General features: G+C 61.0%; 39 protein-coding genes and 2 tRNA genes (1 of these 41 cut by a window edge). 24 read left to right on the forward strand and 17 right to left on the reverse strand.

All coding sequences use genetic code 11. The features are described from left to right. Positions 1-22 precede the first annotated feature (22 nt). The 18 genes from ABWV89_RS05725 (at position 23) to ABWV89_RS05810 (ending at position 25,063) form a co-directional block, all read left to right on the forward strand. Positions 23-98 (forward strand) — tRNA-Trp (locus ABWV89_RS05725). Positions 99-265: 167 nt separating this feature from the next. After that, complete coding sequence (gene secE, locus ABWV89_RS05730; RefSeq protein WP_353395193.1) at positions 266-649, forward strand: preprotein translocase subunit SecE; 384 nt, start codon at positions 266-268, stop codon at positions 647-649. Beyond that, positions 649-1,224 (forward strand): transcription termination/antitermination protein NusG, encoded by a 576-nt coding sequence (nusG, locus tag ABWV89_RS05735; protein ID WP_353395194.1) that lies wholly within the window; start codon positions 649-651, stop codon positions 1,222-1,224. The genes secE and nusG overlap by 1 nt, the downstream gene beginning before the upstream one ends. 142 nt (positions 1,225-1,366) lie before the next feature. Continuing rightward, complete coding sequence (gene rplK / locus ABWV89_RS05740) at positions 1,367-1,798, forward strand: 50S ribosomal protein L11 (protein ID WP_353395195.1); 432 nt, start codon at positions 1,367-1,369, stop codon at positions 1,796-1,798. A gap of 1 nt (position 1,799) precedes the next feature. Next, positions 1,800-2,495, forward strand: coding sequence for a 50S ribosomal protein L1 (gene rplA, locus ABWV89_RS05745; protein WP_353395196.1), 696 nt, complete (start codon positions 1,800-1,802; stop codon positions 2,493-2,495). 269 nt (positions 2,496-2,764) lie between these two features. Continuing rightward, a complete protein-coding gene (gene rplJ, locus ABWV89_RS05750) occupies positions 2,765-3,265 on the forward strand; it encodes a 50S ribosomal protein L10 (protein ID WP_353395197.1) in 501 nt (166 codons plus the stop codon). A gap of 45 nt (positions 3,266-3,310) precedes the next feature. Then, positions 3,311-3,688: a 50S ribosomal protein L7/L12 gene (gene rplL / locus ABWV89_RS05755; protein ID WP_353395198.1), complete on the forward strand. Its 378-nt coding sequence runs from the start codon at positions 3,311-3,313 to the stop codon at positions 3,686-3,688. 268 nt (positions 3,689-3,956) lie between these two features. Beyond that, entirely contained in the window at positions 3,957-8,081 is a 4,125-nt protein-coding gene (rpoB, locus tag ABWV89_RS05760) for a DNA-directed RNA polymerase subunit beta (protein WP_353395199.1), read from the forward strand. A 129-nt stretch (positions 8,082-8,210) separates the two neighbouring features. Continuing rightward, positions 8,211-12,437: a DNA-directed RNA polymerase subunit beta' gene (rpoC, locus tag ABWV89_RS05765; RefSeq protein ID WP_353395200.1), complete on the forward strand. Its 4,227-nt coding sequence runs from the start codon at positions 8,211-8,213 to the stop codon at positions 12,435-12,437. 187 nt (positions 12,438-12,624) lie between these two features. Next, positions 12,625-13,215, forward strand: a complete 591-nt coding sequence (locus tag ABWV89_RS05770; protein ID WP_353395202.1) for a LemA family protein — start codon at positions 12,625-12,627, stop codon at positions 13,213-13,215. A 55-nt stretch (positions 13,216-13,270) separates the two neighbouring features. After that, positions 13,271-14,278 carry a M48 family metalloprotease gene (locus ABWV89_RS05775; protein ID WP_353395203.1) on the forward strand — a complete coding sequence of 336 codons (1,008 nt, stop codon included), beginning with the start codon at positions 13,271-13,273 and terminating at the stop codon, positions 14,276-14,278. Positions 14,279-14,307: 29 nt separating this feature from the next. Beyond that, positions 14,308-15,690 carry a 16S rRNA (cytosine(967)-C(5))-methyltransferase RsmB gene (gene rsmB, locus ABWV89_RS05780; protein WP_353395204.1) on the forward strand — a complete coding sequence of 461 codons (1,383 nt, stop codon included), beginning with the start codon at positions 14,308-14,310 and terminating at the stop codon, positions 15,688-15,690. Between the two features lie 16 nt (positions 15,691-15,706). Continuing rightward, the gene (locus ABWV89_RS05785) at positions 15,707-16,426 is read left to right on the forward strand and encodes a DUF4390 domain-containing protein (RefSeq protein ID WP_353395205.1); all 720 of its coding nucleotides are present in this window, start codon (positions 15,707-15,709) and stop codon (positions 16,424-16,426) included. Continuing rightward, entirely contained in the window at positions 16,423-18,678 is a 2,256-nt protein-coding gene (locus ABWV89_RS05790) for a sensor histidine kinase (protein WP_353395206.1), read from the forward strand. Before ABWV89_RS05785 ends, ABWV89_RS05790 begins: the two co-directional genes overlap by 4 nt. Positions 18,679-18,704: 26 nt before the next feature. Next, positions 18,705-19,463 carry a response regulator gene (locus ABWV89_RS05795; protein ID WP_353395207.1) on the forward strand — a complete coding sequence of 253 codons (759 nt, stop codon included), beginning with the start codon at positions 18,705-18,707 and terminating at the stop codon, positions 19,461-19,463. A gap of 60 nt (positions 19,464-19,523) precedes the next feature. Next, positions 19,524-19,599: transfer RNA gene (locus tag ABWV89_RS05800), tRNA-Phe, on the forward strand. A gap of 413 nt (positions 19,600-20,012) precedes the next feature. Next, the gene (locus ABWV89_RS05805) at positions 20,013-22,412 is read left to right on the forward strand and encodes an HAD family hydrolase (RefSeq protein ID WP_353395208.1); all 2,400 of its coding nucleotides are present in this window, start codon (positions 20,013-20,015) and stop codon (positions 22,410-22,412) included. Then, positions 22,409-25,063, forward strand: coding sequence for a class I SAM-dependent methyltransferase (locus ABWV89_RS05810; RefSeq protein WP_353395209.1), 2,655 nt, complete (start codon positions 22,409-22,411; stop codon positions 25,061-25,063). The genes ABWV89_RS05805 and ABWV89_RS05810 overlap by 4 nt, the downstream gene beginning before the upstream one ends. 13 nt (positions 25,064-25,076) lie before the next feature. Here ABWV89_RS05810 and ABWV89_RS05815 read toward each other — a convergent pair whose 3' ends face one another. After that, positions 25,077-25,553 (reverse strand): hypothetical protein, encoded by a 477-nt coding sequence (locus tag ABWV89_RS05815; RefSeq protein WP_353395210.1) that lies wholly within the window; start codon positions 25,551-25,553, stop codon positions 25,077-25,079. A gap of 53 nt (positions 25,554-25,606) precedes the next feature. After that, positions 25,607-27,664 (reverse strand): ATP-dependent helicase, encoded by a 2,058-nt coding sequence (locus tag ABWV89_RS05820; RefSeq protein ID WP_353395211.1) that lies wholly within the window; start codon positions 27,662-27,664, stop codon positions 25,607-25,609. A 170-nt stretch (positions 27,665-27,834) separates the two neighbouring features. Here ABWV89_RS05820 and ABWV89_RS05825 point away from each other — a divergent pair, with 170 nt between their 5' ends. Both ABWV89_RS05825 and katG read left to right on the forward strand, forming a co-directional pair. Continuing rightward, positions 27,835-28,809, forward strand: a complete 975-nt coding sequence (locus tag ABWV89_RS05825) for an AEC family transporter (protein ID WP_353395212.1) — start codon at positions 27,835-27,837, stop codon at positions 28,807-28,809. Between the two features lie 339 nt (positions 28,810-29,148). Then, a complete protein-coding gene (gene katG, locus ABWV89_RS05830) occupies positions 29,149-31,284 on the forward strand; it encodes a catalase/peroxidase HPI (RefSeq protein WP_353395213.1) in 2,136 nt (711 codons plus the stop codon). Between the two features lie 86 nt (positions 31,285-31,370). On the opposite strand, the gene ABWV89_RS05835 is transcribed toward katG, so the two are convergent. From ABWV89_RS05835 to hemE, 3 genes are all read right to left on the reverse strand, one after another. Next, positions 31,371-32,387, reverse strand: a complete 1,017-nt coding sequence (locus ABWV89_RS05835) for an MBL fold metallo-hydrolase (RefSeq protein ID WP_353395215.1) — start codon at positions 32,385-32,387, stop codon at positions 31,371-31,373. 87 nt (positions 32,388-32,474) lie between these two features. After that, positions 32,475-34,622, reverse strand: a complete 2,148-nt coding sequence (priA, locus tag ABWV89_RS05840) for a replication restart helicase PriA (RefSeq protein ID WP_353395216.1) — start codon at positions 34,620-34,622, stop codon at positions 32,475-32,477. 407 nt (positions 34,623-35,029) lie between these two features. Then, entirely contained in the window at positions 35,030-36,145 is a 1,116-nt protein-coding gene (gene hemE / locus ABWV89_RS05845) for a uroporphyrinogen decarboxylase (protein ID WP_353395217.1), read from the reverse strand. 261 nt (positions 36,146-36,406) lie between these two features. On the opposite strand from hemE, the gene ABWV89_RS05850 reads away from it, so the two are divergent. Next, the gene (locus ABWV89_RS05850; RefSeq protein ID WP_353395218.1) at positions 36,407-37,048 is read left to right on the forward strand and encodes a DUF4124 domain-containing protein; all 642 of its coding nucleotides are present in this window, start codon (positions 36,407-36,409) and stop codon (positions 37,046-37,048) included. A gap of 23 nt (positions 37,049-37,071) precedes the next feature. On the opposite strand, the gene ABWV89_RS05855 is transcribed toward ABWV89_RS05850, so the two are convergent. Next, positions 37,072-39,249, reverse strand: coding sequence for a protein-disulfide reductase DsbD family protein (locus tag ABWV89_RS05855; protein ID WP_353395219.1), 2,178 nt, complete (start codon positions 39,247-39,249; stop codon positions 37,072-37,074). 332 nt (positions 39,250-39,581) lie between these two features. Between ABWV89_RS05855 and ABWV89_RS05860 the strand changes: the two genes are divergently transcribed. Continuing rightward, complete coding sequence (locus tag ABWV89_RS05860; protein ID WP_353395220.1) at positions 39,582-40,427, forward strand: creatininase family protein; 846 nt, start codon at positions 39,582-39,584, stop codon at positions 40,425-40,427. Between the two features lie 12 nt (positions 40,428-40,439). Here the strand turns inward: ABWV89_RS05860 and ABWV89_RS05865 are convergent, their stop codons facing one another. Beyond that, positions 40,440-41,111, reverse strand: a complete 672-nt coding sequence (locus ABWV89_RS05865; RefSeq protein ID WP_353395221.1) for a histidine phosphatase family protein — start codon at positions 41,109-41,111, stop codon at positions 40,440-40,442. A 215-nt stretch (positions 41,112-41,326) separates the two neighbouring features. Between ABWV89_RS05865 and ABWV89_RS05870 the strand changes: the two genes are divergently transcribed. Then, positions 41,327-43,663, forward strand: coding sequence for a hybrid sensor histidine kinase/response regulator (locus tag ABWV89_RS05870; protein WP_353395222.1), 2,337 nt, complete (start codon positions 41,327-41,329; stop codon positions 43,661-43,663). Between the two features lie 17 nt (positions 43,664-43,680). Here ABWV89_RS05870 and ABWV89_RS05875 read toward each other — a convergent pair whose 3' ends face one another. From ABWV89_RS05875 to ABWV89_RS05910, 8 genes are read right to left on the reverse strand one after another with little or no spacing between them, the layout of a single operon-like run. Next, complete coding sequence (locus ABWV89_RS05875; protein WP_353395223.1) at positions 43,681-44,652, reverse strand: threonine dehydratase; 972 nt, start codon at positions 44,650-44,652, stop codon at positions 43,681-43,683. Positions 44,653-44,703: 51 nt separating this feature from the next. Further along, a complete protein-coding gene (locus ABWV89_RS05880) occupies positions 44,704-45,405 on the reverse strand; it encodes a VOC family protein (RefSeq protein WP_353395224.1) in 702 nt (233 codons plus the stop codon). A gap of 5 nt (positions 45,406-45,410) precedes the next feature. Then, the gene (locus ABWV89_RS05885; RefSeq protein ID WP_353395225.1) at positions 45,411-46,262 is read right to left on the reverse strand and encodes a PhzF family phenazine biosynthesis protein; all 852 of its coding nucleotides are present in this window, start codon (positions 46,260-46,262) and stop codon (positions 45,411-45,413) included. A gap of 15 nt (positions 46,263-46,277) precedes the next feature. Continuing rightward, positions 46,278-46,937 (reverse strand): glutathione S-transferase family protein, encoded by a 660-nt coding sequence (locus ABWV89_RS05890; RefSeq protein WP_353395226.1) that lies wholly within the window; start codon positions 46,935-46,937, stop codon positions 46,278-46,280. Further along, a complete protein-coding gene (locus ABWV89_RS05895; protein WP_353395227.1) occupies positions 46,931-48,115 on the reverse strand; it encodes an aminotransferase-like domain-containing protein in 1,185 nt (394 codons plus the stop codon). The genes ABWV89_RS05890 and ABWV89_RS05895 overlap by 7 nt, the downstream gene beginning before the upstream one ends. Then, the gene (locus ABWV89_RS05900) at positions 48,112-48,912 is read right to left on the reverse strand and encodes an arylamine N-acetyltransferase family protein (RefSeq protein ID WP_353395228.1); all 801 of its coding nucleotides are present in this window, start codon (positions 48,910-48,912) and stop codon (positions 48,112-48,114) included. The genes ABWV89_RS05895 and ABWV89_RS05900 overlap by 4 nt, the downstream gene beginning before the upstream one ends. Next, a complete protein-coding gene (locus tag ABWV89_RS05905; protein ID WP_353395229.1) occupies positions 48,909-49,859 on the reverse strand; it encodes a DMT family transporter in 951 nt (316 codons plus the stop codon). Before ABWV89_RS05905 ends, ABWV89_RS05900 begins: the two co-directional genes overlap by 4 nt. Continuing rightward, on the reverse strand, positions 49,856-50,515 hold the full coding sequence (locus tag ABWV89_RS05910; RefSeq protein ID WP_353395230.1) for a LysE family translocator: 660 nt from the start codon (positions 50,513-50,515) through the stop codon (positions 49,856-49,858). The genes ABWV89_RS05905 and ABWV89_RS05910 overlap by 4 nt, the downstream gene beginning before the upstream one ends. A gap of 170 nt (positions 50,516-50,685) precedes the next feature. Here ABWV89_RS05910 and ABWV89_RS05915 point away from each other — a divergent pair, with 170 nt between their 5' ends. Beyond that, on the forward strand, positions 50,686-52,143 hold the full coding sequence (locus tag ABWV89_RS05915) for an aminotransferase-like domain-containing protein (RefSeq protein ID WP_353395231.1): 1,458 nt from the start codon (positions 50,686-50,688) through the stop codon (positions 52,141-52,143). Here the strand turns inward: ABWV89_RS05915 and ABWV89_RS05920 are convergent. Beyond that, the gene (locus ABWV89_RS05920) at positions 52,118-54,355 is read right to left on the reverse strand and encodes an ATP-binding protein (RefSeq protein WP_353395232.1); all 2,238 of its coding nucleotides are present in this window, start codon (positions 54,353-54,355) and stop codon (positions 52,118-52,120) included. The genes ABWV89_RS05915 and ABWV89_RS05920 overlap by 26 nt on opposite strands. Positions 54,356-54,391: 36 nt before the next feature. After that, positions 54,392-55,000, reverse strand: partial view of an ATP-binding cassette domain-containing protein gene (locus tag ABWV89_RS05925; protein ID WP_353395233.1) — the end only. Its footprint extends 1,293 nt past the window's final position; the window shows 609 of its 1,902 coding nt (coding positions 1,294-1,902); the start codon falls outside the window, past its right edge; it ends in the stop codon at positions 54,392-54,394.

Consider the following 55,000-nt stretch of genomic DNA (forward strand, 5'->3'; position numbering starts at 1 on the left):
CCTGATTTCAGGGAAGCCAAGTAGGGGTATAGCTCAACTGGCAGAGCGTCGGTCTCCAAAACCGAAGGTTGGGGGTTCGATTCCCTCTGCCCCTGCCACAGGATGGATTCGGTCAGTTCCTCTTCATTGAGTTCTAACTGATTTTCCTTGTGGTCCCCAAGCCCGCCGAAGTCGTCAAGACCTCAGGTGGGCTTGCGTGTCTTGCGACGCCACCCTCAAAGGAGGCGCTGCAGAAACGCAAAACCAGTCGATAGTCATCAAACACATGGCCAGTACAGAGGTTCAAACCGTTCAGTCCGGCGCCGACAAGGCAAAGCTGGGTCTGTCCATCGCATTGCTGTTGGGCGGCTTCGTTGCGTTCTACATGCTTCGCGCTCACGGATCGCTGGCCCAGTGGGGTGCCTTGCTGGGTGCGATCGTCGTGGCTGCGGGCGTAGCATCTGTCTCAGAGCCTGGTCGACGCTTCATGGCATTCATGCGCGATTCTTATCGCGAAATGCGCAAGGTCGTTTGGCCGACCCGCAAGGAGGCCATTCAGACCACCGGTTTCGTGTTCGCCTTTGTGGCCGTCATGGCGCTGGTGCTTGGTGGCGGCGATGCCCTTTTCGGCTGGGTCATTTATGACCTCATCCTGGGCTGGAGGAACTAATGAGCGAAACCGAAATGGAAAGCCCGTTGGGCAAAGCCACCGATGGCATGCGCTGGTATGTGGTGCATGCCTATTCCGGTATGGAAAAGGCGGCTGAGCGCAACATCGTTGAGCGGATCAACCGTGCCGGCATGCAGGACAAGTTCGGTCGCATTCTGGTGCCTACCGAAGAAGTGGTCGAGGTCAAGAATGGCCAGAAGCGCACCACCGAGCGCAAATTTCTTCCGGGCTACGTCCTGGTTGAAATGGTCATGGACGACGACACCTGGCACCTGGTCAAGCACACCAGCAAAGTGACCGGATTCGTCGGTGGTGCCAAGAGCCGTCCTGCGCCGATTTCTGAAGAAGAAGTTCAGAAGATCGTCAACCAGATGCAGGAAGGCACTGACAAGCCCAAGCACAAGGTCGAATTCGTCGTAGGCGAATACGTCCGCGTCAAGGAAGGCCCGTTCGCGGACTTCAACGGCACCGTCGAGGAAGTCAACTACGAGAAGAACAAGCTGCGTGTGTCCGTCACCATCTTTGGTCGCGCCACACCGGTTGAGCTCGAGTTCGATCAGGTCGAAAAGACCTGACCCAAAGGCTCACAGCTTACAGAATTAGCAGTGGCAGGTGGGACCGCCCGACGCCTGTCACACATGCATTGAAACCGGGCATTTAAACCGCGAGGAGGCAGTCCACCGAGGCTGCCGTCAGGACTCGCAGGAGTGACATAGCATGGCGAAGAAAATCGTCGGCTTCATCAAGCTGCAAGTGCCAGCTGGTAAGGCCAACCCATCCCCACCAATCGGTCCTGCACTGGGCCAGCGTGGTCTGAACATCATGGAGTTCTGCAAGGCGTTCAACGCCCAGACCCAAGGTGTTGAGCCAGGTCTGCCACTGCCAGTGGTGATCACGGCTTTTGCTGACAAGAGCTTCACCTTCATCATCAAGACCCCACCGGCTTCCACGCTGATCAAGAAAGCGATCAAGCTGGACAAGGGCTCTTCGGTGCCGAACAAGAACAAAGTTGGCAAGATCACTCGCGCACAGCTCGAGGAAATCGCCAAGACCAAAATGCCTGACCTGACAGCTGCCGATCTGGATGCCGCTGTTCGCACGATCGCCGGCTCGGCACGTGCCATGGGTGTTGTTGTGGAGGGCTCGTGAAATGGCCAAACTGACCAAGAAACAAAAAGCCCAAGAAGGCAAAGTTGACAGCACCAAGCTGTACCCCCTGACCGAAGCTCTGGGCATCGTCAAGGATTGCGCCAGTGCCAAGTTCGACGAGTCCATCGATGTCGCTATCCAGCTTGGCGTCGATGCCAAGAAATCCGACCAGGTCGTTCGCGGCGCTGTCGTGATGCCAAACGGTACCGGAAAGACGGTTCGCGTCGCAGTGTTCACCCAGGGTCCCAAGGCTGACGAAGCCAAGGAAGCCGGTGCCGACATCGTCGGTATGGATGACCTGGCTGCCGAAGTCAAGGCTGGCAACATCAACTTTGATGTTGTCATCGCTTCGCCGGATGCCATGCGCGTGGTGGGTCAGCTCGGCCAGATCCTCGGCCCACGTGGCCTGATGCCCAACCCGAAAGTTGGCACGGTGACCCCTGACGTCGCTACGGCAGTGAAGAACGCCAAGGCAGGTCAGGTGCAGTTCCGCGTTGACAAGGCCGGCATCATTCACGGCTCCATCGGCCGTCGCTCTTTCGAAGCCGACAAGTTGCAAGGCAACCTGGTCGCTCTGATCGACGCGCTGAACAAAGCCAAGCCAGCGTCCAGCAAAGGCTTGTACCTGCGCAAAGTCGCTGTTTCGTCGACCATGGGTGTGGGTGTCCGCGTGGACACCGGATCCATCTCGGCGTAATCGCAAGAAATTCGAGCCGCTGGCCTCTGGCCGGTGGTTCGGGTGTGGTGGGCTTTCCCGCTACTCGCTCTGGCAAGGAGTGGGGAAGGCCATCCAAGACCGTTGGTGTCGGGGTGTAGTTCAACTGAACGAAGTCCCGGTTTAAATGCTCAGCAGCCAACGCAGATGGCGATCCCGCTGCAGATGGAATTCATTCCAAAAACAGTTGGTCGCTGCAACGAAGCGCGCTGGCGGCACTTGTGGCCAAAAGCGCATGGAAGGAGTAGACCTTGAGTCTGAATCGCAGTGAGAAAGAAGCGGTCATCAATGAAGTGACCAACCTCGCCGCTCAAGCTCAGACGCTCGTGATGGCGGAATACCGCGGCATCACGGTCGCCGACATGGACAAGTTGCGCGTCAATGCACGCAGCAACGGCGTCACGCTCAGCGTGTTGAAAAACACCCTGGCTCGCCGTGCTGTGAATGGCAGCAGCTTCGAAGTGGCCGCCGACCAGATGACCGGCCCGCTGATCTACGGCTTCTCCGAAGACGCCGTGGCTGCCGCTCGCGTGGTGGCCGATTTCGCGAAGACCAACGACAAGCTGGTCATTCGCGCTGGTGTCTACAGCGGAAAAGTCCTGGACGTTGACGGCGTCAAGAAGCTGGCAAGCATCCCTTCGAAAGAAGTCCTGCTGGCCCAGCTGTGTGGCTTGCTCAAGTCGCCAATCTCCCGCACCGCAGTGGTGTTGGGTGCTCTGGCGGCCAAGAAAGGCGAGGAGGCTGCCGCTTGAAGCGCGCAGCCACATCGTTCAACCAATTGTTGTTAGGAAATCAAAATGGCATTCGATAAAGACGCATTTCTGGCATCTCTCGACGAGATGACCGTCATGGAACTCAACGACCTGGTTTCGGCCATCGAAGAGAAGTTTGGCGTGAGCGCTGCCGCCATGGCCGCTCCTGCTGCTGGCGGCGCAGGCGCAGCCGGTGGTGCCGCTGAAGAGAAGACCGACTTCGACGTCGTTCTGACCGAAGCTGGCGCCAACAAAGTGTCCGTGATTAAGGCTGTTCGCGAAATCACCGGCCTGGGCCTCAAGGAAGCCAAGGAAATGGTTGACGGCGCACCCAAGACCGTCAAGGAACAGGCTCCCAAGGCAGAAGCCGAAGAAGCCAAGAAGAAGCTGGAAGACGCCGGCGCCAAGGTCGAACTCAAGTAATTCGTCCTGGTTTCAAGGGCTGGAGCGCTCCATGTGGGCCTCCAGCCTTTGGTGCTTTCAGAGCGCACCCACAAGCGCTGCCAAACCCAGTTTTTTGGCCCGTTTGTGAGTGTCTTCTGACCCGACTGCAGAAGACCACTTGGTTCGGGCCCGCGTGCAATGCGCGGGTCGTCTGCCATCGGCTGGTAGGGGCCAGCCACCAAGCTAAGTGACCGGGTAGGCCCACCTGGTTTGCATCTCAGTCGCCGAGAACCTCAACGGAGATCTCATGGCATCCGCATCGAATTATTCCTTTACAGAACGCAAGCGCATTCGCAAGAGCTTTGGCAGCCGCGAAAATGTGCTCACCATCCCCTACCTGCTGCAAATGCAGAAGGACGCTTACACAGCGTTCCTCCAGGCCGAGAAAGCACCCAAAAAGCGTGTACATGAAGGCCTTCAGGCGGCCTTTGAGTCAGCCTTCCCCATCGTCTCACACAACGGTTTTGTGGAGATGAAGTTCGTCGAATACAACCTGGCAAAGCCAGCGTTTGACGTGCGTGAGTGCCAGACCCGTGGTCTGACCTTCTCGTCGGCTGTTCGTGCTCGCGTCCAGTTGATCATCTACGATCGCGAGTCATCTACACCACAGTCCAAAGTGGTCAAAGAAGTGAAAGAGCAAGAGGTCTACATGGGCGAAGTGCCCCTGATGACCGACAAAGGCTCCTTCATCATCAACGGTACAGAGCGCGTGATCGTGTCTCAGCTGCACCGTTCGCCCGGCGTGTTCTTCGAACACGACAAGGGCAAGACCCACAGCTCGGGCAAGCTGCTGTTCTCGGCGCGCATCATTCCCTACCGCGGCTCTTGGCTGGATTTCGAATTCGATCCGAAGGATGTCCTGTTCTTCCGTGTCGACCGTCGCCGCAAGATGCCGGTCACCATCCTGCTCAAGGCCATCGGCCTGACGCCGGAGTCCATCCTGGCCAACTTCTTCGTCAACGACCACTTCCGCGTGATGGACAGCGGCGCCCAGATGGCGTTTGTCTCGGAGCGTCTGCGTGGTGAAGTTGCGCGCTTCGACATCACCGACAAATCGGGCAAGGTTGTTGTCGCCAAGGACAAGCGCATCACCGCGCGTCACACCCGCGAGCTGGAGCAATCCGGCACAACCCACATCACCGTACCCGAAGAGTTCCTGCTCGGCCGTGTGGTGGCCAAGAACATTGTTGACGAGGAAACCGGCGAGATCATTGCCAAGGCCAACGATGAGCTCACCGAAACCTTGCTGGAGAAGCTGCGCACCTCCAATGTGCAAGAGCTGCAGTGTATCTACACCAACGAGTTGGATCAGGGCGCGTACATCAGCCAGACCCTGCGCATCGATGAGACGACGGACGAATTTGCTGCCCGTGTAGCCATCTACCGCATGATGCGTCCTGGCGAGCCGCCAACCGAAGACGCTGTGCAGGCCTTGTTCCACCGCCTGTTCTACAACCCGGATACCTACGACCTCTCGCGCGTGGGCCGCATGAAGTTCAACGCCCGCGTGGGCCGCGATGAGGCAGAAGGACCGATGGTTCTGTCCAATGAGGACATCCTCGCTGTGGTCAAGATCCTGGTGGATCTGCGCAACGGTAACGGCGAAGTCGACGATATCGATCACCTGGGCAACCGCCGCGTGCGTTGCGTGGGCGAGCTGGCCGAAAACCAGTACCGCACCGGTCTGGCACGTATCGAAAAAGCAGTGAAGGAGCGTCTGGGCCAAGCTGAGCAAGACCCGCTGATGCCTCACGACCTGATCAACTCCAAGCCGATCTCGGCTGCACTGAAGGAGTTCTTTGGTGCGTCGCAGCTCTCGCAGTTCATGGACCAGACCAACCCGCTGGCAGAGATCACGCACAAGCGTCGTGTCTCCGCTCTGGGCCCAGGCGGTCTGACCCGCGAGCGCGCCGGCTTTGAAGTGCGCGACGTGCACGTGACCCACTACGGTCGTGTTTGCCCGATCGAAACGCCCGAAGGTCCAAACATTGGTCTGATCAACTCGCTGGCTCTGTACGCCCGCCTGAACGAGTACGGTTTCATCGAGACGCCGTACCGCCGTGTGGTGGACAGCAAGGTCACCAATCAGATCGACTACCTCTCCGCCATCGAGGAAGGCAAGTATGTGATCGCCCAGGCCAACGCAGCGCTTGATGCTGAAGGCCGCCTTTCGGAAGAGCTGGTCTCTGCCCGCGAAAAGGGTGAATCCATCCTCACGCCTCCCGAGACCATCCAGTACATGGACGTGTCGCCAGCACAGATTGTTTCTGTGGCAGCTTCCCTGGTGCCATTCCTGGAACACGATGACGCGAACCGCGCACTGATGGGCGCCAACATGTCGCGTCAGGCGGTGCCGGTGCTGCGCCCCGAGAAGCCACTGGTGGGTACCGGTATCGAGCGCGTGGCCGCGGTCGACTCCGGCACTGTGGTCACGTCCAACCGTGGCGGCGTGGTCGACTATGTCGACGCATCCCGCATCGTGATTCGCGTCAACGACGACGAAGCTGTCGCCGGTGAAGTGGGTGTGGACATCTACAACCTCATCAAGTACCAGCGTTCCAACCAGAACACCAACATCCACCAGCGCCCGATCGTCAAGAAGGGCGATGTGCTGGCCAAGGGTGATGTGATTGCCGACGGCGCGTCGACCGATCTGGGTGAAATCTCGATCGGTCAGAACATGCTGATCGCCTTCATGCCATGGAACGGCTATAACTTCGAGGATTCGATCCTGATCAGCGAACGCGTCGTGGCAGATGACCGCTACACCTCGATCCACATCGAGGAACTGGTGGTGATGGCACGTGACACCAAGCTGGGTGCAGAAGAGATCACACGCGACATCCCGAACCTGGCTGAGCAACAGCTCAACCGCCTGGACGAGTCCGGCATCATCTACGTCGGCGCTGAAGTCCAGCCAGGCGACGTGCTGGTGGGCAAGGTCACGCCAAAGGGCGAGACCACGCTGACCCCTGAAGAGAAGCTGCTGCGCGCCATCTTCGGCGAGAAGGCATCCGACGTAAAGGACACCTCGCTGCGTGTGGACCAGGGTTCATCTGGCACCGTGATCGACGTGCAAGTCTTCACCCGTGAAGGCATCCAGCGCGACAAGCGTGCCCAGCAGATCATTGACGACGAACTCAAGCGTTTCCGCCTGGATCTGAACGACCAGCTCCGTATCGTGGAAGCCGATGCGTTCGACCGTATCGAGAAGCTGCTGATCGGCAAGGTCGCCAACGGTGGACCGAAGAAGCTTTCCAAGGGCACCAAGATCGACAAGGCCTATCTGGACGAAGTCGAGAAGTACCACTGGTTCGATATCCGCCCCGCCGACGACGATGTGGCAGCACAGCTCGAGTCCATCAAGAACTCGATGGAGCAGACCCGTCACAGTTTCGATCTGGCTTTCGAAGAGAAGCGCAAGAAGCTCACCCAGGGCGATGAACTGCCCGCTGGCGTGCTCAAGATGGTCAAGGTCTACCTGGCCGTCAAGCGTCGCTTGCAGCCAGGTGACAAGATGGCTGGCCGTCACGGTAACAAGGGTGTGGTCTCCAAGATCACCCCGGTGGAAGACATGCCTCACCTGGCCGACGGTACCCCCGTCGACATCGTGCTCAACCCGCTGGGCGTGCCTTCGCGGATGAACATTGGTCAGGTGCTGGAGGTCCACCTTGGCTGGGCCGGCAAGGGCCTGGGTCAGCGCATTGGTGACATGCTCCAGCGTGAAGCCGCTGCTTCCGAAGTGCGTGACTTCATGGAACAGATCTACAACGGAATGGGCCGCAAGGAAACCTTGTCTGACCTGAGCGATGCAGAGCTGCTGGCCATGGCCAAAGAGCTGACCAACGGTGTTCCTTTTGCATCGCCCGTGTTCGATGGCGCGTCCGAGAAGGAAATCATGGACATGCTCAAGCTGGCGTATCCGGATGCCATCGCCAAGGCCAAAGGCCTGACGGCGACCCGCACCCAGGCGCAGCTGTATGACGGCCGCACCGGTGAAGCCTTCGACCGCGAGACCACCGTGGGCTACATGCACTACTTGAAGCTGCACCACCTGGTGGACGACAAGATGCACGCCCGTTCGACCGGTCCTTACTCCCTGGTCACGCAGCAGCCGCTGGGTGGTAAGGCACAGTTCGGTGGTCAGCGTTTCGGTGAGATGGAGGTCTGGGCACTCGAGGCTTACGGTGCTTCCTACATCCTGCAGGAAATGCTTACCGTCAAGTCCGACGACGTCCAGGGCCGTACCAAGGTGTACGAGTCCATCGTCAAGGGCGAGCACGCGATCGACGCCGGCATGCCAGAGTCGTTCAACGTGCTGGTCAAGGAAATCCGTTCGCTCGGTATCGACATCGAATTGGAGAGGAGCTGACATCCTGCGCCGCGTAGCGGCCTCCCTTCGAGGAGGAAAACACCAGCGGCCCGGCCAAGCCGGTTCCGCGGTGTTCCTGGTCAGTCAATTCTTTCCTAACGTTGTCTTAGAAATTTAAGGAAGTTCGATATGAAATCCTTGCTCGACCTGTTCAAGCAGTTCACCCCTGACGAGCATTTCGATGCCATCCGCATCGGTCTGGCTTCGCCGGAAAAGATCCGTTCCTGGTCCTTCGGTGAAGTCAAGAAGCCAGAGACCATCAACTACCGTACGTTCAAGCCTGAGCGCGACGGTCTGTTCTGCGCCAAGATCTTTGGTCCCACCAAGGACTACGAGTGCTTGTGTGGCAAGTACAAGCGCCTGAAGCACCGTGGTGTCATCTGCGAGAAGTGCGGCGTTGAAGTCACGCAGACCAAAGTGCGTCGCGAGCGTATGGGTCACATCGACCTGGCCGCGCCTTGTGCCCACATCTGGTTCCTGAAGTCGCTGCCATCGCGTCTGGGCCTCGTGCTCGACATGACGCTGCGTGACATCGAGCGTGTGCTGTACTTTGAAGCGTATGTCGTGGTCGACCCCGGCATGACCCCGCTCAAGAAGTTCAGCATCATGAGCGAAGAGGACTACGACGCGAAGCGCCAGGAATACGGCGACGAGTTCGTGGCCAAGATGGGCGCGGAAGGCATCAAGGAGCTGCTCGAGAACATCGATATCGATATCGAGATCGAGAAGCTGCGCAATGACCTGACCGGCTCTGAGCTGAAAATCAAGAAGAACGCCAAGCGCCTGAAAGTGCTGGAAGCCTTCAAGAAGTCCGGCATCAAGCCTGAGTGGATGGTCCTGCAGGTGCTGCCTGTGCTGCCACCGGACCTGCGTCCGCTGGTGCCACTGGACGGTGGCCGCTTCGCGACCTCCGACCTCAACGACCTGTACCGCCGCGTCATCAACCGTAACAGCCGTCTGCGTCGCCTGCTCGAACTCAATGCGCCCGAGATCATCGCGCGCAACGAGAAACGCATGTTGCAGGAAGCTGTGGACTCGCTGCTGGACAACGGCCGCCGTGGCAAGGCCATGACCGGTGCGAACAAGCGTGCCCTGAAGTCGCTGGCCGACATGATCAAGGGCAAGAGCGGTCGCTTCCGCCAGAACCTGCTGGGCAAGCGCGTGGACTACTCCGGTCGTTCCGTGATTACCGTGGGCCCAACCCTCAAGCTGCATCAGTGTGGTCTGCCCAAGCTGATGGCCCTGGAGCTGTTCAAACCTTTCATCTTCTCTCGCCTCGAGGCCATGGGCATTGCCACGACCATCAAGGCAGCGAAGAAGGAAGTGGAAGCCGGCACGCCAGTGGTGTGGGACATCCTGGAAGAGGTCATCAAGGAGCACCCGGTTCTGCTCAACCGTGCGCCAACGCTGCACCGTCTGGGTATCCAGGCTTTTGAGCCTATCCTGATTGAAGGCAAGGCCATCCAGCTGCACCCACTCGTCTGCGCAGCGTTCAACGCTGACTTCGACGGTGACCAAATGGCTGTTCACGTCCCGCTGTCGGTGGAAGCCCAGCTGGAAGCCCGCACGCTGATGCTGGCCTCCAACAACGTGCTGTTCCCGGCATCTGGCGAGCCGTCCATCGTCCCATCGCAAGACGTGGTGCTGGGCCTGTACTACACCACCCGCGAGCGCATCAATGCCAAGGGCGAAGGCATGATCTTCTCCGATACCCAGGAGCTGCGTCGTGCGTTTGACAACGGTGCTGTCGACATCACCGCCAAGATCTCTGTTCGCCTGACCGAATGGCTCAAGAACAAGGAGACGGGTGAGTTCGAACCCAGCACCTCACTGGTGAACACAACGGTCGGTCGTGCCATGCTGTCCGAGATCCTGCCCAAGGGCCTGCCGTTCGAGGTGATGAACAAGGCGCTGAAGAAGAAGGAAATCTCCAAGCTGATCAACGCTTCTTTCCGCAAGTGTGGTTTGAAGGAAACCGTGGTCTTCGCAGACAAGTTGCTCCAGAACGGTTTTGGTCTGGCAACACGCGCCGGTATTTCCATTGCTGTGGACGACATGCTGGTGCCTGCCGAGAAGCAGCAGGTGATTGAGCGTGCGGAAGCCGAGGTCAAGGAAATTTCCCAGCAATACGCTTCGGGTCTGGTGACCGCAGGTGAGCGTTACAACAAGGTCGTGGACATCTGGGGCAAGGCCGGAGATGAAATCTCCAAGGTCATGATGGCCCAGCTTGCGAAGGAGAAGGTCGTTGATGCCTCCGGCAAGGAAGTGGACCAGGAGTCGTTCAACTCGATCTATATGATGGCCGACTCGGGCGCGCGGGGTTCCGCTGCCCAGATTCGTCAGCTCGCCGGTATGCGTGGCCTGATGGCCAAGCCGGACGGCTCGATTATCGAGACGCCTATCACCGCGAACTTCCGCGAAGGCCTGAACGTTCTGCAGTACTTCATCTCTACGCACGGCGCCCGTAAGGGTCTGGCCGATACGGCGCTGAAGACCGCGAACTCGGGTTACCTGACTCGCCGTCTGGTGGACGTGACCCAGGATCTGGTGGTCACCGAAGACGATTGCGGTACCAGCAACGGTACGGCGATGCGTGCCATCGTCGAGGGTGGTGAGGTGATCGAGTCCTTGCGCGACCGTATTCTGGGTCGTACCACTGCTGATGAGGTGCTGCACCCAGAGACACAGGTTGTGCTGGTTGAAGCCGGGCAGCTGCTCGACGAAGACATGCTCGATGACATCGAGGCAGCCGGCGTGGACGAAGTGCGCGTGCGTACCTCGCTCAACTGCGAAACCCGTTTCGGCATCTGTGCCAAGTGCTATGGTCGCGATCTCGGCCGCGGTGGCAAGGTCAACATCGGTGAAGCTGTCGGTGTGATCGCCGCCCAGTCCATCGGTGAACCAGGCACCCAGCTGACAATGCGTACCTTCCACATCGGTGGTGCTGCATCCCGTGCTGCCATTGCCTCCAGCGTGGAAGCCAAGTCCAGCGGTGTGATCGGGTTCAACTCGACCATGCGCTACGTGACCAACAGCAATGGCGAGCTGGTTGTGATTGCCCGCTCTGGCGAGATCATCGTCAGCGATGAGCACGGTCGTGAGCGCGAGCGTCACAAGGTGCCTTACGGTGCCGTCCTGACGGTCAAGGCCGACCAGCAGATCAAGGCCGGCACGATCCTGGCCAACTGGGATCCGCTGACCCGACCCATCATCACGGAATTTGCCGGTCAGGTGAAGTTCGAGAACGTGGAAGAAGGTCTGACGGTGGCCAAGCAGGTCGATGACGTGACCGGTCTGTCCACTCTGGTCGTGATCGACCCCAAGCGTCGCGGCTCTACCAAGGTGGTCCGTCCTCAGGTCAAGCTGATCGATGCATCCGGCAACGAAGTGAAAATCCCAGGCACCGATCACTCGGTGACCATCGGCTTCCAGGTCGGCGCACTGATCCAGGTGCGCGATGGCCAGGAAGTGGGTCCTGGCGAGGTGCTGGCACGTATCCCTGTGGAAGGTCAGAAGACCCGAGACATTACCGGTGGTCTGCCACGTGTGGCCGAGCTGTTCGAAGCCCGTTCGCCGAAAGACAAGGGCGTGCTGGCCGAGATGACGGGTACCGTGTCGTTCGGTAAGGAGACCAAAGGCAAGATTCGCCTGCAGATCACCGATCCGGAAGGCAAGATCTGGGAAGAGCTCATTCCGAAAGAGAAGAACGTGCTCGTCCACGAAGGTCAGGTCGTCAACAAGGGTGAGACCATCGTCGACGGTCCGGCTGATCCGCAGGACATCCTGCGTCTGCTGGGTATCGAAGAACTGGCCCGCTACATTGTTGACGAAGTTCAGGACGTGTATCGACTCCAGGGTGTGAAGATCAACGACAAGCACATCGAGGTGATTGTTCGCCAGATGCTGCGCCGTGTCGTGGTCGAGAACCCGGGCGATTCTTCCTACATCGCTGGCGAGCAGGTGGAGCGTTCGGAGATCCTCAACACCAACGATGACCTGCAAAAGGAAGGCAAGCTGGCGGCGACGTACAGCAACATCCTTCTGGGTATCACCAAGGCATCGCTGTCGACCGATTCGTTCATTTCTGCGGCTTCCTTCCAGGAAACCACCCGCGTGCTCACCGAGGCTGCCATCATGGGCAAGCGCGACGAGCTGCGTGGCCTGAAGGAGAACGTCATTGTGGGTCGCCTGATCCCGGCTGGTACGGGTATGGCATTCCACGATGCGCGTCGAGTCAAGGAAAAGATGGACGACGAAGAGCGTCGCGCCATTGCTGAAGCCGATGCCATGGCATTGGCCGCTGATCAGGCGGACGCTGCTGCAGCCGAACCTGAGGCAGGCGAGTCGACGGATTGATCCGGCCTTTGCTGGCAAGAAAAAGCCCCTGGCCGGAAGCGGTCAGGGGCTTTTTTTCTGGCGCACGCAAGTGGCAGCAGCAGAGAACGTGACTTTTCGCGGCTTGCGTTGCGCGTTCATGGGCTATATTGGTGTGTCACCAAATGAAACTGGAGCGAATGACTCCGCTGTCAGAGGAGAAAGAGAGATGTCCACTACTGTTGTCATCGTGATTGTGGCTGTGGTCGCAGGCTTGTGGGGTGTGGGTGCCTACAACAGGCTGGTCAGACTGAAAAACGCCATCGGGAACGCTTTTGGCCAGATCGATGTGCAGCTCAAGCGCCGCTATGACCTGATTCCAAACCTGGTGGAGGTCGCTCGCAAGTACCTGTCCCACGAGCAAGATACGTTGCAGGCGGTGATCGCTGCACGCAACCATGCCAAGGCCGCAGAGGCTACTGCTGCAGGCAGCCCGCTCAATGCTGGCGCGCTGGGCGCTCTGGGTGCTGCCGAGACTGCCCTGACGGGGGCCATGGGGCGCCTGTTTGCTGTGGCTGAAGCCTACCCCGATCTCAAGGCGGACAAAACCATGAGCGAGCTGAGCGAAGAACTGACCAGCACCGAGAATCGCATCGGCTTCGCCCGCCAGGCCTATAACGATCATGTGCTGGAGTTCAATGACGCTGCTGCGCAATTCCCCACTTTGATCGTTGCTAGACTGTTCGGCTTCAATACCCAACCCATGCTGGAGTCGACGCAGAGTGAGGAAGAACGCCAGCCCGTGAAAGTCAGCTTCTGACGGTGGCACCAGGCGGTATGAACATGAGCTCAGGCGGAGGGGTGGCTGAGTGCTGATGTTTGAACGTCAACGGGAGGCCAGGGGGCGAAGCCGGCGCCTTTTGCTGGCGTTCGCATTGGCGGTGGTGGCCCTGGTGGTGATGGTCAATGCGGCAGCTTTGCTGGCTTGGGGAGTGGTCTGGGGCTTCTGGGCACCAGGGGGCTTTGCCATTCCGGGGTACTTCTTCGAGACGACCACCACTCTTGTCTTGCTGTATGTACTGGGAGGCTGGTGGCTTGAGACTTCGCGGCTCGCCTCGGGTGGCGCCATAGCGCTATCCGAAAGGCTGGGTGCCCGGCGCCTGAACGCTTCGACAGACTTCGATGAACGCCGGTTTGAGAACATTGTTGACGAGATGGCGGTCGCGTCCGGCATGAGGCGACCGACGCCGATGCTGCTGGCACGGGACCAGTCGATCAACGCCTTTGCAGCGGGATGGGATGAGAACGATGCCGTGGTTGCTGTGACCAGAGGTGCGCTCGACTATCTCACGCGCGAGGAGCTTCAGGGCATGGTGGCCCACGAGTTCAGTCACATCGTCGAGGGTGACACGCGCATGAACATGCGCTTGCTGGGCATGGTGTGGGGCATCGAGCTCATCTACCGGGGAGGTCAGAGCCTCTACGACCCTGACTGGTCGGAGCGAACACTTGTGGGCATGGTGCTGGGCCGCATACTGATGGCGGTCGGGTGGCTCGGGTGGCTGGTGGGCCATGCGCTGCAGGCGGCGGTTTCGCGACAACTTGAGTTTCTGGCAGACGCACGCTCGGTCCAATGGACGCGCAGCCGCGAGGCCATGGGAGGCGTGCTGCGCAAAGTCGCCGGGCTGCGGGAAATGCACATCGAATCCCTGACGATGGCGCCCGCGGTCCAGCATATGCTCCTGATCGGGACCGAGGGAAGAATCTCGGATCGCTGGCTCGACTCTCACCCTCCGCTGGAAAAACGCATCAAGCGCATCTATGGGCGGAATATGCCGCCCATTCGCCCCCAGAGGGTTGACGAACGCACTGTATTCGCCTGAACCCGGCGGGACATGCCCGACAATAGGGCATGCATTCTTCCACCGAAACGCGGTCGCTCGCCGAGCAACTGCACCATTGCGCCAACTGCGTCCGGGCAGTGCTGCAGGGCCAGTCACTGGCCGAAGCCATGCCCAAGGTGCCCAAGGCCGTGCGACCTGGCGTGCAGGCTCTGACCTTCAGGGTGATGCGCCGTTTGGGTATCGCCAGGGCGCTGATGGGGCTGCTGGTCCAGCGCCAGCCTGACAAACCGACCGCGGCGCTACTGCTCACCGGTATCGTGCTGCTGCTGGACGCACAGGCGCATGCGAGAGACGAGCAGCTGGAAGAAGGGGTGCCCCTGTATGCCGCCCATACAGTGGTTGACCAATTGGTTGAGGCTGCCAAGAAAGCCAAGTCGACGCGTTCCAAGGCCCCCTTCCTCAACGGGTGTCTGCGACGGTTGATGCGTGAGAACGAAGCACTGGTGGCGCAGGCAATGGCCTCTGGAGACGAGGCGCAATGGAATCATCCCGCCTGGTGGGTCACCCGGCTGAGGCAAGACTATCCTGAGCAGTGGCAGCAGGTTTTGCAGGCGGACCTGCACCCCGGACCGATGACATTGCGGGTCAACCGGCGCAAGACAAGCCTTGCAGACATGCAGGCGGCGATGACGGAGACTGGGGTCACTGCGCGTCCGGTGGGCGCAAATGGTCTGGTGCTGTCGAAGCCGCTTCCGGTGGAGCGCATCCCCGGATTCATGAGCGGCGTGTGCTCTGTGCAGGACGCTGCCGCGCAGATCGCTGCGCCGCTCTTGATCGAGGGATTGAATCTGAGGCCAGAAAGCGGGCGATTGCGTGTGCTGGATGCCTGCGCCGCGCCAGGGGGGAAGACAGCCCATTTGCTGGAACTCGCTGATCTGGATGTGCTGGCGCTGGATGTGGATCCGGTCCGATGTGAGCGCATCGGCGATAACCTGAAGCGGCTGGGCTTGCAGACAGAGGTGAGAAGCGCTGATGCCGGCGATACTGCCGGGTGGTGGGATGGTGAACTGTTTGACGCTATCTTGCTGGATGCGCCCTGCAGTGCCGCCGGGATTGCTCGCCGTCACCCCGACGTGCTCTGGCTGCGTCGAGATACCGATATTGCGGCTCTGGCACAGCAGCAGAAACGGCTGCTGGATGCCTTGTGGCCGCTGCTTCGCCCGGGTGGGCGGCTGGTCTACGCGACATGCTCGGTCTTCAAGGCAGAGGGCCAGGAGCAGGCCGATGCGTTTCTTGGGCGCCACACAGACGCCCTTGTGCGGCCGTCTCCCGGACATTTGCTGCCCTCCCGGCTGTCTTCATCCGGACAGTTGGACGACAATCAATCAGGTGAATACGACGGTTTCTTCTACGCATGCTTTGACAAGCAGGACGCCAGTGGCGCTGCTTGAGGCGATTCTCGCCTGCGTGGTAGCGATCTCGCGGTCATGGCGAGGCTGGCTTTGCAGGGGGCTGTGCGCATGTGGACTGCTGCTTGCCGTCCAGCTCCAGTTGCATCCAGTGGCTGCACAGAGCGGACAGCCCGAGACGCGGGTTGACGAACTGCAGATCGAACATGCGCCCGATGGCAGTCTTGAGGCGTCGGTGCGCCTCCAAGTCAAGGCGCCTGCGGCGGTTCGTGATGCGCTCGAGCGGGGCGTTCCGCTGTACTTTGTCTGGCAAGCAGATGTGTACCGGCCCCGCTGGTACTGGACCGACAAGAGAGTGGCAGGTGCCCGGCGTGCCTATCGGCTGGTGTATCAGCCATTGACGCGCCATTGGCGACTCAGCCTCTCTTCAACGTTTGATGAAGGAGAGGGCAGTGAAGGCCTGGCGTACGCGCTGCATCAGAACTTCAACAGCCTGGAGGCAGCGCTGTTCAGCATTGGCCGGGTCAGTCATTGGAGCATCGCGCCAAAAGGGCGGCTGGAACCGGATGAGACCTACCAGCTGACCTTGCGCTTTGAGCTCGATCATGAGCTTCTGCCGCGGCCTCTTCAGTTTGGCGTGGCGGCTGAGCGCGATTGGCGACTGGAGTGGACATACAACGCAGAGTTGCCGCCACAACAGCCTTCAACACCTTTGCTTCCGGCCTCGGCGGCAGCTGAAGCTGCAGCAGGGCAGAAAGCGCCGGGATCGCAAAAGTGAGCCAGACGCCACCGGTTGTTCGCCCCTTGAAGCCTTCTGCCAAGCGATGGGCGCTTGTGGTGGGTCTCGTGTTCATGCTGGGCCTGACCTTGGTGCTGATGTTTCTGCTGACGCAGGCCACCAGCAACCAGACACTCTACGAACAGAACTTCGCCTGGCTGGTAGGGGTGAACATGGCCGTGGCCGGGCTGCTGCTGGGCGCCATCGGGTGGATGTCCATCCGGCTGGGCTTGCGCTGGCGCAAGGGGCGCTTTGGCAGCCGGCTCCTGGCCAAGCTGGCGGCTATTTTTGGCCTGGTGGGATTTCTGCCAGGGCTTCTCATCTACACGGTGTCCTACCAGTTCGTCTCGAGATCGATCGAAAGCTGGTTTGACGTGAGGGTCGAATCCGCCCTGACCGCTGGCGTGAACCTGGGCAGAACAACCCTGGACACACTGGCGATCAGCCTGAGCAGTGAAACCAGTGTGGCGGCCGATGATCTGGCGCGGGCGTCAAACGCCTCTGCCGCTTTGGCCATCGACCGGGTGCGTGAACAGCTGGGTGCCTCGGATGTGGTCCTGTGGAGCGAGTCGGGCAAGGTCCTGGCGAGCGCGGGGGAATCGCGGTTTTCGATTGCACCGGAGAGGCCTTCGGCAGGGTTTGTCCGGCAGGCACGCACTCAAGGCACGGCGACCGCCTTTGTCGGGCTGGACGTCGACAACGAGCTCAGCCCGGCGATGGTGGCGAATGCGAAGTTGAGGGTGCTGGCGCTGGTCAATTCTCCGCTGTTTGGTATTGGCGATGAGGTGCGCTACCTGCAGGTGGTCAAGCCGCTTCCGCAGGCGCTGGTGGCAGATGCGCTGGCTGTTCAGGCCGCCAACCGTGAGTACCAGGAGCGTGCGTTGGCCACAGACGGGCTGCGGCGTATGTACATCGGTACTTTGACCCTCACGCTGTTTCTGGCCGTGTTTGGCGCAGTGCTGCTGGCGGTAGTCCTGGGCAACCAGCTGGTCCGCCCTCTCCTCGTCCTGGCAGAAGGCATGCGGGAAGTGGCCTCGGGGGATCTCTCCCCCAAGCCGGCGCTGACGTCTCGCGACGAACTGGCCGGCCTGACGCGTACCTTTGCCCGGATGACGCAAGACTTGCTGGAGGCCCGGGTGGCTGTGCAGCACAGCATGAGCCAGGTCGATGCGGCCAGGGACAACCTGCAGACGATTCTGGACAACCTCACCGCAGGGGTGGTGGTGATGAGCGAAGACACGGTCGTGCGCAGCGTCAATCCGGGCGCATCCAGGATACTGAAAGTGCCTTTGGGCCTGCATGTGGGGCACCCCATTGAGGAGGTGCCTGGCCTGGAAGCCTTCGCCGCCGGGGTCCTGCTCCAGTTCGAGCGCTTTCTGGCCGAAGAGACGCCTCATGAAGGTGGGTACTGGCAGGAGTCGTTCGAGCTCGCCGCTCGTGAAGGACAAACGGTGAACCAGGAAACGACCACACTGATCGTTCGCGGCGCACTGCTGCCCAACAACGAGCGCCTGCTGGTGTTTGACGATGTGACCGAGCTCGTTTCTGCCCAGCGCTCCAAGGCATGGGGAGAGGTTGCTCGCCGCCTGGCACACGAGATCAAGAACCCTCTGACCCCTATCCAGCTGTCGGCCGAGCGGCTGGCCATGAAGCTCGATGGCAAGGTGGAGGCCAAGGAGCAGCAAATTCTGGACAAGTCGGTCAGGACCATCGTTGACCAGGTGGCGGCCATGCAGCGTCTGGTCAACGAGTTCAGGGACTATGCCCGATTGCCGACTGCACAGCTCGCCCCCGTGGACCTCAATTCGCTGGTCAAGGACATCCTGAGCCTGTACGAGCAGGCTGAGGTGCCGGTCAAGGCAGAGCTGGCCGCAGACCTGCCGATGGTCAAGGCCGATCCCCAGCAGGTCCGGCAAGTGGTTCACAACCTGGTGCAGAATGCGCAGGATGCCCAGGGTGCCGGAGGCGGCGCCGCGGCTGGCCCGGTGCTGGTGAAAACGCGCTTGTCGGAGTCGGGCCAATGGGTCCGGCTGACCGTGCTTGACCATGGGCCGGGCTTTGCCGAGAACATCCTCAAGCGGGCGTTTGAACCCTATGTGACCAGCAAGGCCAAAGGCACGGGTCTGGGCCTGCCGGTGGTCAAGAAAATCATGGACGAACACGGCGGTCAGGTGGACATCCGAAACCGCGTTTCAGGCGACCTGACAGTGGGCGCTCAAGTTTCGCTATCATTCGTAGTAGCAAATACCTAAAAGGACGAGAGGGGCACAGTAAGACCATGGCAACCATTTTGGTGGTGGATGACGAACTCGGCATCCGTGACTTGCTATCGGAAATCCTCAATGATGAAGGGCATGCGGTTGAGTTGGCGGAGAACGCTGCTCAAGCCAGGCAGATCCGTGCAGAGATGCGGCCGGACCTTGTGTTGCTCGATATCTGGATGCCTGACACCGATGGCGTCACCCTGCTCAAGGAATGGGCAGCCACAGGGCTTTTGAACATGCCGGTGATCATGATGAGTGGGCACGCCACCATCGATACGGCGGTGGAGGCTACGCGCATTGGCGCTCTGGCATTCCTCGAAAAGCCGATCACCATGCAAAAGCTGCTCAAGGCAGTGGACCAGGGCCTGAACAAGAATCCGGCCGCTGCCCGGGCGCCTGTGGCTGGCGTGGTCGCTCCTGCTGCTTCGGCGCCTGCAGCTGCCCTGCCCAGTGCTGGCGCCCCCACCGCTGATCTGACGGTTGAGAGCGCGATGACTGGCGGGACCTTGCCTGAGCCCCAGCTGGTGGATCTTGGGCCTCAGGCCAATCAGTCCTTCAACCTGGATGCGCCGCTTCGGCAGGCGCGAGACGGGTTTGAGAAGGCCTATTTCGAGTATCACCTGGCCAGAGAGGCCGGCTCTATGACCCGGGTAGCAGAAAAGACGGGTCTGGAACGGACCCACCTGTACCGCAAACTCAAGCAACTGGGTGTGGACCTCGCACGGAACAAGCGCAACGCACAAAAGCAGCAGACCAGCAACGAGGGGCTCTGACCTCAGAGCACTTTGGGGGCTGGATTGCCTCCCAAAAGTGATGCTATAATCTCTTGCTTCGGCCTGGTAGCTCAGTTGGTAGAGCAGCGGATTGAAAATCCGCGTGTCGGTGGTTCGATTCCGCCCCAGGCCACCAAACAGAAATGGCTCCCCTTGTGGGAGCCATTTTTCGTTTGAGGGGACGGGAGCGGATGAGAACCACCGACGCTTCGTGATGCATGGTTCGCTCTGTTTGGCCGGCAGGGCAAACAGGCCGCCGGCGCCGAATGGCGCGGGTGGTCCGCAGGGGCGAAGCCCCGAAGGATGTCCGGGAGGCGCTTGCGCCCGGGCACAGTACCGCCCCAGGCCACCAAACAGAAATGGCTCCCCTTGTGGGAGCCATTTTTCGTTTGAGGGGGAGGGCGGTGGAGTCGGTGGGCGTCGCCGGTCATGGCGAATGCCGGAAAAGCCCAGTGTTTTGTCCTGTGTTCAATGGCTAACGCCGGGCGTCGGGCTTCTAAAGTCTTTGTAAGCCCGGAAATGGGCGGATTCAGGACTGCTTCCATGCCCATGACACCAACAGAAATTGCACCTCAGGAACTTGCCGGATTGCTGGAGACGCTGCCCAGTGGCGTCAAGGCTTTGTCGCTTGACTGCTTTGACACCATTGTCTGGCGTCGGGTGGAGCGGCCATCGGACGTGTTTTTCAATCTGCAGGCGCACCCGCGCTGGCAAGAGGCTGGCATGACTGCCGCGCTCAGGGCAAAGGCAGAAAACCGGGTGCGTGAGGAAAAACACTTGCTGCATGGCATCCGGGAAGTGAACCTCCTGGAGGTCTACCAGAGGCTCCTGCCCGATGCGGACGAGACCGAAATCAATGCCTGGTGTGATGTTGAACTGGAGGAAGAGGTCGCCAGCTCGTTTGCATTTCAGCCCGTGCTCGAACTGATGCGGGCCGCGCGACGCAAGGGGCTGCGGGTGCTGGTGGTCAGTGACACGTACTTCAGTCAGCCACAACTCAAGTCGCAGCTCAAACACATTCTTGGTGAGCAGGATGCGGCACTGATCTCGGAAGTGTACTGCTCGGCGGACCATGGCGTGGGCAAGACCAGTGGGATCTGGCGCAAAGTCCTGAAGGCTGAAAAGCTGCAACCGGGGCAGGTGGTGCACATCGGAGACAACCTGAAGGCTGATGCTGTCTCGCCCAGCCAGTTCGGGATCGCTGCCCATCGTCTCAAGCGGCTGCCAGATTCAATTGAGGGCCAGCTTGAACAGCGGGCGCATGCTGGCGCGCAGCTGCTCCCCGAGGTTCGGCATGAGGTGGGCCTGCCCAGTTCTTCTCATGGGGTTCTGGCAGCCCATTTCGAGCAAGGTCATGCGTCGGTGCCCTATCGCATAGGCTACACAGCGCTGGGCCCCATCTTTCATGACTTTTCCCAGTATGTGCAAGAGCAATTGGCCACGGTCTCGACAAATGGTCGTCCGGCCAAGATGGCCTTCATGCTTCGCGATGGCTATCTGCCTGCGCTGGCCTATGCTGCGTGCCACAATCTGGCCGAGCCGCCCCCCATGCTCAATATTTCGCGTTTCACGGCCAATGCCGCGTCATTGCGAAGCAAGGAGGACGTGGTCCGGCTGGTGACCAGCATGCTGTCGGAAAAGAGCATGGACGCCGTGCTCAAGCAGTGCCTGTTCACGCCCCAGGAGATCGAGGTCATGTTGGGGCAAGTCAAGGGACAGAGCCATCCGGCGATGGCGTTGGGGCGCATGGTCTTGCGGGACGACAAGTTGCGCTGTATCCAGACGCGTTCGGCTTCCCTGAGGGAGCGCCTGTATGAGCATGTGAGAGCCAGAACGCACATCGAGCCGGGTGACACGCTGGTGATCGTGGATCTGGGCTACGGCGGCACCACTCAGACGCGCTTGCGGGAAGCTTTTGCCGAAGAGCTCGGGGTCACGCTGCACGGACTCTACCTGATTGCCTCTCGTACCGAGGCGCGGCAGAAAGACCGGACTGGTCTGGTCGGGCCGGACTGGGCAGATGAGCGTCTGGTGCACACACTGACCGCCTACATCGGGCTCTTTGAGATGATGTGTACCAAAGCGGAACCTCCCACGATTGGATATGACGAACGTGGCAACCCGGCTTTTGGCACGGCGACCACCAAAGGCCAACAGTCTGCGACTGTGCAAGAGATCCAGACCGCTTGTGTTCAGTATGTTCGGGATGCAGTGGCCACACCGCCGGCCTGCCGGCCTCGCATGAGTCGCGAGCAACGTGGCTGGCAAGTGGCTGCCGAGCTGGGCCGACTGATCTACCTGCCAAGCCAGGAAGAGGTGGCCTGTCTGTCGGCTTTCGAGTTCGACTTCAACCTGGGCACGGACCTCGTCCTCGATACGGCCAATCTGGAACAAGGCCTTGCCGAGTATCGGCGCGAAGGTTTTGGCCTGCTCAATCGCGACTTCACCAGCATGCGGGTGAGCTACCCAATGGAGCTGCGCAACATGGATGTCTCGTTGTCAACGACTCTGATGTCACTGCAGCGCTTTGGCTATGGGCTGCGACCCTCAGACGCGAGCTATCGAAAGGAATCGGTGCCGATGCTGGTGGCCAACCAGAACAGCCACGCGAAGCAGGTGACCGAGGCGGTCGCGACCCACGATGGTTACTACACCCTCCACCTGCCGATGAGCTCTACCTTTGATGCGTCGGTTCTGCTGGGGCAGCGCTATGAGTGGGTGCAGCTGGATGCGATCCAGAAAGTCGATGTGCACGATACGCGCAAGTTCGAGCCGCTGGTGATCGGCGAGAACGTGTTCTTCGACGGGATCGAGCAGGCCGAAGGCAATCTCGTGAAACTCAGCCAGAACGGCATGATGTTCTTGCCGGCGTGCTCACGCCAGGATCAGGAGCACTACATGATGCGAGTCGTCTATCGACCGGTTCGCGAAAGGGAGGCCGTCCAATGAACAGCGAGGCATCTTTGGGTTTCGGCGGAACGCTGACGGTCACGGCTTCCCCGAAGCTGGCCATGCTTGATCACGATGCGCCCAAGGTCAGGCGCACCAGCGGCTGTGACCGGCTGGAGCGTGCAGTGGAGACTGTCTTCACACCAGGGGTTCGCACCATGGTGTGCGGAACGTTGACGGCGCGCGATGAGTTTGAACTTGGGTCTTTGCCGGGGCAGTGGGAGTCACTGACGGTGTCGCCCTGGAATGGCGGCTGGCGAACCGGAGAGTCAGTTGGGCCACGGTACGAGCAAGTGCTGATACTCGCAGATACCTTGCCCTCGGATGATGCAGCGATTGCATCGCTTGTGGACTGCATGGAACATTGGGGCGCCGATCATGTGCTGGTCGCTGTTTCAGGCGGAACATCCAGCAATGCCGAACTGCGGCACAGGATCGAGCGCCAGGCGTTTGACGCCGGATACCGCAAGCACCCTTTCTACTACACGGTGCTGGACTATGAGGGCCTGCATGAGGACAACGGCACGCTGGTGATTCCCCTGGAATGCATGCCCAGGGAAGCCTTGATCACATACCCGCTGTCGGCGCTCAGGGAAGAACGCGATCTGCACATGGACATGACCCGCGAGCCGGGAGAGCGATCGGACGCACATGTCATTCGCTACCAGGAAGCCGCTCGACTGATTCGGGCCGGGGACAAGGTTCTGGACGCGGCATGTGGCCTGGGTTACGGCAGCTATTTGATGGCCAGTCAGACCCGGTGCGCGAGTGTCCATGGGGTGGATGGCAGCGACTACGCTGTGGAGTACGCCGGTGTGAATTTCGCCAGTGTTTGTCCCAGACTGAGCTTTGACAAGGCATGGCTTCCGCAGGGGTTGAGTCATTTGCCGTCGGCTGGGTTTGACGTCATCGTGTCCTTCGAAACCCTGGAACACATTGAAGACCCGACTGGCTTGCTCAAGGAGTTTGACCGGCTGCTCAAGCCGGGAGGGCGGATCATTGTCAGCGTGCCCAACGACTGGTCAGATGAGACTGGCGAGGACCCCAATCCTTTTCACTTGCATGTGTACACACTGGACAAGCTGCGCCAGCAGTTTGCGCGCCACTTCAGTGCGACGGCGCTGCATCAGCAGATCGCAAGTGGCTGCAAGTCTGCTCAGCATGGCAACAAGTGGATGCCCATGCGCAGGGTATTGCGTGAGCTGCCTGTGCAGGCACAGGTGGCGCCTGACAGCGAATGGTGGCTGCTCAGTGGTACCAAGCCTTGTCTGAATGCAGAGGTTGACCTGTCTGCGCCCTGGTATGCAAAAGCCAGGCGACCGTGGAAGGCAGACTTCTCGCACGACATCCTGGCCAACGGGATTGTGCTGGCCGTCAATTGCGTGCCGACAGACGTGGCGCCAGAGTTGACTGGATTCTGGACGCAGCTGTCCGAACAGCTTGCTGCACGTGGCTTTCAGCTGGTCTTGCTCAGCACGGCGCCAGTGGATGCCGATGGCCTGCAGGTGATTGAGATGCCTTTTGAGGTGACGGCGTTTCCTGCGCACTACGGCACTGTGGCCGCGCAAGCGACGCCGGTCACTGAGCGGGAGGTCATGGATGTTGCTGCCTGGTACGGCTGCACCTACGACTTTGCACGCGAGAGCCTGGGCGTCGCCCACGGGTTTGTGCAGGACATGCTCGATACTTTGCGGCCATCCGCTGTTCTCGGATGGCAAAGCAGCAACCCGCTGTCAAAGCTCATTGCACAGCAGGCACTGAAAATGGGTCTGCCGCACTGGTCTGGCGAGAGGGGGTGGGTGCGCAACACCCTGATGTTTGATCTGGCGGGCAACAATGCCTTGTCGGAAATGCGGTCGAGCCTGGCACTGCGCCGGCTGAGGCAGCGGTTCGAGGCGAGCCGCGACACCTTGGCGAAGCTGACCCGACGCGCCCGTTCAGCTGCGGATCTCGGGCGCTATGCCTCCAAAGACGTGATGTCGCGCGAAGCGTTTCGCGCCGCGCACGGCATCGGGCCTGAAGACAGAGTCACGGTGTTCTTTGGTCACGGCGAGCCGTCCGTCCTGTCGACGGAGCAGCCCGCGTTGCGTGAACTTCATGACTTGCCGGACGAGGTGCTGGAAGCACGCGTGCTCGCCTTGGCCCATAGCATTGAAAAGCGCGGCGGCTGGCTACTGGTGCAAGAGCATCCATTCAACCGCTCCAATGGGCGCGAACTGGCCTTGCCGCAGTCGAGCCGCGTGAAGCGGGTGGAGGAAAACGTCAGCACCTTGCTTCAGGCGGCCGATCAGTCGGTCTATACCCTGGCGACCCTGCAATACGATGCTGCGTTTCTGGACAAACCTGTGGGACTGCTCTGCCATTCGCCTTTGTACAGGGCAGGGCTGACCCCTTGCATCAGCGATTTCGAATCTGCCGATGCGTTCCTCGATGCGTTGGCGGATGCAGAGGTCATGGGGCGAGCACAGGCCAGCATGCGCGAGGATGTGGCCTTCATGTTCGAGAACATGCTGATCGACATAGAAGGTGATGCGGTGATCGCCAGCGCCGAGGTCACTGCTGAGTGGCTCAGTGAGCGATCAAGACCCGTGGATGCCCAACTGCCCGAGCGGATTGAGACCTTCCTAACGCGCTGGGCAGCAGCGAGCTGATGCCCTAAGCCACTCAGCGCGGCGGCTCGATCTTGTCCAGCCGAAACTGGTAGCGTGGTGCGTCGTCACTGTCGTCAGCATCGCCGCTCTCTGCAGCTTGCCATCGAGTGCCCATCAGGCTGCGGGCACAACTGCCAGGAACGGGGGTGCCTTCCCATACCCCGGTCATGGTTTCGCCATCAGCGGATTCGTCCAGCTTGAAGAGACCATCGATGAGGTCGCCCGCCAGGACCGCTGTTGTGGTCTGTCCTGTTGCGTCTTGGCGCTCCAGCTGCCCGCGAACGCTGTGAGCGTACTCGGGATGCTGAAACAGGATGACCGTGCCCTTGATGGATGGAGGTTCTTTGTCAGCTTGGCTGCTCCATTCCCACCACTGAAGCGACCAACGGCCATGCAGATACTCGGGCGGCACTGCCATGTCAGGAGGGCAAGCGGACTGAGGTTCGGCAGCCAGCAAGGGTGACGCCGCAAAAGGTGACCCTATGATCATGGCCAGTACCCACGAGGCCATTCTGGGTTGAATTGCAAGGCGAAAAGTGGAACTCATGGGGAACTCGGGTTGCTTTGTTGGGCCCGTTTGGCAAACTCTGCTCGCAATGCCTTGAGCTTCTCTCGTGGATCTTCCTTGACGGTGGCTTTGTCCAGCCCCATCTCTGCGATGAAACGACTCGGCTGGCCCGGTACGGATTCGCGACCTTTCTTGCGCCGTTTGAGCCAGCTGACCTGCAGCGTGCGTTGCGCTCGGGTGATGCCAACGTACATCAGACGCCGCTCTTCCTGCAGGCGTTCGGCAATGGCGGAGGCGGGAAGGTCGCTCTCGGCCTCATCGAGCTTGAAGGGCAGGAGCCCTTCGTTGACCCCGACGAGGATCACATGTGGCCATTCCAGACCTTTGGATGCATGCAGCGTTGAGAGTGTCACCACGTTCTGGTCTTCCTCACGCTCCGACAAGGTGGAGATCAGGGCGATGGTTTGCACCACCTCGAGCAGGCTCTTGCGCTCGGTTTCAATGGTCTGTCCGTCGACGTAGTCACTCTTGCCGCCGCAGCGGTCGGCGACCCAGTCCGTGAAATCGATGACATTGCCCCATCTGGCTGCGGCAATCTTCTCGTTTTCTTCATTGTCATAGAGGTGTTGCTCGTAGCCAATGTCGCGCAGCCATCCGGAGAGAAACTCGCGTGCAGCCTCATGGCCCACGGTGTGGCGTGCCCGGTACTCCAGATCGTTGATCAGGCGGCCGAATTCATGCAGATGGCCAATGGCGCGTTTGCTCACCGCTGCAGCAAGTGAGTGCGAGAACAGCGACTCGAACATGCTGAGTTTGAAGCTGGTGGCGAAGTCGCCCAGCTGACCCAGCGTGGTATGGCCAATGCCGCGCTTGGGCGTGGTGGCAGCGCGCACGAATGCCGGGTCGTCATCGTTGTTGACCAGCAGTCGCATCCAGGCACACAGGTCGCGAATTTCGGCCTTGTCAAAAAAGCTCTGACCGCCTGATACCTTGTAGGGAACCTGTGCGCGGCGCAGGGCAGTTTCAAATGCTCTTGCCATGTGGTTGGCCCGGTAGAGAATGGCGAAGTCTTTCCATTCCTTGTGCTGGGCATTGACGCGCAAGCTCTGGATGCGGCGCACGGCGCGCTCGGCCTCGTGGTCTTCATTGTCGGCGTCGGACACGCGTACCGGCTCGCCTTCACCGAGGTCACTCCACAAGGTCTTGGGGAAAAGTTTGGGGTTCGGGCCGATGACATTGTTGGCCGCGCGCAGGATGGCGCTGGTGGAGCGGTAGTTCTGCTCCAGCTTGATGACCTTGAGCTGCGGAAAATCTTCTGGCAGCTTCTTCAGGTTGTCCAGTGTGGCACCGCGCCAGCCGTAGATGGACTGATCGTCGTCGCCCACAGCGGTGAAGCGCGCACGCTCCCCCACCAGCAGTTTGAGCAGGTCGTACTGGGTGGCATTGGTGTCCTGGTATTCGTCCACCAGCACGTGGCCGAGCTTTTGCTGCCACTTCTCCCGCACCTCTTCGTGTTGAGACAGCAGCTTGAGTGGCAGGCTGATCAGGTCGTCGAAGTCGACCGACTGGTAAGCGGTCAGACGCTCCTCGTACCGGGCCATGATGGCAGCCGTGGTGCGCTCGTTTTCGTCCCTGGCCTGGCGGGCAGCATCTTCTGCTGTCATGCCAGCACTCTTCCAGGCACTGATCGTCCATTGCCAGCTGCGCGCGGTGTTCGCGTCCGTGGTGCCGCCGCAGTCCTTGAGCAAGCTGGTGATGTCGTCGGTATCCAGGATGGAGAACTGGGGCTTGAGGCCCAGCACTTGCCCGTCTTCCCGCAGCAGCCGGACACCCAGAGCGTGGAAAGTGCAGATGACCACCTTGCGGGCGTCCTTGCCGACCAGACCGGCAGCGCGCTCACGCATTTCTGCGGCCGCCTTGTTGGTGAAGGTGATGGCCGCGATTCGCTCTGCGGGCAGGCCTGCCTGTATCAGTCGGGCGATCTTGTGCGTGATCACACGCGTTTTGCCGGAGCCGGCGCCAGCGAGAACCAGACTGGGGCCACTGAGGTGGTTCACGGCTTCTAGCTGGGCGAGGTTGAGTCCGGCGGACATGCGAAGAGTCGGGTGAAAGCGGGGTTGGCGGGCGGAGCCACGATGATACCGGTCCTCCCGTTTTGGCATGTGAGAGTTGCAGGGGGTGCGAACTCTTGCAGGCCTTTTGTGCACACTGCTTGGCGCACTCTCAGCGCGCCGTCAGGCGTGACCTGAGAGAATGCTCCACCGTGTTGCAGATTCTCCTGGTCACCTTTCCGTTCTTTGCCCTGGTGCTTGCCGGTTATCTGGCTGCGCGCCGGCGCATGCTGCCACTGGAAGCCATTCCGGGGCTGAACGGCTTTGTGCTGTTTTTTGCCTTGCCGGCAATGCTCTACCGGTTTGGCTCTACCACCCCGATCGCGCGCTTGCTCGATGGCACGGTCGCTGGCGTCTACCTGCTTTGTGGGCTGATCATGGTGGCGCTGGCCATTGCACTGAGCATGAACCGGCGTATCCGGTGGAATGATGCATCGATTGGGGCCTTGGTGGCCGCTTTCCCCAACTCGGGCTTCATGGGCGTGCCGCTGCTGGTTGCGTTGCTGGGTGAGGCTGCTGCCGGCACGGTGATCGTGCTGATCGTGGTCGACATGGTCTTCACCAGCTCATTGTGTATCGCCCTGTCCCGCCTTGACCAAACGCCCGGAGACGGCACCACGAGCAGCGGAGCCCAGGCTCTGGCGGCTGCACGCAAAGCGCTGAACGGCGTGGCCACCAACCCCATGCCCTGGGCGATTTTGCTGGGCGCTGTGGCGTCTGCCTTCGAATTCCAGTTGCCCGGACCTGTGGAAAAGACCTTGTGGCTGCTGGCCGACGCTGCTTCGCCAGTGGCACTGTTCACCATCGGGGCGGTGCTCGCGCGCTCACAGATCCAGGCCAACCACCCCATGCCCATGAGCGACTACGTGCCTGTCTCGCTCATGAAGCTCTTGCTGCACCCACTGCTGGTGCTCATGATGGGTGTGGCGGCCCGCAAGGTGGGCGTTCCCATGGACCCGTTTGCCTTGCAGGTGATGGTGTTGACCGCTGCGCTGCCGAGCGCGAGCAACGTGTCTTTGCTGGCAGAGCGTCTGGGCGCAGACAACGGCCGCATCGCCCGCATCATTCTGGTCACCACGGCGGCGGCATTCCTGACCTTTTCAGGAGCGGTGGCACTTGTGATCTGAGCTGGTTTCACAGTTCGTTTCCCATTCGCACATTCACCTGACGGCGGCCCTGAGGTCGCCAACGGCGGGGCCTTCCGCCGCGCATTGGATTTGGCTATCGCATTGATGCGCTCAATCAAATGGCTATTTCGATAGAAGGCTTCTAAAGTGAAGTTTCGATTGAACAGGAGGCCTTATGCGCACCGCCATCTCTTCCCCAATTGACACTGGCGCCTTCGATGCCCGTGAGAACACCGGGTGGGATGCTGCTTGGGTCGCGCTGGCAGCACTGGCCTGTTCGTATTGATTCAGTCCGCTCGCGCTGCGAGACGACAGCGAGCACACACAAAGGAGTCCACCATGAATGCGATTGAAAAATGCCCATTCCACACCGCCGGTAGCGGCACCACCAACCAGGACTGGTGGCCCAAGCAGTTGCGCGTTGACCTGCTCAATCAGCACAGTGAACGATCCAATCCCCTGGGAGAGACGTTCGACTATGCCAAGGCGTTTGAGTCGCTGGACTACAACGCACTCAAAGCCGACATCCAGACTGTGTTGACCGCGTCCCAGGCCTGGTGGCCCGCGGACTGGGGCACTTACGCAGGGTTGTTCATCCGGATGGCATGGCACAGCGCTGGCACCTACCGCATGATCGATGGCCGTGGCGGAGCGGGCCGTGGGCAGCAGCGCTTCGCGCCACTCAACAGCTGGCCGGACAATGTGAGTCTGGACAAGTCGCGCCGGCTGCTCTGGCCCGTCAAGCAAAAGTACGGGCAAAAGATTTCCTGGGCTGACCTGATGGTGCTGGCAGGCAATGTGGCGCTGGAGAACAGTGGCTTCAAGACCTTTGGCTTTGCGGCCGGCCGGGAAGACGTGTGGGAGCCCGACATGGACGTCAACTGGGGCAATGAGAAGGAATGGCTTGCCCATCGGGATCCGGAAGCCCTGGCCAAAAATCCGTTGGCAGCCACTGAGATGGGCTTGATCTATGTGAACCCGGAAGGGCCCAACGCCAGTGGTGACCCGGCATCGGCCGCGGCAGGGATCCGCGCCACGTTTGGCAACATGGCCATGGACGACGAAGAGATTGTCGCCTTGATCGCAGGCGGCCACACGCTGGGCAAGACGCACGGCTCGGCTTCGGCCAGCCACGTGGGTGCGGACCCTGAAACGGCTGGCATGGAAGCTCAGGGCTTCGGCTGGAACAGTTCGCACGGCTCTGGCGTCGGCGCCGATGCCATCACTTCCGGGCTGGAAGTGGTGTGGACGCAAACCCCCACGAAGTGGAGCAACTATTTCTTTGAGAACCTGTTCAAGTACGAGTGGGAGCAGACGCGCAGCCCGGCTGGCGCGATCCAGTTTGAAGCCAAGGACGCGCCAGAGATCATTCCTGACCCGTTCGACCCGAACAAGAAGCGCAAACCGACGATGCTGGTCACCGACCTCACGCTGCGTTTCGACCCGGCGTTCGAAAAGATCTCGCGCAAGTTTCTCAAGGATGCGGACGCTTTCAACGACGCGTTCGCTCGCGCCTGGTTCAAATTGACCCACCGCGACATGGGCCCCAAGGCGCGCTATCTCGGTCCTGAAGTGCCGCAGGAAGATTTGCTCTGGCAAGATCCGCTGCCAGCGGCCACACATCAACCCACCGATGCCGACATCGCGGCGGTGAAGTCGGCGATTACCGGAGCGGGCATTAGTGTCTCTGATCTGGTCTCGGTGGCCTGGGCGTCTGCCTCCACCTTCCGTGGTGGCGACAAGCGTGGTGGCGCCAATGGCGCACGCTTGGCACTGGTGCCGCAAAGCGATTGGGCGGTGAACAGCAGGGCAGTGGCCGTGCTTCCCAAACTCCAGGCCATTCAACAAGGATCGGGGAAGGTCTCACTGGCCGACGTGATGGTTCTCGCCGGTGTGGTGGGTGTCGAGCAGGCCGCAAAAGCGGCTGGTGTGGAGGTGGACGTGCCGTTCACGCCAGGCCGTGTCGATGCCAGCATTGAGCAGACCGACGTGGAAGCGTTTGCCATCATGGAGCCGCCGGCCGATGGTTTCCGCAACTATCGCCGGGTCAAGAGCGACGAGCGCACTGAAGACATGCTGATCGACAAGGCACAACAGCTCACGCTGACCGCTCCCGAGATGACCGTGCTCATTGGAGGCTTGCGGGTGCTGGGGGCCAACTTCGACGGTGGCCAGCACGGTGTGTTCACCGACAAGGTGGGCGTGCTCAGCAATGACTTTTTCGTCAACTTGCTGGACATGCGCACATCGTGGACACCGGCGGATGCGTCATCGGAAGTGTTTGAAGGGCGTGACCGCCAATCGGGTGAATTGCGTTACACAGGCACACGCAATGACCTGGTGTTCGGCTCCAACGCTGTGTTGCGCGCGCTGGCCGAGGTCTACGCCAGTGGTGACGCGAAAGAGAAGTTCGTGCGCGACTTCGTGGCCGCCTGGACCAAGGTGATGAACCTGGATCGGTTTGACGTGAAGTGAACCGCAAACGCTGCTGCTTTGCCGATGCAATGTGTGCATGATCAGCCCCCGGTGCTGTTGCCGGGGGCTTTTCCCCTCAAGTCAATTCAGTCCTGCTTGCCCAGTGCCTCCTGCTCCATGAGCAGGTAGGTGTTGTAGGCATTCATGCGGTTGGCCGGACCGAACATCGGGACGTTCTGGAACGCGCTCCAGTCCGTGCTCTTGTAGGCCTGCTCGAAAGGCACAAAGTTCTCTACGGCTGCACCCATGGTTTTGCGCAGGTAGGCCAGGTAGTCACGCGTCATTTCGATGTCCTGCTTTGGCGTCCGGGATGCGGAGCCATGGCCGGGCACCACGACCTGAGCACCAAAGGCCAGAAGCTTGTCGAGCGACTGGATCCATTGGCCGCTGTTGGCCTTGCCGACAAAGGGAAGCCGGCCGTTGAAGAACAGGTCGCCCGCGTAGAGCAGCTGTTCAGACGGCACATACACGGCCAGGTCTTCCGGCGTGTGTGACGGACCGACGTGGGTAATCTGGAATGCCACACCGCCGCGTGTGAAACTGGTGGGCCCGTCGACCCAGGTGTCCGCAGGGACCAGGCGGGTCTGCTCGTCAATCCAGGGTGCCATATCCGAGCGGGAGGCTTGCAGTCGCAGCCGGGCTGTCTCTGAGGCCAGATACTCCTTGCCACCTGCATGTGCCGTGATGTGCGCGCCGGCTGCCTTGAAGGCCTGCAAACCGTAGATGTGGTCCGCGTGGTAGTGGGTCATGACCACGTCGGTGATGGGCTTGTCCGTGACCTGTCGGATGGCCTTGATCAGGCGTTTTGCGGCATGCGGAGAGCCCAGCGCATCAATGACCACCACACCCTCGGGTGTGACGACAAAGCCGGCGTTCGAGATGAAGTTCTGGTTGGATTTGGAGCCCAGCTGGGACAGGCCCTCAACGTAGTACCCGTGCTCGCTCACCTGCATGACGGTCATCACAGGGGATTCTTCATCAGCGTTGAAGCTGGCGGGGGGCGTGGCAGCCAGTGCCATCGAGGCCCACAGGTTTGCGGTCAGGACCCCCCATATCAAAGCGCGCAGAAACGGGGAGCGGGGTAGCCGGTGTGCTGGGCGCATGTTCGTCTCCATTCTTGTCTATCGCCGATGACTGATATTCTGTCCTGCCTGCTTCGATGCGGCAAGTGAAACTACCGGCCTGGTGTGTCAAACGGAGAGTGGGTCGACGTCGATGGCGAAGCGGATGACGCCCTTGCCCTGGGGTGAATGCCGGGCGGTCAGGAGTGTGGGGCGCCAGCGGGCGAGAAAGCGCTGCAAAGCCAGCCGGGAGTCTGACTCCACCAGCATCTGCGCCCGTTCGATATTGGCCACGCGCTGGATGTTCAAGGGCACTGCCGGATAAAGCATGACTTCATCCGTGCCGGTCAGGTCTGCAGCCTGTTCGGCGGCCAGATTCAGGAACGCCTGTGCCGACTCCTGTGTTCGAGCATCGGCGCGCAACAGCGCCTGGTAGCCAAATGGCGGCATGCCGGCAGCTTCTCGCTCGAGCAGTTGTGATTGGGCAAAGCCCGGATAGTCGTGGGTCTTGAGTGCAGCAAACAATGCGTGATCCGGGTGCCACGTCTGCACCCACATTTCCGCTGTCGCGCTGTGCCTGGCATCCCTGCCTGCGCGACCTGAGGCCTGCATCAGCAGCGAAAACAAGCGCTCGGGCGCACGGTAGTCGCTGGCGAAGAGGGCGCTGTCGGCGTTCACGCTGGCCACGAGCGTGATGCGCCGGAAGTCGTGCCCTTTGGCGATCATTTGCGTGCCCACCAGAACGTCGACCTCGCCGCTGTGCAACGCGGCCAGTTGCGACTCCAGGCTGCCTTTGGTGCGGGTGGTGTCTGCGTCCATGCGGGCCACGCGTACTGCGGTGCCGTCTGGCCGCTTCATGTCGGCCATCAGGGCGGACATCTGTTCTTCAATCTGCTCGGTGCCCCGCCCGATGGGTGCGATGTCGAGATTGCCACAATCCGGACAGGCCCTCGGCACCCGCTGTGTGAAGCCGCAGTGGTGGCAGCGCAAGGTTCGGTCGAGTTTGTGAAACACCCGGTAGGCGCTGCAGTGGGGGCAACCGCTTTTCCAGCCACAGTCGCCGCAGGCCAGCACTGGGGCATAGCCGCGCCGGTTGAGCAGCACCAGGCATTGCTCGCCACGTTGAATGCGCTCTTCCATCGCTGCGAGTAGCGGAGGGGCCAGGCTGACCCCTTTGGGCTGGTGGTTCATGTCCACCAGCCGAAGCCGGGGCAAGCTGCCACCACCAATGCGCGAGGCCATGTTCACCCGCAGGTAGCGGCCTTGTTCACAAGCATGCCAGCTCTCCAGGGAAGGTGTGGCAGAACCCAGGATGACCTGGCAATGTCGCCCGCTTTCGGCTGTCGCCTCATGGCGCTCGCTTTCGACCTTGGCCCGGTACACCGCCAGATCTCGAGCGGAATAGCGTGCTCCGTCCTGGCTCTTGTAACTGGGGTCGTGCTCCTCGTCGACGACGATCAGGCGCAACCCGGGCATGCTGGCAAAAACTGCCATGCGGGTGCCGAGCACGATGCGTGCATGGCCATGGTGGGCAGCCATCCAGGCTGAAAGGCGTTGGGGTGGCGTCATGCCACTGTGCATGCTCACCAGAGCCCCTGAACCAAAGTGTGGTTCGAAGCGGTCGCGAAAGCGCTTCTCCAGCTGCGGCGTGAGGTTGATCTCTGGAACCATGACCAGCACCTGAGCATTCGGGTCGAGCCCCAGAGCCGTTTCCGCTGCGCGCAGATAGACCTCTGTCTTGCCGCTACCGGTGCTGCCATAGAGCAATACCGGGCGCGTTGCTTCGGCGATGGCGCGCAGCGCCTCGGCCTGGGCTTCACTGGGCGTGGGTGCTTCGCTGGCCAATTCGCCTGCTTCGGCAGCTTGGGGCAAACCGGCCTGTTCCTCGCGTTTGTTGTGCTCGCGTTTGAGCCGACGTGCCAGCTGGGTGTTGTCGAGTGTTCGCAATGAGGGTGGCAGCACCCCCAGTGCGACTTCACCCAGCCCGCGCTGGTAGTAGCGGGCTGCGAAGCCCACCAGCTCACGCCAGCTTTCACCCAGAGGTGAGATCCCGTCCAGGACGCCTGCGATGCATCGAACCTGCTCTTCGGCAACACCTGTCGGTGCCTCAGTCGCGCAGGACCAGACCACGCCCATCACTTCGCGCTTGCCCAGAGGTACCCTGATCAAGCTTCCTGACGCGAGCGAAAACTCACTTCGATAGCTCAGTGGACCGGCGACCTGGCTGTGGGCTGGTGTGGCCACGACCACTTGTAGCCAGTAAGTGGGATTTAGCACTTTTTCTTCAGTCAAACTGTTGAAAAGCGGCGTAAGTTATTGATTTATCTCTGGATCGCCGGCTTTCCAGAGAATCTGTGGATAACTTTGTTGATAGTTGGTGCTTGTCGTCTTGCAAGCCTTGAAAATCAATGGCTTCCTTAAACTGCCCAAAAAAGAGGCAGATATCAAAATCCAATAAAATCAATGGCTTACGCTTGCAACTGCAGGGTCTTCCGCCCGGTCATGTACATGATCACGTTTTCCGTGCCGCAACAGAAATCGTGTGTATAAGTGGCCGGGATTGGATCAGTTTTTTTGTCAAAAACGGTGTGAAAGGCTTGACAGGCAGGGTTTCTGACTATCTAGCCGTCACAACTTTGTCACGGGCGTATGCCATTCTGTCCGGTTGCCCGAAGTGAACACTTTCAGCCTCGTTGGCGAATGGCCTTCGAATGCCGGTGCACGGCCTCGACCAGCGCGCTCACATGGTCGGGTGGCGTGAACTGACTGATGCCATGGCCCAAGTTGAAAATGTGCGTGGGGCCATGCCCTTCGCCCAGGTGAGGACAGCCGAAACTGTCAATGACAGCCTTGACCTCCGCATCGATGTGCGCAGGAGGGGCAAACAAGACGTTCGGGTCGATATTGCCCTGTAGGGCTTTGGCCCCGCCTTTGGCATCGTCGGCCTCGCTGACGAGCTGGCGGGCTTTGCCGAGATTGACGGTCCAGTCGACACCCAGTGCATCGCAGTCCATCCCTTTCATGTCTTCCAGCCACAGGCCACCACCCTTGGTGAAGACGATGCGCGGAATCACGGCGCCATCGTGTTCCCTGATCAACTGGTCGAGCACGCGGCGTGTATAGGCCAGACTGAACTCCTGAAATTTGCCGTCTGCCAGTACTCCCCCCCAGCTGTCGAAAACCATGACTGCTTGAGCACCTGCACGAATCTGTTCGTTCAGGTAGGCCGCCACGGCGTCTGCGTTGACGCTGAGAATGCGGTGCATGAGGTCGGGGCGACTGTACATGAGCGATTTGACTTGACGGTAGTCACTGGAGCTGCCGCCTTCGACCATGTAGCAGGCGAGCGTCCAGGGGCTTCCGGAAAAACCGATCAGCGGCACGCGACCGTCCAATGCACGCCGGATGGACGTGACCGCGTCAAAGACGTAGCGAAGCTTCTCCAGGTCGGGGGCTTCGATGGCGTTGACATCGGCTTCCGACCGGACGGCACGCGCGAACTTGGGGCCTTCTCCTTGCAAGAACGACAGCCCCAGGCCCATGGCATCCGGGACGGTGAGAATGTCGGAAAACAGGATGGCGGCGTCCAGCGGATATCGCTCGAGGGGCTGAAGCGTGACTTCGGTGGCGTAGTCGACATTGGTCGCCAGGCCCATGAAGCTGCCGGCTTTGGCCCGGGTCTCGCAGTACTCTGGCAGGTAGCGGCCAGCCTGGCGCATCAGCCACACGGGCGTGTGATCTGTCGACTGGCGCAGGCAGGCGCGAATGAAGCTGTCGTTTTTCAAGGAAGCAAATGACATGTTGTCTGGCTCGAAATCTCGCGTGAATCAATCGCCCCATTATCTCCGGCTGGCCTAGGCCTGCGGATCATGGCGTGAATGCGACAGTAGATCGTTCGGATTTGCGTGGCATCACCCACCTATGTCACGCTGAGCCGCAGTTTGTCGGAACGCCGGGTGAAGACCTGGTCAGGTAGGGGCAAAATGGGTAGCAAGCGCCGGGTGTCTGGCGGCCATGGCATTTTGAGGTGCGTGAATGATGGGATACGAGGGATTTGCCAGATGAAGCAAGCAATGACTCCGACGCAGGGGCTGGGAGCTCATGGTCGCGCCCGGTTGTGGGACGCTCGCTGGATGTGGGCTGTTGCCGTGGTGGCCACCATGTGGGCAGCCAGCGAGGCACATGCGGGCCGGATTTACCAGTACATTGACGAGAACGGCAACAGGGTTCTCAGTGACAAGCCGCCCGGTCGAGCCGGCACGCCTCGCAGCGCAGCAGACCAGAAGCTGGCCAGCAAGGCGGGCTCCGGGCGCATGGACGAAGAGGTGCTCGATGCGGCCGTGCGCGTCATGGGCACTGAAAGCATGATCAAGGCCATGACGGACTTCTGTGACCGCATGGTGCCCACGGTGGCGCCCACGGTTCGCCAGGCCCGCGATGACTGGTTTCGTGCCAATGGAAAGCTGGTGGTGAGCAAGGGCGTCATCTTCAAGAAGATGCTGCGATCAGGTCAGCGCCAGGAGCTGGAGCTTCGCGCACGGCAGGATGCGAGCACGGCCATGGGTGTGCTGGACAAATTGACGCCGCAAGAACGCGAAGCCGAGTGCAGGCGCATGCCAGAGATGTTTGCCACGCCCGAATACAACCTCGTGAAGAACCCGGAGGTCGAGCCATTGGTCATGGGCTATCGTTCCCGTCGCTGAGTGTTCGGCGCAGCATGAGGGTGCTATTGCAACCCCAGCGCTGCCTGAACGTCTTCGGGACTGATGAGCTCTGAGAGCACAACAGGTGCCTGCCCGGGCCTGTAGACGGCGTAGGTCGGGACACCGTTGCGGCCCAACCGATTGAGTTCGGTCGTGATGCGCGCATCGCGCCTTGTCCAGTCTGCCCGGAACAAGGCCACGTTGGCCCGTGCCATGGCCGAGAGCAGTGCATCGTCAGAGAGTGTGCTGCGCTTGTTGTACTGGCAGGTGACGCACCAGGCGGCGGTGAAATCCACGAACACTGGCCGGCCTTCATTCAGCGCTGCTGCCTGCTGTTCTGGTGACCAGGCTGCCCAGTCGAATCCCACCACGCTGGTCTCTTGTGACTGCGTCGCGCCAGCCGCATCTGCCGACCGCATCATCGGCCATGCCCACCACGCTGCGCTGACGAGCACGCCGGCAGCCATCAGGCCGAAAATCCAGCGCGCCAGACCGGCCTGTCCGGTGGACCATATGAGCCAGGTGAGCGCCACCAGTACCGCAAGCAATGCTGCGACGCCATCAATCCCCACCTGCTGGCCCAGCACCCATAGCAGCCAGACGACGGTCGCGAACATGGGGAATGCCAGCAACTGTTTGAACGTGTTCATCCAGGCGCCAGGGCGAGGGAGAATGCGCGCCACTGCCGGTACCCAGCTGGCCAGCAGGTAGGGCAAGGCCAGACCCAGGCCGAGCACTGCGAAAAAGGCGAGCGCCAGCCAGGTCGGCAGTGACATGGCCAAACCCAGGGATGCCCCCATGAATGGCGCCGTACACGGCGAAGCGACGGCGACAGCCAATACGCCGGTCAGCAGCGCATCGGCGGCCGGATGCCGCAGCTGAACGCCGGCCAGACCACCCGGGACCCACTGGCCAAACTCGAAAAGGCCGCCAAGATTCAGCCCGATAATGGTGAACAGAATGGCCAGAGCGGCGACTGTGAGTGGCTCCTGCAACTGAAACCCCCAGCCCACAGCTTCGCCTGCAGACCTGAGCGCAAGCAGCAATCCGCCCAGCGCCACAAAGGATCCCACCACCCCCGCGGTGTACGCCAGGCCACTGATTCGATGCATGCGATGGTCGTCGGCATGCTTGGTGAACGCCAGCACCTTGATGGCCAGCACCGGAAAGACGCAGGGCATCAGATTGAGTGCAAGGCCACCAAGAAGTGCTCCCAGCAATGCCAACCAGAGGCTGGCAGGCGCGTTCGCCGTGATGCCGGGCGCTGTCCCAGGCACTGACGGGGTCTTGGGTATGTCGCCTTTGGCGGCATTCGCCGCGAGTGCCGCCTGAAGGGCGTCTGGAACTGCGGCAGGTGCTGTTGCCGACGGAGGCCATTGGCCCTTGACCGGCACCGTCATCTCAACTCCCGTCGCCCCCGGCCCTTGACCGGGAGGGTTGGCCAATGCCACCACGACGGTCATTTGTGAAGGCGATTCAAACCGGTCCAGAGACACCGGTATCTTGGCATCCCAGGCACCATCCCGCCAGAACTGCTGCCAAGGTGCGCCGGGGCTGATCAGCCCGGGTGCTTCCGGAAAAAACTCGAGGGCCTGGCCTCGCCACTCGGCGGGCAAACCCTGGAGCTCCACTTCGAGCACTTCTCCTGCCGGGCGTATAGCTGAATCACCGGCTGGCATCGGCTTGGGGCTGGCTGCCAGGGCCTCTTCAAACACAACGCCGTTCAGCGCAGTCGAACCCTTGACTGGTAGCGTCAGGCTGAGGGCGGCGTCCTGGGGAATGCACTCGGTTTTGCAGGCCAGCCAGCTCGCCTGGACGCTGACGTTGATGGCCTCACCTGCAAATGATGGGGCGATCGACAGTGGGACAGGCAGCAGCACTGTTCCGTCATAGCCGTAGTTGGCCAAGGTGCCCAGCGGGAATTTGCGTGGTGTTGGCCATTGCACGTCGCCGGCAGTGACACCTTCGGGCAAATTCCATTCGAGCATGGTGGGAAGGCCCGAATCACCGGAGTTCCTCCAGTAGGTGTGCCAATGCGGTGCATGGCTAAGCCGCAGGCCGACCCAGACTTCAGCGCCCGGGCTGGCGCCTTGAGGAGCGTGTGCCATGAGCTCGGCAGACACCTGCTCTGTCTGGCTGACGCGTTTTTCGCCGAGCGAGTCGAGCAAACTGCCCTGGGCTGCCACCGGGGAGCCGGGCATCAATATTGCTGAGGCCAAACAGAGCGCTGTAGCCAGTGCCTGAGACACCTTTCGGGCAGGCCAGTGAAGCAAAGTTCTGGATACGAAAGCGCTCATGAGGGTGAACATTGAGGTGTCGGGCAAGTCTCAGAGGACCTGGCGCTGCAACATCACCAGGCGTCAGGCATTTGGTTTGGCGTTGTTCAATCAGATGCCCAAGGGCTTCAAGGGTTCCCTGGGTATCGGGACAAGGCGTTTTGGGACAAGGCGGCTCGCCCTGGTCACGCGTCATTATCCCGTGACTCAAGTCCTGAGGGCGTCGAGCCGGCTGGCGTGGGCGTAAGATGTGCGCCATGCCAGCCATACCTCATCGTTATTGGGCCGATTTGAGCACAGCCGATTTCGCCCGGCTGGATCTGCAGCGTGTCATCGCTGTCTTGCCAGTCGCTGCGACAGAGCAACACGGGCCACACCTGCCTTTGTCCGTGGATACCGATATTGCCAATGGCATCGTGGCTGCAAGTCTGCCTCATCTGCCAGACGATTTGCCAGCTTTGTTTCTCCCGACACAGGCCGTGGGCTTCTCGCCTGAGCACGGAGCATTCTCCGGCACGCTCAGTCTCAGCTCAGAGACGCTGATTCGTCTGTGGACTGAGTTGGCAGAGAGTGTTGCTTCAGCGGGCGTTAACAAGCTGGTGCTCTTCAACACCCATGGGGGGCAGGTCGGCGCGCTGGATCTGGTGGCGCGAGACCTGCGCGCCAGGCTGGGCATGCTGGCATACAGCATCAGTTGGTTCAATCTGCCGCTGGAGGCGCCCGACGGCACAGACGTCAATCAGCTGTTCCCTGCTCAGGAGCACAGGTTTGGCGTCCATGGCGGGGATGTCGAGACCAGTCTGATGCTGGTGCTGAATGCCAGTGCAGTTCGTCGTGATCAGGCAGAGCATTTCCGCTCATCTTCCCAGGAGCGGGCAGAGCGATTTGCCATTCTGGGCAACGGGCGCAGTGCCAAGTTTGCGTGGATGACGCAGGACCTCAACCCCTTGGGAGCCGTTGGCGATGCAGCCGCTGCGACAGCGGACAAAGGGCAGGCGGTGCTGGATGCAGCCGGAAGCGCTCTGGCCCGCGCACTTGTCGAAATCGATCAGCTGCCGCCAGGCACCATCTCGGATCACACTGCCTTCAGCTCTGGGCGTTGAAGACGCACCGTATCAGGCGTAGGTGATCCAGTTCGCCAGTTCCGGGTCGTCCAGATGCGGCAAGGTGTTGTATGTCACCAGATTGTGCCGTTTGGGGTTGAAGTGGAACTCCGTGACGGCGCTGTTGCGAATGCGCATGTTCAGGTCGATGGTGGTCTCGGGCGCCAGGCCAAGCACATGACCGACAGCGGTGGAAATCGGGCCGCCACTGGAGACGAGGAGAACATTCTGGCCAACATGCTGTGAGCGCACGTGATCCAGAGCCGACGTCACACCCTGCACAAAATTGCGATAGGTGGGCATGCCCGCAGGGCTGACGGTTTCGGCCATCCATTGGGCCAGGCCATCCCGCAGGAGACGGAAATGGGCACGGTACTCATCCTTGTCGGCCGGTTTGCCCAGCGGCTCGGGGTGCACGGTACGGATCACCGCCGCGCTATCGTATTCGTTGAGGCCGGGCCATGTCGTTGGCTCATGCTCGAAGCCGGCACCCTTGGCAATTCCTGTCCAGGTTTCCACGTGGCGCCGCAAGGTGCCATGGATGACTGCGTCAAACGTGATGCCACAGTCTCGCCAGTACTGTCCCAGCCGCTCGGCCTGCTTCCAACCCAGCTCGCTGAGCTTGTCGTAGTCATCTTCGCCAAACGAGGCCTGGCCGTGGCGCACAAGATAGAGGGTTCCCATGACGGGAATTCTGTCCAAGCCGACTCTGGACGTTTGTCCCGGCTGTGACTGATGCCTCGAAACGTCAAGTTGCCGGCTGTTTTGTCGTTATTTCGTACAGAAAGAACCGGCCGGCTGTGATGCAATGGAGCTCAGCTCTACAGCGGCCATGGACTGGCTCGCCCCGGCGGCGCTAACGCGTGCGCAGGACGCTGGCCATCGGTCCATCCAGTCATATGAATCTAGACCTTGTGACCCTGGTGCTGGCGCTCGTTTGCGTGGGAACGGTATTCACCGGCGCATTCGGCATGCTGGCGCATCGGCACCCGGACATTGGCGGCCCGGGGTGGTGGTCTGTTGCCGGCTTGTTCGGTACTGTCGGGTACATTGGTCTGACCTACCGGGGGCAAGCACCCGACTTCCTCACCATTGTGGTCGCCAACACGTTGATCACCACTGCCATGGCCACGTCCTGGCTTGGCGTGCGAGCATACATGGGCATGGCATTGCCCAGGCAGTCGGTGGCCCTGGGGATAGCCGTGACGGCACTGCTTCACTGGGGAATGTCGGCGGCGTGGCCTTCGGTGTATGGCCGGTATGTGGTCTTTTTTCTCTCCGGTGTTCTGCTGTCCGTGCTGACCTTGCGTGACTGGAACGTATACCGGCAAGCCCACCCGATCCATCCGGGTCTGCACGCACTTCGCCTGCAGACATGGCTGGAGTTGCTGGGCTTCGCTGCGATGGGCGTTGTGGTCACGACCAGGTTCGCTTCGGGTGAGATCCGCGAGGTGTCACAGCAGGCCCATGCGCTCATTCTGGTTTTTCTGGCCTCAGTCGCTGTTCGTCTGGCGGTCTATCAGGTACTGGTGACTGCGCGACTGCAGTTGCAGAGCGACAAGGCCAGCCAGTCTCTGGCGGAGCGCGAGGCAGATCTGCGAGGTCTGATCGACAACATCAGTGCAGGGGTGCTTGTGTTCCTGCCAGACCAGACGCTGTCTTCAGCCAACCGGGCGGCGCGCAGCTTCTTTGGATGGCACTTGACAGAGCCGATTGACCAGGATCTGAGTGACCGCACGCTCTGGCATCTTCTGGCGGAAGATGGACAGACATTGGTCAAGCATGCCATGCCCTTCTATCGCGTACTGGCCACCGGGCAACCGGTGCGCGATGTGATCCTGGGGTTCGCCCCTGAAGGGGCTGCCGCCGACTCCAGCAAGGTTCGCTGGGCCCTGACCAGCACCTTCCCGGAAAACGATGCCCAGGGGCGACTCAGGCACGTGGTTCAGACCTTCGTGGACGTGACCTCCGTCAGGGAGGCACAGCAGAAGCAAGAGCAACTGCAGCACCAACTGGCCCAGTCACAGAAGATGGAAGCACTGGGCACGTTGGCTGGCGGCGTGGCGCACGACTTCAACAACATTCTGGCTGCCATCCTTGGCAATTCCGAGCTTGCGCGCCAGGACCTGATGGCCACACACCCTTCCCGGGAGAGCCTGCATGAGATCAGCAGCGCCGCAAGGCGAGGGCGCGAGCTGGTGCGCCAGATCATGGCATTCAGCCGGCAGCAACCCATCGAGCGGAAGAAAGTCAGCGTGTGCAGCATCGTGCACGAAGCAGGAAGCTTGCTCAAGGCTGCACTTCCCCCCAACGTTGAGTTGCACATGGAGTGTCCTCCTCACCAGTTGCAAATAGAAGGCGATGCCACCCAGCTGGGGCAAGTGCTGCTCAATCTGGGGACCAATGCCGTACACGCCATCGGTGGTGCCTCGGGCCGGATATCCATTTCTTTGGCCGGGTTGCCGCCTGGGCATGAGCTTGTTCCTTCAGAGGTTCGAGAGTCTGAGCATGCGCCCCGAGTGGTGGCCTGCATCGAAGTACGGGACACCGGCACCGGCATGAGCAAGTCCACCATGGCTCGCATATTTGAGCCGTTCTTTACCACCAAGGTGGTAGGTAAAGGAACAGGCCTGGGTTTGCCCGTCGTATTGGGCATCATGCAAGCGCATGGGGGGGCAATCACGGTTGACAGCGAGCTGGGCAAGGGCGCAGTCTTCAGACTGTTTCTTCCGGCAGAAGCCATGGACCCTGCGGGTGCAAATACGGGCACAATGGACGACGGAATGCCAACCTCGTCATCTGTGGATGACGGACGAACAGTGGAGGAAATCAAAATGAGTGAAGGCGGTACGTCATCGGCGGGCCGGGTACTTTATCTGGACGACGACGATACGCTCGTTTTTCTCGTCAAGCGCCTGTTGCAGCGGCGGGGATACAAGGTGACCGCGTTTTGTGATCAGCAGGAGGCCATCGATGCGATCAGAGCCACGCCAGATGGTTTTGACGTTTTGCTGACCGACTACAACATGCCTGGCATGTCCGGAATCGATGTGGCCAAGGAAGCCTTGGCCATCAACCCCTCTCTGACGGTCGCGGTGGCCTCAGGCTACATCAATGAAGAGCTCGAGCAAAAAGCGCAGGCTGTCGGTGTGACCGAGGTTGTCTTCAAGACCGACGCCATCGAGTCCTTCTGTGACGTCGTGGCGCGACTGGTCAAGGGTTCGAATGCAACCTGATCAGGCTGCATGGACATTCAGGCGAGAATTTTCGACAGCACACCTGCATCCACATTTCCCCCGGTGAGGGCAATCCCGATCTTGCGGCCAGCCAGCCGGCCTTGCACCTGATGCGCCGCAGCCAGGGCGGCTGCACCAGCGCCTTCAGCGACATTGTGCGTGTCTTCGTACAGCCAGCGCATGGCCTGTGCGACCTCCTCATCCGTGACCTTCACCACCTCCTCGAGGCCGGATGACAGTACGCGCAGCGCGATGTCATCCGCCACGCGGCATGCCATGCCGTCAGCCAGCACCGTGCTCACCGGTGCCTCCACCACGTGGCCGGCAGCCATGGAGTCTGCATAAGTGGTGGCGTGGGCGCTGATGACGCCAATGATGCGAGTGCCCAAACCCAAGGCATTGCGCGCGGCGATCGCCGATGCAGCGCCAGAGCCCTGTCCGATGGGCACCAGTAGCACGTCCAGGTCGGGGACGGCGCGCAGCAGCTCCCAGTACAGGGTGCTGACGCCGCGCAACAGATGGGGGTGAAAGCTGGGCACCATGTGAGCGCTCCGGTCTCGTGCCAGTTGCATGGCGAATTCCCGGCTCGCCTGAAAGTCATCGCCATGTTCTACCAGGTGCACGCCCAGGGAGCGCATTGCATTGTTCTTTTCGACCGAGTTTCCGCGAGGCACCACAATCGTGGCCTTCACGCCGTGCTGCCGCGCCGCCCACCCCACACTCTGGCCGTGGTTTCCCCGGGTCGCACTGATGACTTCGGCAGGCATCCGGCCCGTCTTGGCCAGCTGGTCGAAATAGGTCAGACCGCCTCGAATCTTGAATGCACCCACTGGCGTGTGGTTCTCGTGCTTGACCCACATGTCCATGCCCAGGCGATTGCACAGCGTTGCCCAGCGGTACTGAGCTGTGGCATGAAATGACTGGTAGACAACTGCCGCAGCAGACTCAATCTCGGCAAGGCTTGGTAGGAGCGCGTCGGGGGAAGTCATGTTGGTGGTTTCTCTTGCTGTGGGGATATTGGCAGTGAGAGGAGGGGCGCGTCAGCTCTTGGGGTGCCACAAGTGAATATCGTTACGGGCCACGGTTGAAAGCTGGGCGTGTAGCCCTGCAGGATCGTCGTTGACGGAGACGCCAACTGCCGAATCCAGCCCGACCGCGGCCAATGCGGCGGTCAGCGCCTTCCGGTCTGGATGGCTGAGCTCCAACCGATTCAGTTGGGGGCCACGCGCCGGGAGCTTTTTGCATGGATGCTCTCCCTGCCACTCGATCAAGGTTGGCAGGGCGCCGCCAAACAGGCGCTGCCCGTCGTCGCGGATACTGATTTTCCAGCGAAGCAAGCCTTCGGGCGTTTGTCTTGACGCGTCGATGATGCTTCCCCTGTCGATGCCCAGCACAGACCACGCCTGGCAGGCCTGGGCCAGGTCCGGAACCCGCGCCACCCAGTGAATGATCTGTGGGCCTTGAAACTGCAGACGCCGACGAAGCCCGGGATCATCAAGATCAAACCACCTGGCCAGAGGCGCTTGCCGAGTGGGCCGAACGTTCGGTTCGATGGCGATGATCTCCAGATAGGCATCCGGAAAGTTGGCGCCGTGCAGTCGAAGCAGACGGTTGTGGGTTCCGAACAGGGCGTGACGGCCACCCTCGGCGGGTGTCATGCCGAACACACGCTGGCACCAGGTTACGCCCTCGCCCAGTGTTTGCGCTGCGATCACCAAGTGGTCCAGGGCGGCTCCTGCCATGCGGCTCACAAGCACACCTCTCCCTGGATGCAGGTGACTGAAGCGCCGCCGACCCAGATCGCTCCACTGGAGTCCCGCTGTACATGTACCCGGCCCTGACGCTCCATTTGCGTTCCCTGCGCTGCCACATACTGCTCTGGCGCCAGCCCTGCACCCAGTAGCCATTGCGCTATGGCTGCGTTCAGGCTACCCGTCACCGGGTCCTCGCAAAGACCACTGTTGCCCGGGAAAAAGGCGCGCACTTCAAACTGGGTCTCCTGACCCTCCGTCTGCGGTGCGACCACACCGATGTCGAGGCCGGCGAGCAGCTGGCCGTCTGGCCGGATGGTCCTGACCGTCTCGGCATCACGCAGCATCACGCCCATCCATTGGGGCCCGTTGTCGCACCAGGCGTGATGAAGGATGCCCTCTCTTGCGATGCCCAGGCCCTGCGCGATGCGTTGCACATCGGCTTCGTCCAATGGCCCGCTGCGTTGCAGTGGCGGCGCAGCGAAAGCCAATCGACCACTGTTGCGACGAATGCGGATCAGACCGGCGCCACACTCCTGAATCACTTCATTTCCCTGAGCCTGTCCACCCGCTTCCAGCCAGGCATGACAGGTCCCCAGGGTCGGGTGCCCAGCGAACGGCAGCTCACGGCCGGGGCAGAAGATTCGCACCCGGTAGTCCGCGCCCTGGGCTTTGCCCTCGGGCGATGGTGGCAGAACAAACGTGCATTCCGACAAGTTTGTCCATTGGGTGAAGTGCTGCATTTCCGCTGCGGAAAGGCCTTGCCCATCCAGCACCACGCCCAGCGGGTTGCCGCGATATGGCGTTTCGGTAAACACGTCGACTTGCTTGTAGGGGCGGTTTGGCATAGGTGGGCTCCAATGTCAGGACAAGGGAAGGTCAAGCACACCACGGCTGGCGGGCAGGCTCAACCAGCGTGCGTACCAGCGTTCGAGGTGTGGCCAGCTCGGGCGTGCTTGTGGCAATCCAAACCAGCGGTGCACTTCGCAGGCGATCGGGATATCGGCCATGGTCAATTGCTCTCCCGCCAGAAATTCGTGATGGGCCAGGTGCCCATCCAGTTGAGCGAACAAGGGTTCGGTCGCGGCCACCGACGCTGCGATCACGCCCGCGTCGCGCTGGGCTTCGGGGGTGCGAATCCACTGCAGAAAGGCGGCGCCACTCTCCGGATTCAGTGTGGTTTGCTGCCAGTCCATCCAGCGTTCAGCATCGAAGCGCTTGTGCAGGTCCGAGGGATACCAGTCACCTTGGGGCAGCGACCCATCGGCAGCGGGGTGCGAGGGCGTTTGCGCCCAGCGAGCACACAAATAGCGCACGATGGCGTTCGACTCCCAAAGCACGTACTCTCCGTCTTCAAGCAAAGGGATCAGACCGTTGAAGTTCTTCAATCGGTACTCCGCTGTGTTCACAATGCCGTACGCCATGCCGGCATTCGTACGCTCCATGTCGAGCCCCAGCACCTGCGCGCACAACATCACTTTGCGCACATTGATAGAGCTGGTGCGACCCCAGAGCCTCAGCATGCCGCCATCTCCTTTTGTGTTTCGCGGATCGTCTGCGCCAACGCCTGAATGCCGACGCGAATCTGGTCTTCGCTTGCCGTGACGAAGGACAGGCGCAACGCGCGTGAGTCGACTTCATTGGCGAAAAAGGCGGCGCCAGGCACAAAGGCCACCCCTTTTTCGATGGCTCTTGGCAACAGGTCAACCGCGTCCATGCCCTCGGGCAGTCGCGCCCACAGGAACATACCGCCGTCGGGTGAATTCCAGCTCACGTCCAGCCCTTCCATGGCCTGGGCCAATGCGTCGAGCATCACGGTGCATTGATGTCGGTAAAGCGCGCGGATGGAGGGCACGTGCTGCTCCAGAAAACCATCCTTGAGCACTTCATAGACCATGCGCTGGTTGAAGCTCGGGCTGTGCAGATCGGCGGCCTGCTTGGCCTGCAGCAGTTTCGGGTAAACGGTCTTGGGTGCCACCACATAGCCGAGCCGAAGCCCTGGGGCGAGCACCTTGGAGAACGAGCCCAGGTAAATGACGCCCTCGGGATGGCGTGCTGCCAATGGGGCTGGGGGTGGCTTCTCAAACCACAGGTCACCATACGGGTTGTCTTCCACCAGCGGCAGGTTCAGTGATTGGCAGGTTTGCACGAGCGCTTCACGCCTGGACTCGGACAAGGTACGACCGGTCGGGTTCTGGAAGTTGGGGAGCACGTACAAAAAGCGCGCAGCATTCGCGTGTGTGGCCATCCCGTCGGGCAACAGGCCTTCTTCATCGCTCGACACGCTGTGGATTTCGGGTTCCATGGGCGCAAACGCCTGCAGCGCGCCGAGGTAGGTGGGCGTCTCCACGAGGACACGGCTGCCGGTGTCGATGAGTACCTTGCCTACCAGGTCCAGCCCTTGCTGGCTGCCAGTCGTGATCAGAACCTGCGCGGGGTCTACAGACCAGGGCAGATGGTGTGCCACCCATTCCCGAAGTGGCGTGAAACCTTCACTGGCGGCGTATTGCAATGCCAGAGGTCCGTCCCGCTCGAGCACCGACTGACAAGCGTGCGCAAAAGCCGTCACGGGAAAGGTCTGCGGCGAAGGCAGCCCGCCGGCAAAGCTGATGATGCCGGGGCGCTCAGTCAGCTTGAGCAGCTCTCTCAGCACCGAGGGGTTCATACGGGCTGCTCGTCGGGACAAAGTCCACTCGCTCATGTTGGGGCTCCGATGGTTTGCCTGCTGGGCAGATTGAAAATGTGTTGAAGAACCTCGTCGACTTCGTTGTCAGTCAGCTCGCGGAAGGTAGACACGCCGCTTTCGACTGTCTTGAGCCGATGGCCCGACAGCACCCATCGTCCGGTGGCATGGTGCTTCACCGCAATCAACTGTTTGACGAAGATGGTCTCAGGGTGGGTGCAGTTGAGGTGGTTGGCCGGCTCGAAGTCCACCCACTGCTGAGGCCAGAGGTCGAATCCGTACTGGTTCTGCCATTCGCCATCGATCAGCGCTTGCAGCCGGAATTGGCCCGGCGCATCTTCCAGCAACCGGTAGGCACCCAGACCGATATCCACCACCTCGCCCACCGAGGCCATGGCAATCGGCATGGGTGGCCCGTTGCTGCCAAACCCTAGGTCGCACAACCACTCAGCCCCTTCCACCGTGGCCAGCACAGCCACGTGGGTGCGCGGGCGCAGCTCTGGGTAGATCATGGGGCGGGCGGCCACCCAGCGGTACGGAACACCCAGTGCCTGCAACGCCATTGAGAACAGGCCATGCAGTTCGTAGCAATAGCCGCCGCGGCGCCGATCCACCAACTTCTCCACGATGTCATCGGGTGCGATGGAAATCCGCTTGCCCGCCTGAACATCCAGGTTCTCGAAGGCAATGTTCAACTGCTGCTGGCGAATCAGACGGTGCAAGCCATCCGCGGTCGCTGGCGGTGCTTCTTCCATGCCGATGCGCTGCAGATACCGCGCCAGATCGAATCGGGAGGAAATCAAGTTGTTGGTCATCGTTGTCCTTTTGCAGCGACGGGGGCGGCGGCTCGGCGTCCGAGAAACACCGTGGCCACCACAGCCAGTGCGAAGATCAAAGTGGTCAGGCTCAACGGCTCGCCCAACAAAGGCACCGCAGCCAGAATGCTGATGAAGGGCTGCAACAACTGTGTCTGGCTCACGCGCAGAGCGCCACCCAGCGCCAGGCCACGGAACCAGGCGAAAAAGCCTGCCCACATCGAGAAGGCGCCTACATACAGCAAGGCCAGCCAGGCGGATGTGGCCACCGGTGCCGCAGGCCAAGTCAACCAGGTGCCGGTCAGCGTCGCAGGCAAAGCCATCACGCACACCCAGCTGATGGTCCGCTCCGCACCCAGGGCCGGCGTTACCTTCGCGCCGCCCACATAGCCCAGCGATGCCGATATCACAGCGCCCACCAGCAGCAGGTCAGCCCATTCCAAGGTGAATCCTTGGCCTGCTTGATGTGAGCGCAACAGGCTGAACACCACCACCAACACACTCCCGCTGGCCGAATACACCCAGAACGCCATCCGTGCGCGCTGGTGCATCAGCCAGGCCGCAACCGCAGCCGTGGCCAGAGGGAGCAGCGCGGTGAACACCGCCGCGTGTCCGGCGCTGATATGGCGCAACGCCCAGCCCAGCAGCAGCGGAAAACCAATGGCATTGCCCGCCAGTGACAACAGCAAGGCCCCCCGGTGTTCGGCTGCCGGCAGGCGAGACCGAGTGGCAGTCAGATACACAAGGGACAAGGCGCCAGCAATGACGCCCCGCGCCCAGGTCACAAACCAGGGGGACAGCTGAGGATCACTTTGGTCACCCGTGGCCATGCGCGTCATCGGCAACGTCAACGCGAAAACAGTTACCCCCAGCACACCCAGCCACATGCCTTTGCGCTCCTGGGGCGTCAAGGAATGCGATGGCGAGGTCAGTGAGGTAGTGTTCATGGTGTCACGCCTGCTCTCGAAAGGGGAATCGACACACTGGTCATGTAGAACGCAGTGAGCACCAGGAGGCAAGCCATCGTCCGGTTGAACCACATCAGCCGACGCCAGCTGGCCTGGCCGTCAAGCACCGGCCCTGCCAACCAGTGCCGCAGGACAGATCCCAGCGACGCATAAGTCATGTTGCTGGCAAAAGCAAAGGCCAGCATCAAAGGGAACACCTGAACAAACCGCAGGCCCGCATTGTCATGCCCGGCCACCCAGCCGCCGACAACCGTCAAGGCCATCATCCAGGCCTTGATGTTCACAAACTGCAGGCTCACGCCTTGCCAGAACCCTACATTGAGTGTGCTGCCAGCTTCGGCTCCACCCATTTGCCGAGCCTGCCAGAGCCGCCACGCCAGCCATACCAGATAGGCGCTGCCACCCCACTGAACGCCTGCCCTCATCCAGGGAATGCCCACGACGGCGGCGCCAAGCCCCGCAGCGCAAAGGCTGAAAAGCAGCCCCCAACCGACTGGAACCGAGATCACGAACCTCATGGCGCTGCGCCAGCCACGGTTTGCCCCCATGGCCGCCGACAAGGCCGTGTTTGGCCCCGGAGTGAAGCTGATCGCTGTGGCCAGCATCAGCAATGCAATCAATTCAGACGGGTTCATGGCTCGGATGAAGGTGCTTGGGAGTTGCGTTGTCAGCTGCGGTCGATGAGACGTCTTGCGCCGGGACGCCTTCCACTTTAAGCTTCTTGACCATACACATACCATACAGAAGACTCCATCACAGTGATGTTCTGTATGGTTTATCTCAGGCACACAGTCAGGCAGTCTTCATGGAAAATTCAGGCTCCGATATTGCGGCTTCCATTGTGTCGCCGGTCGTTCCGGCACACCTCGCACGCCATGGCGCACAAACCATCACCGAACAACTGGCCGCCCGGTATGCCAGTCTGATTCGCGAGCGCCTGCTGGCGCCGGGCGCCAAGTTGCCCAGTGTGAGGCAGTGTGCGAGTCAGCACGGCATCAACCCCTCAACCGTCGTGACCGCCTACGACATGCTGCAAGCGCAGGGTCTGGTAGAGGCAAGACCTCAGCGCGGCTATTTTGTGCGTGAGCAGTCGATGGTCCGCGCGGTCACACCTGCCGATCGGAAGCTGGTCAAACCTGCGCCGCCCGTCAATGCCGCCACGCTCATTCGGGGCATGTTCCAGCCGCCAGGCGAGAGAGCACAGCCAGCTGCAGGCGTTTTCCCGCCTGACTGGCTCGACGCCGGCTTGCTGACCTCTGCACTGCGCAAAGCCACCAGTCAGACGCAACTCGGAGACCTGTCTCTACGCTATGGAGATCCGCTCGGAGACGCGGAGCTGCGGCGGGTTCTGGCCATGCGTCTGCAAGCCATGGGCATGCCAGTGCAGGCCAACGGCGTCATCACCACGGTCGGGGCAACCCACGCGCTCGATGTTGTCAGCCGGACCATGCTCAAGCCCGGTGACAAAGTCATGGTTGAACAACCGGGTTGGGCTGTCGAGTTTGCACGTCTCGGAGCTTTGGGCATGGAGATACTGCCGGTGCCGCGCACTTCCGCCGGGCCAGACCTCGGCGTGATGGAGCGGTTTTGCCAGTTGCACCGGCCCAAGCTGTATGTGAGCGTGAGTGTCCTTCACAATCCGACAGGCCATTGCCTCAACCCGGCCAGTGCGCACCGCGTGCTGCAGCTGGCGCATCAGTACGATTTCCACGTCGTCGAGGACGATACCTATGGCCACATTGCGCCGCCCCATTCCACGCGTATGTCGGTGCTCGACGGCTTGCAACGCACCATCTATGTCAGTGGGTTTGCCAAGATCCTCGCGCCCAACTGGCGCGTCGGCTATCTGGCAGCACCCGAGCCATTGCTGGAGCCTTTGCTGGACACCAAACTCCTTGGCACCCTCACCACGCCCAGTGTCATGGAGCGGGCCCTGGCCATTGCCATCGAGCAAGGCCATCTGCGTCGTCACATCGAACGGGTCCGTCAGCGGCTTGACGAAGCGCGTACGCGCAGCGTCAAGCAAGCCCTGGCAGCGGGGTGCGACTTTGTCTCCGAGCCGGCAGGTCTCTTTGGCTGGGTCGATACCGGTGTCGACACCGAGCTGCTGTCGCAGAGAATGCTGGACGAGGGCTACCTCATAGCGCCAGGCACCCTGTTTCAGGCGGATCGCTCGCCGAGCACCTTGATGCGAATCAATTTCGCCACGACGCAAGACGCCACTTTCTGGAAGGTGTTCAGGCGCCTTCTGGCGGATCGCTGATCAGCTTCTCCAGCATCTTCCCGATGGCCTCTGCTTCCGTTCGCATGAGGGGGAGCGCACGTTCAAACAGCTTCCAGTCTTTCGCCCGTGCAGCCAGCTCAAGCCCTTTGGCCAGACGGCTGCATCGTTCGGCCGTCATGCTGCTCAGAGATCCCTTCAACCCATGAGCGTGGGCAATGGCCAGGTCTGTATCCTTGTTTTCAAGGGCCGTTGCCAGTGCTTCCAGGCGATCGTGCAGGTCACTGCGCATGGCGACAGCCAACTGTCGCAGCGTGTCCGTATCACCGTCCAGGCGCCGCAGCAGCTTGTCCAGGTCGATCGGCTGTGCCACCGATGGGTGAGGGTGGAGTGGGGAACTGCTCGCCGTTCTGGCTTCCTTTTGCCCGGCCGGGACGGCAGATGGTCTTGCAGCCGGTGGTGATGCAGGCATTTGCGCCGCAGCGGCCTTCTGTAGTGCGGCAACCATCGCCTTGATCAGCGCAGGCACCGCGACAGGTTTGGATACATAGGCGTCCATGCCTGCGACGAGACAAAGATTCTGATCGCCCTGCATGGCATTGGCCGTGACAGCCACGATGGGCGTCCTGACCTTTCCTTGCCGCTTTTCCTGTGCACGGATGCGTCGAGTGGCCTCCAGGCCACTGGTCCCGGGCATCTGGACATCCATCAACACGATGTCCGGCATCGTGCTCTCCCAGAGCGCGACAGCTTCATCGCCGTTGCGAGCCATGATGGTCTCGCCGCCCAGCTTCTTGATCAGCTTGCCCATCAGGAGTTCGTTGACCGGATGATCCTCCGCCACCAGGATTCTCATGCCATTGAATGGAGCCCCGCCATCCGGCTGATCCCCGGTCTCGCCGGCAGAGGACCGGCGCGCAGGCATATCGGCGGCAGACCCGACTGGCAACTCGATCCAGAATCGACTTCCAGCACCGTGTTGACTATCCAGGCCGATCTTCCCGCCCATCATTTGAAGCAGGCGATGGCAGATGGCCAGTCCCAGGCCACTCCCGCCAAAATGGCGCGCAGTGGACGCGTCAGCCTGCGTGAAGGCGTCGAAGATGTGCGCTTTGTGCTCTTCGGCGATTCCGATGCCAGTATCGATAACTTCTGCGCGCCATACCTTGGGCTCGTCCTCGCTGGAGCCTTGCGCCAGGCCAGCTGTCAGGCTCACGGAGCCGCCTTTGGGGGTGAACTTGATGGCGTTGGAGAGCAGATTGCTCATTACCTGGCGGATGCGGGTGGGGTCACCGGTGGCCGTGGTGGGCAAGTCATTGGCGATGTCGGTACGCCATTGCAGCCCCTTGTCACGCGCTTGCTGGGCATAGAGGCTGGCGATCTCCTGCACGCTGGCACGCAGGCTGAAAGGAACGCACTCCAGCTGCATCTTGCCCGCTTCAATTCGCGAGAGGTCCAGTACATCGTTGAGCAGATCGAGCAGGGCATGGGCCGAGCTGTCCATCAAGTCGACCCATTCGCGCTGTTCTCCGCTGAGGTCGGATTCAAGCAGAAGCCTGTTCAAACCCATCAGCGCATTCAGCGGCGTTCGCACTTCGTGGCTGATGTTGGCCAGGAACTCGCTCTTGGCCTTGCTGGCGCGCTCGGCCGTCTCTTTCGCGCGGTGAATGTCCTGCTCTGCTCGCTTGCGGCCGCCAATGTCGGCATGGGTTCCCATCAGCCGCAAAGGCATGCCTTTGGGGTCGTGCTCAGCCACCATGCCGTGAGATTCCACCCAGCGCCACTTGCCCTGCACCTCGACCCTGTACTGGGCCACGGCTGACCCAGCCTTGCCGTCACAAAGCTGCTTCAGTGCGAATGCGACGTTCTTGAGGTCGTCCGGGTGTACGCGCTTGGTCAGGTCATTGGCATCCCAATAGCCGTCCATCGCCACATCGCCCAGCCATTCGCTGGCCTTGGCCGTCAGAAAGACGTCCGCTGACGGCCTTTGCCAGTCCCACAAAGCCAGTCCGGCTGCCTTGACCGCCTGCTCGAGGCGTTCACGAGTTTCGTCCAACGCCTCTTCTGCCAGCAACCGGCTGTTGGATTCCCTGTGCACCGAGCTGCGCAGCCTCTCCAGTTCATGCTGGAGCCGCTCCACCTCCGTCAGCAGTGCTTCGTTCTGCGCGCGCGCTTCCCGAGCCTCCTGCTTGGTTCGCTGGAGGTCCTGGGCCAGCCGTTGGGCGGACTTGGGGTCGGCGGTTTCAGAAGGCATGAAAAAGTGAGGGAAGGGAGGCGTCGAACAGACAGGTCAACTGCCGCCCAGAGCCTCCAATCGTTCCAGGGCGTGCAGCCATTCTTCCTCTATTTCGGCATGGCGTGCAGCCAATTGAGCGGCGCGAGCCCCGTCTGTGACATATAGCGCACCTCCGTCAAGGGCTTTTTCCACCTCGGCCTGCTCCTCTTCCAGGGCCGCCATCCGTCCCGGCAATGCCTCCAGCTCGCGCTGCTCCTTGTAGCTCAGCTTTCTTTTTGCCAGCGCCGCATCCGCTTGTTTGGCCTTGGGGGGCTCATTCGCGGATTTCCTTGATGGAGCTGGCGAATCTGCTTTCCTGGCGTCAGCCAAACGAGATCTGGCTGACTGCGTGAGCCAGTCCTCCACGTCACCGACGTACTCGCGCCACATGCCGTCACCTTCGGAGACCAGGGTGCTGGTCACAACGTTGTCCAGAAAACGCCGGTCGTGGCTTACCAGAAACACCGTCCCCGGGTAGTCCTGGAGCATCTCCTCCAGCAGCTCAAGCGTATCGATATCCAGGTCGTTTGTCGGTTCGTCCAGAACCAGAACGTTGGCTGGGCGTGCAAACAGACGTGCCAGCAGCAAGCGATTGCGCTCCCCTCCTGACAAGCTTCGCACCGG

Source organism: Hydrogenophaga sp. 5NK40-0174 (assembly GCF_040372165.1).
Taxonomy (GTDB): Bacteria; Pseudomonadota; Gammaproteobacteria; order Burkholderiales; family Burkholderiaceae_C; genus Hydrogenophaga.

Excerpts from the sequence above, each read along its gene's own strand:
- secE (WP_353395193.1), top strand. The coding sequence starts at position 266 with ATGGCCAGTACAGAGGTTCAAACCGTTCAGTCCGGCGCCGACAAGGCA.
- nusG (WP_353395194.1), top strand. The coding sequence starts at position 649 with ATGAGCGAAACCGAAATGGAAAGCCCGTTGGGCAAAGCCACCGATGGC.
- rplK (WP_353395195.1), top strand. The coding sequence starts at position 1,367 with ATGGCGAAGAAAATCGTCGGCTTCATCAAGCTGCAAGTGCCAGCTGGT.
- rplA (WP_353395196.1), top strand. The coding sequence starts at position 1,800 with ATGGCCAAACTGACCAAGAAACAAAAAGCCCAAGAAGGCAAAGTTGAC.
- rplL (WP_353395198.1), top strand. The coding sequence starts at position 3,311 with ATGGCATTCGATAAAGACGCATTTCTGGCATCTCTCGACGAGATGACC.
- rpoB (WP_353395199.1), top strand. The coding sequence starts at position 3,957 with ATGGCATCCGCATCGAATTATTCCTTTACAGAACGCAAGCGCATTCGC.
- rpoC (WP_353395200.1), top strand. The coding sequence starts at position 8,211 with ATGAAATCCTTGCTCGACCTGTTCAAGCAGTTCACCCCTGACGAGCAT.
- ABWV89_RS05770 (WP_353395202.1), top strand. The coding sequence starts at position 12,625 with ATGTCCACTACTGTTGTCATCGTGATTGTGGCTGTGGTCGCAGGCTTG.
- ABWV89_RS05775 (WP_353395203.1), top strand. The coding sequence starts at position 13,271 with ATGTTTGAACGTCAACGGGAGGCCAGGGGGCGAAGCCGGCGCCTTTTG.
- rsmB (WP_353395204.1), top strand. The coding sequence starts at position 14,308 with ATGCATTCTTCCACCGAAACGCGGTCGCTCGCCGAGCAACTGCACCAT.
- ABWV89_RS05795 (WP_353395207.1), top strand. The coding sequence starts at position 18,705 with ATGGCAACCATTTTGGTGGTGGATGACGAACTCGGCATCCGTGACTTG.
- ABWV89_RS05805 (WP_353395208.1), top strand. The coding sequence starts at position 20,013 with ATGACACCAACAGAAATTGCACCTCAGGAACTTGCCGGATTGCTGGAG.
- ABWV89_RS05810 (WP_353395209.1), top strand. The coding sequence starts at position 22,409 with ATGAACAGCGAGGCATCTTTGGGTTTCGGCGGAACGCTGACGGTCACG.
- ABWV89_RS05815 (WP_353395210.1), bottom strand. The coding sequence starts at position 25,553 with ATGATCATAGGGTCACCTTTTGCGGCGTCACCCTTGCTGGCTGCCGAA.
- ABWV89_RS05820 (WP_353395211.1), bottom strand. The coding sequence starts at position 27,664 with ATGTCCGCCGGACTCAACCTCGCCCAGCTAGAAGCCGTGAACCACCTC.
- katG (WP_353395213.1), top strand. The coding sequence starts at position 29,149 with ATGAATGCGATTGAAAAATGCCCATTCCACACCGCCGGTAGCGGCACC.
- ABWV89_RS05835 (WP_353395215.1), bottom strand. The coding sequence starts at position 32,387 with ATGCGCCCAGCACACCGGCTACCCCGCTCCCCGTTTCTGCGCGCTTTG.
- hemE (WP_353395217.1), bottom strand. The coding sequence starts at position 36,145 with ATGTCATTTGCTTCCTTGAAAAACGACAGCTTCATTCGCGCCTGCCTG.
- ABWV89_RS05850 (WP_353395218.1), top strand. The coding sequence starts at position 36,407 with ATGAAGCAAGCAATGACTCCGACGCAGGGGCTGGGAGCTCATGGTCGC.
- ABWV89_RS05855 (WP_353395219.1), bottom strand. The coding sequence starts at position 39,249 with ATGCCCGGCTCCCCGGTGGCAGCCCAGGGCAGTTTGCTCGACTCGCTC.
- ABWV89_RS05860 (WP_353395220.1), top strand. The coding sequence starts at position 39,582 with ATGCCAGCCATACCTCATCGTTATTGGGCCGATTTGAGCACAGCCGAT.
- ABWV89_RS05865 (WP_353395221.1), bottom strand. The coding sequence starts at position 41,111 with ATGGGAACCCTCTATCTTGTGCGCCACGGCCAGGCCTCGTTTGGCGAA.
- ABWV89_RS05870 (WP_353395222.1), top strand. The coding sequence starts at position 41,327 with ATGAATCTAGACCTTGTGACCCTGGTGCTGGCGCTCGTTTGCGTGGGA.
- ABWV89_RS05875 (WP_353395223.1), bottom strand. The coding sequence starts at position 44,652 with ATGACTTCCCCCGACGCGCTCCTACCAAGCCTTGCCGAGATTGAGTCT.
- ABWV89_RS05880 (WP_353395224.1), bottom strand. The coding sequence starts at position 45,405 with ATGGCAGGAGCCGCCCTGGACCACTTGGTGATCGCAGCGCAAACACTG.
- ABWV89_RS05885 (WP_353395225.1), bottom strand. The coding sequence starts at position 46,262 with ATGCCAAACCGCCCCTACAAGCAAGTCGACGTGTTTACCGAAACGCCA.
- ABWV89_RS05890 (WP_353395226.1), bottom strand. The coding sequence starts at position 46,937 with ATGCTGAGGCTCTGGGGTCGCACCAGCTCTATCAATGTGCGCAAAGTG.
- ABWV89_RS05895 (WP_353395227.1), bottom strand. The coding sequence starts at position 48,115 with ATGAGCGAGTGGACTTTGTCCCGACGAGCAGCCCGTATGAACCCCTCG.
- ABWV89_RS05900 (WP_353395228.1), bottom strand. The coding sequence starts at position 48,912 with ATGACCAACAACTTGATTTCCTCCCGATTCGATCTGGCGCGGTATCTG.
- ABWV89_RS05905 (WP_353395229.1), bottom strand. The coding sequence starts at position 49,859 with ATGAACACTACCTCACTGACCTCGCCATCGCATTCCTTGACGCCCCAG.
- ABWV89_RS05910 (WP_353395230.1), bottom strand. The coding sequence starts at position 50,515 with ATGAACCCGTCTGAATTGATTGCATTGCTGATGCTGGCCACAGCGATC.
- ABWV89_RS05915 (WP_353395231.1), top strand. The coding sequence starts at position 50,686 with ATGGAAAATTCAGGCTCCGATATTGCGGCTTCCATTGTGTCGCCGGTC.
- ABWV89_RS05920 (WP_353395232.1), bottom strand. The coding sequence starts at position 54,355 with ATGCCTTCTGAAACCGCCGACCCCAAGTCCGCCCAACGGCTGGCCCAG.